We start from the raw sequence: 54054 nt of genomic DNA on the forward strand, positions 1-54054 counted from the left end.
CGAGGACTTCGTAGAAGACGGCACGTTTGAACCACTCGGGGTCCCGGTCCTTGGCGGGGGTGTCCTCGAAGGTGTCCGGCACGGGCTCGTTGACGATCATGTTGTGGGTGACCCTCCGATCTGCGGGGTGGACGGTCGCAGGACGGTGAGGATGTGCGCCGGCCGGTGGCCGGGTTCCAGGCGCACATAGTTGGCCCTGCCCCAGTGGTAGGTCTCGCCGGTGAGCTCGTCGCGCACCGGCACCGACTCGTGCCAGTCGAGGCCGAGTTGCGGCATGTCCAACGAGACCGTGGCCTCCTGGGTGTGGTGGGGGTCGAGGTTGACGACCACCAGAACCGTGTTCGATCCCGAGCGCTTCGAGTACGCGATCACCGCTTCCTTGTCCGTGTGGTGGAAGTGCACGTCCCTCAACTGCCGCAGGGCGGGGTGCTGCCTGCGGATCGCGTTGAGCCGCGTGATGAGGGGGGCGATGCTGTGCGGGGCGTCCCAGTCACGTGGCTTGAGCTGGTACTTCTCCGAGTCGAGGTACTCCTCGCTGCCCTGTCGCAGGGGGACGTTCTCGCAGAGTTCGTAGCCCGAGTAGACGCCCCAGGTGGGGGAGAGGGTGGCGGCGAGGACGGCACGGGCCTCGAAGGCGGGCCGGCCGCCGTGCTGGAGGTGGGCGTGCAGGATGTCGGGCGTGTTGACGAAGAAGTTGGGCCGCATGTAGGAGGCCGCCTCACCCGAAAGTTCGGTCAGGTACTCCGTCAGTTCCTGCTTCGTGTTGCGCCAGGTGAAGTAGGTGTACGACTGCTGGAAGCCGATCTGGGCCAGGGTGTGCATCATCGCGGGGCGGGTGAAGGCCTCCGCCAGGAAGATCACGTCCGGGTCGGTGCGGCCCACGTCGGCGATGACGCGTTCCCAGAAGACCACCGGCTTGGTGTGCGGGTTGTCGACGCGGAAGACGCGCACGCCGTGGGACATCCAGTGCCGCAGCACCCGCAGCGTCTCGGTGACCAGGCCGTCCATGTCCCGGTCGAAGGCGAGCGGGTAGATGTCCTGGTACTTCTTGGGCGGGTTCTCCGCGTAGGCGATGGAGCCGTCGGGGCGGTGGTGGAACCACTCCGGGTGCTTGTCCACCCAGGGGTGGTCCGGTGAGCACTGCAACGCGAAGTCGAGTGCGATCTCCAGCCCGTGGGCCCTGGCCTGGGCGACGAACCAGTCGAAGTCGTCCAGGGTGCCCAGGTCGGGGTGGACGGCGTCGTGCCCGCCCTCGGGCGAGCCGATCGCCCACGGCACGCCGACGTCGTCCGGTCCGGCGGACAGCGCGTTGTTGGGGCCCTTGCGGAAGGTGCTGCCGATCGGGTGGATCGGCGGCAGGTAGACCACGTCGAAACCCATCGCGGCGATCGCCGGGAGACGCCGCGCGGCGGTGCGGAACGTGCCGTGCGGGCACTCCCGCGTTCCCTCGGAGCGGGGGAAGAACTCGTACCAGGACCCGAACAGCGCCCGCTCCCGCTCCACCAGCAGCGGCAGCGGCTGCGACGCGGTCACCAACTCCCGCAGCGGATACCGCGCGAGCACCGCGTCCACCTCCGGCGTCAGCGCGGCGGCCAGCCGGGAGGCGGCGGGGCGGGACTCGTCGCGCAGGGCGGCGACGGCGGTGAGCAGCACGGACCGCTCGCTGTCGCGCGTTCCTTCGGCGGCGCGCTCGTGCAGCCGCGCGCCCTCCTCCAGGACCAGCTCCGTGTCGATCCCCGCGGGGATCTTGATCTGGGCGTGGTGGCGCCAGGTGCTGACCGGGTCGCCCCACGCCTCCACGGTGTACATCCACAGGCCGGCCCGGCCGGCGGTGACGGTGGCGCCCCAGCGGTCGGTGCCGGGGGCGAGTTCGCGCATCGGCGTCCAGGGGCCGGGCAGACCGTCCGGATCCCTCAGCACGAGGTTGGCGGCGACCGCGTCATGACCCTCACGGAAGACGGTGGCCGAGATCTCGAACGTCTCGCCGGTCACCGCCTTCGCGGGCCGGCGCCCGTGCTGGACGACCGGGCGGACGTCGAGGACCGGTATGCGCCCGACGGCGGTGCTCTCGTCCGCGGAGGGTGGCTCCGCGGCCGGCGGACCGGCGTCGGCCGGGCGCACGGGTGGTGCTTGCGTGCTCTCGGTACTGGTTGTCGGAGGTGCTGACGAGTGGTGCGTTGCGGGCATCACCGCTCCGTTCCGCGTCAACTGGGTGGGCGGATGGCTGGTGGGGAGGTGGGTCGTGCGCGGGTGTGCCTGTGGGGCGTACCGCAGGAGCCTTCCCACCCTATTCGGGTGGGCAATCCGGCACTTTGTTAACTACTCACGCGTATGTCTACGCACAAGACCGGCCCCGTTCCGGACGAACGGGGCCGACGCTTGCACCATGTCTCGAATGCGCCGCTACGACCGCGGTACTTGTAGAAGTTTGTTCGGTGAACCGGGGCCCCGCGCGGAGACCTTCCCCGAGACGGCGCCCGCCACCAGCGCCCTGGAGACCTGCGCCGGCGTGGCCTTCGGATGACCCGCCAGATACAGCGCGGCGGCGCCCGCCACGTGCGGTGACGCCGGCGACGTACCGGAGAAGGCGGCCCTGCCGGTGTCGCTCCGATGGCTCGCGGAGGTGATCGACACGCCCGGTGCGAAGAGGTCCAGTGCCGGGCCGTGGTTCGAGAAGGAGGGCCGGGTGTCGGTGCGATTCGTGGCGCCGACGGTGATCGCCTCACGGACGCCCGCCGGCGAGTAGCGCCCGGCCGGGGCTCCGTCGTTGCCCGCGGCGACGGTGTACGTCACGCCGGAGGCGATGGACTTGCGTACGGCGGCGTCGAGTTGGGCGTGGTGCGAGCCGCCCAGGCTGAGGTTGGCGACGGCCGGCTTGCGGGCGTGCCTGGTCACCCAGTCGATCCCGGCGATGACCTGGGCGGTCGTCCCTTCGCCCGCGTTGTCGAGCACGCGGACGGCGACGACCCTGGCCCTCCTGGCGACGCCGAGGCTGCGGCCGGCGACGGTGGCGGCGACGTGCGTGCCGTGTCCGTTGCCGTCACCTGCGGACTTGTCCCCGCCGACGAAGTCCCAGCCGTACCCGGCCCGCCCGCCGAACTCCTTGTGGGTGATGCGGATCCCGGTGTCGATCACGTACACGGTGGCGCCGCTCCCCGCCGAGTCCGGTGCGGTGTAACGCCGGTTGAGCTGCGGACTCGGCTGGTCGACGCGGTCCAGCCCCCAGGAGGGCGGGTTCTTCTGGGTGTACCCGGCGGCCACCCGGGTGTCCTGGACCACGGACGCGACCCGCGGATCGGCCGCGAGCCGCTTCGCCTGCCCCTCGTCGGCCCGTACGGCGAACCCGTTCAGCACAGTGTCGTAAATATGGCTGATTCTCACCCCGTACTCCCCGGCGGTCCTCCTTCCATCCGCCGAGGAGGCCTTCGTACCCCCCTTGAGCGTCACCACATAACTGCCGCTGACGGAACCGGGTGCTCCGGCCCCGGCTGTCCGCCCCCCGGGTGCGGCCTGCGCGGGGAGAATTCCGGCCGACAGGACCACGACGCACGCCACCGCGGTCAGGCCTCCCATCCGGCGCAGCCGCCACGATCGCGTCCATGTCATCCTCCGCGTCCCCCTCCTGGACCCCTCGCCCACCGCCGCGTGGACGCGCCGGCGGTACGCCGTTCGGCAGCTTCTCGTGCGGGTGGAACCACCACAAGGACGCGTGTGCGTGCGGAATCGGCCATATCGCCCATCAGGGGCGGATGAAGGTCGTTCCAGGGGCGCGCCCGAAGTCGGCCACGGCGACGCCGGGTAGCCACTACCGTCGATATCGATGACGGGACGCACACCGCTGTGCGTCCTTCTCCGCATGCTGACGAGGTGGAATGTGAAGGCGATCCGTCGATTCACCGTCCGACCCGTTCTCCCCGAACCCCTTCGGCCGCTCAGTGATCTCGCGCGGAATCTGCGCTGGTCCTGGCACACGGAGACGCGCGAGCTGTTCCAGTCCGTCGATCCGGAGCGGTGGGCCGCCTCGGGCGGCGACCCGGTGCGGCTGCTGGGCAGCGTCCCGCCCGCGCGGCTCGCCGAGCTGGCCGAGGACCGCCGCTTCCTGCGCCGGCTGACCACCGCCGCCGACGACCTCGGCGACTACGTCACGGGCGACCGCTGGTACCAGGCGCAGTCCGGTGACCTGCCCGCCGCCGTCGCCTACTTCTCCCCGGAGTTCGGCATCACGGCGGCCCTGCCGCAGTACTCCGGCGGACTCGGCATCCTCGCCGGCGACCACCTCAAGGCGGCCAGCGACCTCGGCGTACCGCTGATCGGGGTGGGGCTGCTCTACCGGCACGGCTACTTCCGGCAGACCCTCTCCCGGGACGGCTGGCAGCAGGAGCACTACCCCGTCCTCGACCCCAACGAGCTGCCCGTCGTCCTGCTCAAGGAGGAGGACGGCACGCCCGCCCAGGTCACCCTCGCCCTCCCCGGCGGGCGCCAGCTGCGCGCCCGGATCTGGCTGGCCCAGGTCGGCCGGGTCCCGCTGCTGATGCTCGACTCGGACGTCGAGGAGAACGACCTCGGCGAGCGGGGCGTGACCGACCGGCTGTACGGCGGCGGCAGTGAGCACCGGCTGCTGCAGGAGATGCTGCTGGGCATAGGAGGTGTGCGGGCAGTGCGGACGTACTGCCGGCTCACCGGGCATCCCGAGCCAGAGGTCTTCCACACCAACGAGGGGCACGCCGGGTTCCTCGGGCTGGAGCGGATCGCCGAACTCTGCGACGCCGGGCTCGACTTCGACTCCGGTCTTGAGGCCGTCCGCGCCGGTACGGTCTTCACCACCCACACCCCGGTCCCCGCCGGCATCGACCGCTTCGACCGCGAGCTGGTCGCCCGGCACTTCGGGCCCGACGCCGAGCTCGCGCGCATCGACGTCGAGCGCATCCTGCGGCTCGGCATGGAGACGTACCCGGGCGGGGAGCCCAACCTGTTCAACATGGCCGTGATGGGGCTGCGCCTGGCCCAGCGCGCCAACGGTGTCTCCCTGCTGCACGGCAACGTCAGCCGCGGGATGTTCTCCGGGCTCTGGCCCGGGTTCGATTCCGACGAGGTGCCGATCACCTCCGTCACCAACGGAGTGCACGCGCCGACCTGGATCGCCCCCGAGGTGTTCCGGCTCGGTGCGCGGCAGGTCGGCGCCCAGCGCGCCGAGGACGCCTTCACCGGCGCCGGCGGGGACCGCTGGGACGCCGTCGCGGACATCCCCGCCCAGGACATCTGGGAGCTCCGCCGAGATCTGCGCGAACAGCTGGTGACCGAGGTACGCGAGCGGCTGCGGGCCTCCTGGCGGCAGCGCGGGGCGGGGACGGCCGAGCTGGGCTGGATCGACGGGGTGCTCGACCCCGACGTCCTCACCATCGGGTTCGCGCGGCGCGTCCCGTCGTACAAGCGCCTGACGCTGATGCTGCGTGACCGTGACCGGCTGATGGATCTGATGCTGCACCCGGAGCGGCCGATCCAGATCGTCGTCGCGGGCAAGGCGCACCCGGCCGACGACGGCGGCAAGCGGCTCATCCAGGAGCTGGTCCGGTTCGCGGACGACCCGCGGGTACGGCACCGGATCGTCTTCCTGCCGGATTACGGCATGGCGATGGCGCAGAAGCTCTACCCCGGATGCGACATCTGGCTGAACAACCCCCTGCGCCCCTTGGAGGCCTGCGGCACCAGCGGCATGAAGGCGGCGCTCAACGGCTGCCTCAACCTCTCCGTGCTGGACGGCTGGTGGGACGAGTGGTTCCAGCCCGACTTCGGCTGGGCGATCCCGACCGCGGACGGCGCGGGCACGGACCCCGACCGCCGTGACGCCATCGAGGCGGCGGCGCTCTACGACCTGCTCGAACAGCGGATCACCCCCCGCTTCTACGAGCGTGGCACCGGCGGACTGCCCGACCGCTGGATCGAGATGGTCCGCCAGACGCTCATGCTGCTCGGCCCGAAGGTGCTGGCGGGCCGCATGGTCGGCGAGTACGTCGAGCGGCTGTACGCCCCCGCGGCCCGCGCCCACCGCACGATGGCGGCGGACGCGGCCCGCGAACTGGCCGAGTGGAAGGACCGGGTGCGCCGGTCCTGGCACGGCGTGCGGGTCGACCACGTCGAGACGTCCGCGACCACGGCGACGGCCGAGCTCGGCTCCACCCTCACCCTCCGCGTCCGGGTCGCCCTCGGTGACCTCGCCCCCGACGACGTGGAGGTCCAGGCGGTCTCCGGCCGTGTGGACCCCGAGGACCGCATCGCCGACGCCACCGCGGTCCCGCTGAAACCGGCGGGCGGACCGGACCTGGAAGGGCGCTGGATGTACGAGGGCCCGCTGGCCCTGGACCGGACGGGGCCGTACGGCTACACGGTGCGGATCCTGCCCGCGCACCGACTGCTGGCGACCAGCGCGGAGCTGGGACTGGTGGCGGTGCCGTCGCAGGACGTGGTCGAGGGGGCGGCGGGGGTGCTGCTGCGCTGACGCGCCGCGCGGTGCGGGAGGGGCTCCCGGTCTCAGTACTCGTTCTCCGGCTCGCACAGCTGGCGGAGTACCTTCCCGCACCGCCGCGCGTACGCCGTCTGGAACCCCCGGTTCGCCGGGCCGCCCGCCCGGACGTACCACTTCGCGGCGCGGCTGAACGCCGACACCGTCAGCCACACCGTGCCGTCCCCCGTCCGCTCCACCACGAACGCCTCCTCGCCGCACTCCGGGTGGCCGGTCAGCGTGCCGTAGGCCCAGCCCGCGCGGCGGTACTCGGCGACCGTCCAGACGACGCGGCAGGGAGCCTTGATCACGCCGGCGAGGGTGAGGGTGACGTCGACGCCGGGGGCGGCGCGGTCCGCGGCGGTCTCGACGCCCAGGCCCGCCGCGCGGTGCATCTCCCAGGTGCTCACGGCGTCGGCGGCCCGGCGGAACACCCGCTCGCCCTCGCCGATGCGGGTGCGCACATGCAGGGGGTGGAAGCCGGGTGGGCAGAAACCCGTCTCGCGGGTCGCGCCGACATCCTCGTACGTGAACGACATGCGGCCAAGAGTAGGGCGGCACCCGGCGTCGACCGCCCGCCGGGTGCCGCCGTCACGAACTGGCTTACGGGAACGTCACCTTCCAGCTGTTGATGTAGCCGGTGTCCCGTGCCGCCTGGTCCTGCACCCGCAGCCGCCAGGTGCCGTTGGCGACCTCGGAGGAGGCGTTGACGGTGTAGGTGGCGTTGACGTTGTCCGCCGAGTCCGAGGAACTGAAGTTCTTCAGGCGGTACGCCGTCCCGTCCGGGGCCAGAAGGTCGATCACCAGGTCACCGCGCCAGGTGTGCACGATGTCCACGGCGACCTGGAGGTTGGCCGGGGCGTTGCCCGCCCGCCCGGACACGGCGATCGAGGAGGTCACGGCCGCCCCGTTGTCCGGGATGGACACGTCGGCGGTGTTCTCGAAGGAGGTGCCGCCGCCCGGGCCGCCGGGACGCGAACCGACCGCGACGCCCGCCCACGCGTCCTGCACCGCCTTGTACTCGGCGCTCGTCGTGCCGTACAGCTCACCGGCGACCGCCAGCGTGCCGGTGCGCGCGGCCGCGTAGTTGGTGGTGGAGGTGAACTTGGTGGTGAGCGCCTTGAACCAGATCTGCTCTGCCTTGGCCCGGCCGATGCCGGTCACCGGGAGGCCGTCCGCGGTCGGCGAGTCGTAGCTGACGCCGCCCACGACCTTGGCGCCGCTGCCCTCGCTCAGCAGGTAGAAGAAGTGGTTCGCGGGACCGGACGAGTAGTGCACGTCGATCGAGCCGATGCCCGAGTACCAGTTGTCCTTCGACGCGCCGTCCTTGCTCGGCTTGTCCATGTAACGCAGCGGCGTGCCGTCGCCGTTGATGTTGATCTCCTCGCCGATGAGGTAGTCACCGACGTCGGAGGAGTTGTTGGCGTAGAACTCGACGGTCGAGCCGAAGATGTCGCTGGTCGCCTCGTTCAGGCCGCCGGACTCGCCGCTGTAGATGAGGCCCGCGGTGGCCGAGGTCAGGCCGTGGGTCATCTCGTGGGCGGCCACGTCGATCGACGTCAGCGGGTTGGCGTTGCCCGACCCGTCGCCGTAGGTCATGCAGAAGCAGCTGTCGGACCAGAACGCGTTGACGTAGTTGTTGCCGTAGTGGACCCGCGAGTAGGCGCCGACGCCGTCGCCGCGGATGCCGTTGCGGCCGTGCACGTTCTTGTAGTAGTCCCAGGTCAGCGCGGCCCCGTAGTGGGCGTCCGCGCCGGCCGACTCCGCGTTGGACGCGGTGCCGTTGCCCCAGACGTCGTCCGGTCCGGAGAAGAGCGTGCCGGTGCCGGAGGTGCCGCGGTTCAGGTTGTACGTGCGGTGGTTGCCGCGGGCGCCGTCGGTGAGGTTGTACGTCGACCCGGACTGGGTCGTGGTGAGCGGGACCGTGCCGCTGTACACCGTGTGCCCGGTGCCGTTCCTGACCGCCTGCCACTCGAAGAGCTTCTCGCCGGTGGTGGCGTCGGTGACGACGTGCAGTTCCTGCGGGGTGCCGTCGTGCTGGAGGCCGCCGACGACGGTCTCGTAGGCGAGGGTCGGCTCGCCGTTCGCGGCCCAGACGACCTTGCGGGGCTCACCGCTGACCTCGGGGCTCTTGGCGTCCTCGGCGCGGGCGGCGCCGAGCGCCTGCCGCTCGGCCTGCGCCCCGGCGATCGCGGGCTTGAGCGAGGGCACCTCGATGGTGGCGCGGGTGGCCTTGGTGACGCTCTCGGTCGCGCCGGCCTTCGACGTCTCGACGACCAGATCACCACCGAGGACCGGCAGGCCGGCGTAGGTCCGCTCGTAGCGGGTGTGGACCGTGCCGTCGGCGTCCTTGGTGACGTCCCGGACGAGGAGCTTCTCCTGGGAACCCAGGCTCAGCTCCCGCGCCGTGTCCGCCTTGCCGGCGTCGGCCTCGCGGATCAGCGCCGCGCGCTGGGCCGGAGTGAGCTTGACGGGCAGGGAGCCCGGGTCGGCCTTCGCCGACGCCGACGGCGCCTTGTCCGGGGTGGCCGCCGCGGCGCCGGACTGCACGGCGGCGGCGAGGAACGCGGCGACGCCGACAAGGGCGACGGCCGCAACGCGGGGGGTGCGTCTGTGGGAGGAACCGTTGCTCGATGAGGAACTGCTCTTCAACACTGACTCCTTCTGCGTGGCCGCGGGTCACGCGGCCAGGGGAGATCCGGGCGGCGAACAGGCCGTCCGGGCAGAACGCGAAACCAGGTGCACAGGCCACGGGAACAACACAGCGGCATGGAGGTGGGGTTGCTGTGGAGTGGCCGTGAGAAGCGTGACACCACGGGCCTGACCTGTCAGGAGCGCGTCAAAAATTTGGCCGGAAACGGTTCGTTGTCCGGGAGTTCGCGTTCGGTATACGAACGGGACGGCTTTCTACCCGGTCCGTTCCCCGTGCCAGGTCCGCCACAGCCGCGCGTACGCGCCGTCCGCCGCCACCAGCTCGTCGTGCGTGCCGAGTTCGGTGATCCGTCCCGACTCCATCACCGCCACCCGGTCCGCGTCGTGCGCGGTGTGCAGCCGGTGTGCGATGGCGACGACCGTACGGCCCCGCAGCACGGCGGCCAGGGCGCGCTCGGTGTGCCGGGCGGTCGCCGGGTCGAGCAGCGCGGTGGCCTCGTCGAGGATCAGCGTGTGCGGGTCGGCCAGCACGACGCGGGCGAGGGCGAGTTGCTGGGCCTGCGAGCCGTCGGTGCGGGTCCCTCCCGCGCCCAGCTCGGCGTCGAGCCCGCCGGGCAGCTCGCGCACCCAGGCGTCGGCGCCGACCGCGGTGAGGGCGGTCCACAACCGCGCCTCCGTGGCCGCCGGTTCGGCGATCAGCAGGTTGTCGCGGACCGTGCCCAGGAACACGTGGTGCTCCTGCGTCACCAGCGCGACCTGGCGGCGCAGCCGCTCCGGCCCCAGACCGGCGACCGGCACCCCGCCCACCGTCACACTGCCCGCGCCGGGCGCGTCGACGCCGGCCAGCAGTCTGCCCAGCGTGGACTTGCCCGCCCCGGACGGCCCGACGACCGCGAGCCGCTCGCCGGGCCGGATCGTCAGGTCGACGCCGCGCAGTACCTCGCCGCCCCGGTCGTACGAGTAGCGCACGCCGGTCACGTCGATACGGTCGCCGTCCGGGTCGGGGGAGTCGGCCGGAGCCGTCCGGGGCGCCAGCGCCAGGCCCTCCACCCGGGCGAAGGAGGCGTTGCTCATTTGCAACTGCTCGACCCGGACCAGGATCGTGTCCAGCGGCTCGGTCACCTGCCGCAGATACAGCGCGGCCGCCACCACCGCCCCCAGGGTCACCGTCCCCCGCTCGTGCAGGAAGCCCCCGACCAGCAGCACGGCCACCACCGGGAAGGCGTACGCGAAGTCCGCCGCCGGGAAGAACACGCTGCGCAGCCGGAGGGTGTGCAGCCGGGTGCGCCGCGCCTGTGCCAGCGCGTCCCGGCTCGCCGCGATCCGGTGCTTCTGCAGCCCGAACGCCTCGATCGTGCGGGCGCCGGCCGCCGTGGCCGCGAGGACCTCGGCGACCTCCGAGGTGGCCGCACCCTCGTCGAGGTAGGCGGAGCGCGCCCGGCGCAGGTACCAGCGCAGCGGGAACCAGATGCCGAGCCAGCCCAGCAGCGCGCAGCAACCCAGCAGCGGGTCCAGCGCGACGACCGCGCCGAACAGGAAGAGCACCTGCAACGCGGCGATGATCAGCGCCGGACCGGCGTCCCGCAACGTCGTGCCGACGGCGGTGACATCGGCGGTGCCCCGGGCCGTCAGATCACCGGTGCCGGCCCGCTCCACCACCGACGCGGGCAGCGACAGCGCCCGGTCGACGAACCGCTCCCGGACCCGCGCCAGCGTGCGTTCCCCGAACCGGTGCCCGGCGTACCGCGCCCACCGCGACAGCAGCAACTGCGCCAGCGCGCACCCGACGAGCGCCAGCGCCAGCCGGTCGACGACATCGACGCCGCCGCCCGCCCGGACCTCGTTGATGATCAGCCCCAGCAGCCACGGCCCGGCCAGCCCCGCCCCGGCGGCCAGCGCGTTCAGCGTCAGCACGGCGGCGAAGACCCGCCCGTCGGCCCGGATCAGCCCGGTCAGCGCCCGCCGCACCTCGGCGGGCCCGGCGATCGGCAACTGGCCCGCGCGCTCGGCCGTGGCGCTCGACGCATGCCCGGAAGTCATCGCACGGCCTCCTCGGCGCCGATGCCGGACCCGGTGTCCGTGTCGGCCTCCGTGTCGCGGGCCACCAGCGCCCGGTACCCGGGCGCGTACGCCAGCAGCCCCTCATGGGTCCCACTGGCCTCGACCTTGCCGTCCACCAGGAAGTACACGGTGTCCGCCCGGTCCACCACCAGCGGCGAGGTGGTGGTGACGACGGTCGTACGGCCCTCGCGGGCATCTCGCAGCCGCTGCGCCACCGCCGCCTCGGTGTGCGCGTCGAGCGCGGACGTCGGTTCCACGGCGAGCAGCACCTCGGGATCGGCCAGCAGCGCCCGCGCCAGCCGCACCCGCTGGCGCTGACCGCCGGAGAGGTTCCGGCCCTGGGCGTCGATCCGCGCGTCGAGCCCGTCCGGCAGCCCGCGCACGATGTCGTCGGCCGCGGCGGCCCGCACGGCCCGCGCGACGGCCGCGTCGCCGGCGTCGGCGCGCCGCCCGAGGACCACCTCGCGCAGGGTCCCCGCGAACAGGTCGGCCTCGTGGTCCGCGACCAGGATCCGCTCCCGCACCTGGGCGAGCGCGATCGCGTCCAGCCGTACCTCGCCCCAGATCGCGTCCGAGGGCGTGTACCGCCCGAGCCGGTCGACGATCTCCGCCGCGTCGGCGGGGCGTTCGCAGGCCAGCGCGGTCAGCCGCCCCGGCAGCACCCGCACGCCCGACTCCGGGTCGTGCAGCGCGGACGGCTCGGCCGGGGCGTCGTGCCTCCCGTCACCGTCCAGCGGGTCGAGGCGCAGGAACCGTACGATCCGGCGGGCGGCCACCAGCCCCCGGCTGACCTGCTGGCCGAACTCCAGGAAGTACGCGACCGGCACCACCAGCACCGCGACATAGCCGTAGACCGACACCAACTCGCCCACGGTGATCGATCCTTGGGCCACCAGCCGGGCCGCGAGCCAGGTCACCACGGCCAGGAACACCGGCGGCACGCCGAGGCCGAGCGCCTGGATCCAGCTGCTCACCGCGCCGACCCGGTACCCCTCGTCGCGCAGCCGCCGTGAGTCCCGGCGGAAGGCCCCGGCGACCAGCTCCTTGCCGCCGAGCCCGCCCAGCACGCGCAGCCCGCCCGCCATGTCGCCGATGCGCGCGGTCAGCGTGCCCTGCGCTTCCCGGTACGCCGTCTCGGTGCCCTGGAGACGGCCCATCAGCGGCCCGGCCAGGACGCCGGTCACCGGCACGCCCAGCAGCACCACCGCGGCCAGCAGCGGCGACACCGCGAGCAGCAGCGCGGCGACGACGCCGTACGCGACGACCGCGCCGACGCCCGGGCCGACGACCGTCAGGGAGGTGGCGACGGTCTGCACGTCGCCCACGCCGATCGTGACGACCTCCCCGGCCGCGACCTGTCGGCGCAGCGAGGCGCCGAGCCGGACCGCCTGCCCCACGACGACCTTGACCGTGCGGAAGTTGGCGTCCATCCGGACCCGGGTCATCGTGCGGTGCCGGGCGATGTTCAGCCAGGCGTCGAGCGCCCCGGCCGCCAGCACGGCCGCCGCCCAGCCCAGCAGCGCGGCCCGGTCACCGGGCTCCAGCCCGTCGTCGATCGCGCGGGCCAGCAGGTACGGCACCACCGCGGGCAGCGCCAGCGACACGATCCCGAACAGCGCCCCCGCGGCCGAGCGGCCCGGCTGGCTGCGCACCAGCCACCACAGGTAGCGGGCGGGTCCCCGGCTGTCGGGTGTGCCGGGGTCCTGATACGCGTCGATCACCGCGCTGCTCGCTTCCCGTGCCCTGTGCCCCTGTTCACGCCAGGCTGTCCTGCCACGCCCGGTGCAGCCCCGCGAACCGGCCCGTCCCCGCGACCAGTTCGGCCGGGCTGCCGTCCTCCACGATCCGGCCGTGCTCCATCACCAGCACCCGGTCCGCGATCTCCACCGTGGACAGCCGGTGCGCGATCACGACGGCCGTACGCCCCTTCAGCACGGTCGCCATCGCCCGCTGCACCGCCCGCTCGCCCGGGATGTCCAGCGAACTGGTCGCCTCGTCGAGGATCAGCACCGCCGGGTCCGCGAGCAACGCCCGCGCGAACGCCACGAGCTGGCGCTGACCGGCCGAGATGCGGCCGCCCCGCTTGCGGACGTCCGTGTCGTACCCGTCGGGCAGCGCGGCGATGAAGTCGTGCGCGCCGATCGCCTTGGCGGCGCCCTCGATCTCCGTACGGCTCGCGTCGGGCCGCCCGATGGCGATGTTCTCGGCGACCGTGCCGGAGAACAGGAACGACTCCTGCGTCACCATCACGACCCCGCGCCGCAGCTCCGGCACGGCCAGCTCGCGCAGGTCCACCCCGTCGAGGAGCACCCGCCCGTCGGTCGGGTCGTAGAACCGGGCCAGCAGCTTGGCCAGCGTCGACTTCCCGGCGCCGGTCGAGCCGACGACCGCGACCGTCTGCCCGGTCGGGATCGTGAGGCCGAAGCGGGGCAGCACCTCGCCGCCGGTTCGGTAGGCGAACCGCACGCCGTCGAAGACGACCTCGCGGCCGGGGTGCTCCGAGGCGAGCGGCGGGAGCTCCCTGGGCGCGGACGGCTCCGGCACCGACGGCGTCTGGGCGAGCAGCCCGGCGATCTTCTCCAGCGAGGCCGCCGCCGACTGGTAGGAGTTGAGGAACATGCCGAACCGGTCGATCGGGTCGTACATCCGCCGCAGGTACAGCACCGCCGCCGCGAGCACGCCGAGCGCCAGCGTGTCGTCCGCGACACGGTACGCGCCCCACAGGACGATCAGCGCGACCGCCGTGTTGCCGACGATCCGGGAGCCGACGACGTAGCGGGCCATCTCCAGCAGCGCGTCGCCGTTCGTCCGCTCGTGCCGCCGGTTCAGCACCCGGAACTCGGCGTCGTTGGCGGCCTCCCGGCGGAACGCGCGCACCGGGCGGATGCCGTTCATCGTCTCCACGAACTTCACGATCACCGCGGCGATCGCCGTCGATCGCGTCGTGTACACCTTCCGCGCCCGCCGCTGGTACAGCCGTACGAGCCACCACAGCGGCACGAACGACGCCACCGCCACCGCACCAAGTCCCAGGTCGAGCCAGAGCAGGATCGCCGCGACGTACACACAGGACAGGATCACCATCACCAGCTCCTGGAGGCCCTCCTCCAGCAGCTCGCGCAGCGACTCGACGTCGGTGGTGGAACGGGAGATCAGCCGGCCCGAGGTGTAGCGCTCGTGGAAGTCGACGCTCAGCGCCTGCGCGTGCCGGAAGATCCGGCCGCGCAGATCGAGGAGCACGTCCTGGCTGACCCGGGCGGAGGTCACGACGAAGGCGTACTGGAGCCCGCCGGAGGCGGCCGCGCACAGCAGATAGCCGACCGCCACCGCGATCAGCGGTCCCTGGTCGTGGGCGCGGAACGCGGGCACGGCGTGGTCGATGGCGTACGCCACCAGCAGCGGGCCCGCCTGCACGGCCGCCTGTTGCAGGAACAGCAGGAGGGTGGTCAGGGCGACCCGGGCCTTCATCGGCGCGAGCAGGGACCTCAGCAGCGTCCCGGTGGCGCCGGGCGGGGCGGGCAGGACGTCCTTGTCGAACGGGTCGCCCGCCTTGGGCGCGTCCCGCGGCTCCTCGTCGGTGACGGGGGCGGGGGCGGATGTGGACGCGGTCACCGGGCTGCCTCCAGTTCCGTCCCGGACATCAGATGGGCGTACTCGGCGTTGTCGCGGAGCAGTTCGTGGTGGGTGCCGACGGCCGTGATCCGGCCGCCGGACAGCAGGGCGACCCGGTCGGCGAGCAGCACCGTGGACGGGCGGTGCGCCACGATCAGGGCGGTGGTGTCGGCCAGCACCTCGCGCAGTGCCGCCTCCACGGCGGCCTCGGTGTGCACGTCCAGCGCCGACAGCGGGTCGTCCAGGACCAGGAACTCCGGCCGTCCCACCACCGCTCTGGCCAGCGCGAGCCGCTGCCGCTGACCGCCGGACAGGCTCAGGCCCTGCTCGCCGACCTGGGTGTCCGTGCCCTGCGGCAACCCGTGCGTGAACTCGGCCTGGGCGACGGCGAGGGCGCGGTCCAGATCGGCGGCCCCGGCCTCGTCGGGGGCGCCCATGAGGACGTTCTCCCCGACGCTCGCGGAGAACAGCGTCGGCTCCTCGAAGGCGACGGCGACCCTGGTGCGCAGCTCCTCGCGGGACATGGCGGCGATGTCGGCGCCGTTGAGCGTGATCCGGCCCCCGGTCACCTCGTGCAGCCTGGGGACGAGCGCGGTGAGGGTGGTCTTGCCGCTGCCGGTCGCGCCGACGAGAGCCATGGACTCGCCGGGGCGGATGTGCAGGTCGATGTGGGCGAGGACGGGTGGGGAGCCGGTGGGGGCGTCGGGATAGCGGAAGCTGACGGCGTGGAAGCGAAGCCCCCTCTCGGGCGCGTCCTTCACCGTGCTCGCCGGTGCGGTGGCCGCCTCCGGTTCCGCGTCCATCACCTCGAAGTACCGCTCGGTGGCCGTCGCCGCCTCCTGGCTCATCGCCAGCAGGAAGCCGATCGAGTCGACCGGCCACCGCAGGGCGAGCGCCGTGGACAGGAAGGCCACCAGCGTCCCCGCCGACAGACTTCCGTCCGCCACCCGCACGGCCCCCAGCACCAGCGCCGCCCCGATCGCCACCTCCGGGAGCGTCACGACGACGCTCAGGATCGCCGCCAGCAGCCGGGCCTTCGTCAGCTCCGTCCCCCGCAGCGTCCGCGCCAGCTCCCGGAACGCCCGCGCCTGAGTGCGGTGCCGCCCGAACCCCTTGATGATGCGGATGCCGAGCACGCCCTCCTCGACCACCGTCGTCAGATCACCGACCTGGTCCTGCGCGCGCCGTGCCACCGCGGCGTACCGCTTCTCGAAGATCGCGCAGCTGACGATCACTGGCACCGCGGGCCCGAGGATCACCAGCCCCAGCGTGAGGTCCTGCACCAGCATGATGATCACGCCGACGAGAATTGTCACCCCGTTGACCAGCAAGAACGTCAGCGGGAAGGCCAGGAACATGCGCAGCAGCATCAGATCGGTCGTGCCCCGGGAGAGCAACTGGCCCGAGGCCCACCGGTCGTGGAAGGCCACCGGCAGCCGTTGGAGATGCCCGTACAGATCCGCCCGCATCGCCGCCTCGACCCCCGCCAGCGGGCGCGCCACGAGCCACCGCCGCAGCCCGAACAGCACGGCCTCGCCCAGCCCGAGCAGCAGCAGGAACAGCGCGCCGAGCCACACGCCCGCCGGGTCCCGGCCGGCGATCGGCCCGTCCACGAGCCACTTGAGCACGAGCGGGATCACCAGTCCGACGCAGGACGCGACTATCGCGACGAACGCGGCGGTGAACAGACGGGCCCGCACCGGCCTGACATAGGGCCACAGGCGCAGCAGCGAGCGGACGGCGGAGCGGTCTCCGGGCGAGGTGGCACGTGTCGTGGACATCAGGAGCGAGCCTACGGATCGGCACTGACAACGCCCACCGGGTTTTGGCCGGACCACCGTCCGTCGATGGACCTACGACCTGCGCGTTCCAGGGGCCCCGCCTCAGCCGACCTTCAGCAGCAGCACCGACCGTCCCGGCACCGTGATCGCCTGCCCCGCGGGGTACGTCACCCCGGGCGCCGCCGCCTGCTCCTCCTGCGACGTGTCGACGACGACCTCGTAGCGCTCCGCCCACGGCGGTCCCGGCAGGACGAAGCTCACCGGCCGTTCCCCGGCGTGCAGCACGGCGAGGAAGCTGTCGTCGACGATCGGCGCCCCCCGCTCGTCGCGGCCTGGGATGTCCCTGCCCGACAGATACATGCCGAGCGTGGCCGCGGGCGCGTACCAGTCCCGTTCCGTCATCTCCGTGCCCCGCAGGGTGAACCACGCCAGGTCCCGCAGCCCGTCCGCCGAGTGCGCCCGGCCGGAGAAGAACGCCCGCCGCCGCAGCACCGGGTGCCGGTGGCGCAGTTCGATCAACCGGGCCGTCAGGTCGAACAGGGCCTTCCAGCCCGGTTCGTGCAGCAGGTCCCAGTCCAGCCAGCTGATCTCGTTGTCCTGGCAGTAGGCGTTGTTGTTGCCGCGCTGTGTGCGCCCCAGCTCGTCGCCCGCGACCAGCATCGGCACGCCCGTCGACAGCAGCAGGGTGGTCAGCAGGTTGCGCAGCTGCCTGCGCCGCAGGGCCCGCACCCGCTCCTCGCCGCTCTCGCCCTCCGCCCCGCAGTTCCAGGCCCGGTTGTCGTTCGTGCCGTCCCGGTTGCCCTCCCCGTTCGCCTCGTTGTGCTTGCGCTCGTACGAGACCAGGTCCCGCAGCGTGAAGCCGTCGTGCGCCGTGATGAAGTTGACCGACGCGTACGGCCGCCGGCCGCCCCAGGCGTACAGGTCGCTGGAGCCCGACAGCCGGTACCCCATCTCCCGTACGTCCGGCAGCGCGTGCCGCCAGAAGTCCCGCACGGCGTTGCGGTAGCGGTCGTTCCACTCCGTCCACAGCGGTGGGAAGGCCCCCACCTGGTAGCCGCCGGAGCCGACGTCCCAGGGCTCGGCGATCAGCTTGACCCGCCGCAGCACCGGGTCCTGCGCGATGACGGCGAGAAAGGGGGACAGCATGTCCACGTCGTGCATGGACCGCGCGAGCGCCGCCGCCAGGTCGAACCGGAACCCGTCCACGCCCATCTCGGTCACCCAGTAGCGCAGCGAGTCGGTGATGAGGCGCAGCACGTGCGGCTGGACGACGTGCAGCGTGTTGCCGCAGCCGGTGTAGTCGGCGTAGCGGCGGGCGTCGGACTGGAGGCGGTAGTAGCCACGGTTGTCGATGCCCTTCAGGGACAGTGTCGGGCCCAGCTCGCCCGCCTCCGCGGTGTGGTTGTAGACGACGTCGAGGATGACCTCGATCCCGGCCGCGTGCAGCGCGCGCACCATCCGCTTGAACTCCCCGACCTGCTGCCCGCGCGTGCCGGACGCGGCGTACGTGGCGTGCGGGGCGAAGTAGCCGATGGAGTTGTAGCCCCAGTAGTTCCTCAGGCCCCGGCGCAGCAGATGGTCCTCGTGCGCGAACTGGTGCACGGGCAGCAGCTCGACCGCCGTGATGCCGAGCCGCGTGAGGTGGTCGATCGCCGCCGGGTGGGCCAGCCCCGCGTACGTGCCGCGCAGCTCCTCGGGAATCCCCGGGTGCAGCTTGGTGAAGCCGCGCACATGCAGCTCGTAGATCACCGAGTCCGCCCAGGGCGTCTTCGGCCGACGGTCGTCCGCCCAGTCGTCGTCGTCATGCACGACGACGCCCTTCGGGACGTACGGCGCCGAGTCCCGCTCGTCGCGCACGGTGTCCGCGACCTGCTGCTGCGGCCAGTCCCGGACATGTCCGTAGACCTCCGGCGGCAGCCCGAAGTCGCCGTCGACCGCGCGCGCGTACGGGTCCAGCAGCAGCTTCGCCGGATTCCACCGGCCGCCGGTCCACGGGTCCCAACGGCCGTGCACGCGGTAGCCGTAGCGCTGCCCCGGCATCACCCCCGGCACGAAGCCGTGCCAGATCTCATGGGTCAGCTCGCTGAGGCGATGGCGTCGCTCCGTGCCGTCCTCGTCGAACAGGCACAGCTCCACCGCCTCCGCCCCACCCGCCCACAGGGCGAAGTTGGTGCCCGCCACCCCGTCCGGGCCGACCCGGAACCGGGCCCCCAGCGGTGTCGACGCACCCGGCCACACGGCCACCGCGGCGGCCGGCGCCGCGCGCGGCGCGCCGTTCAACGCGGCGGCCGGGCGTCCGCCCTGCCCGGCCACCGTCTCCTGCTCGGCTGCGCTGGACACCTGTCAGCCTCCCGCGGCTCGTGTCGACGACGTCGGCCGGGGCCCGCGGCGTCCCTTCCGCGGAGCCCGGCCCGTCGTCCTCCCCACTGTTCTGCCCAGAGCTTGGGTCGCACTCACGTTTCCCCAGGGCGGGCCCGGTCGTTGAACACGTCTGTGAGGCACGTACATGGGCGCGCGCGGCGCGCGGGGGCCGCTCTGGCCGCCCTACTGACATGGGCAGGGCTGCTGGCCGGGGCCGTCGGCTGCACCGCGGACGGTGGAAGCGGGCTCGGCTCGCTCGGCAAACCCCGGGCCCCCGAGGACGTCATCGCGGTCTCGCCGGGCGACGGCGACAAGGGCGTCCGCCCCGGCCGGACGCTGTCCGTACAGGTGTCCAGCGGGCGCCTGGAGTCGGTGCGGGTCGTCAGGACCCAGGACGCCCAGGAGCAGCCGGTCCCCGGCCGGATCTCCGCGGACGGCCGGCGCTGGCGACCCGACGACGGCAGGCTCGCGCTGGCCGCCAGATACGCGGTCGACGCGGTGGCCGTGGACGGCGACGGCCACCGTTCCGCCCGGCACACCACCTTCACCACCTACGTCCCCGACGAGCGCTTCATCGCGTACGTCACCCCGGAGCACCGCTCGGTGGTCGGCACCGGCATGATCGTCAGCCTGGGCTTCAACCGGGAGATCACCGACCGGGCCGCCGTCGAACGGGCCGTGCGCGTCTCCTCGGAGCCCCCCGTCGAGATCCGCCCGCACTGGTTCGGCCGCGACCGCCTCGACTTCCGCCCCGAGGCGTACTGGGAACCCGGCACCGAGGTCACCGTCGACCTGCGGCTGAGGGACGTCGAGGGCGCGCCCGGGGTCTACGGGCTGCAGTACCGGACGGTCACCTTCACCGTCGGCCGCAGTCAGGTCTCGCTGGTCGACGCGGAGCAGCACACCATGCAGGTGCGCCGGGACGGCGAGCTGCTCGGCACGGTGCCGGTCACCGCGGGGGCGCCCAAGCACCCGACGTACAACGGAAAGATGGTGGTCACCGAGATGTACGAGGTGACCCGGATGAACGGCAGCACGGTCGGCTTCGGCGGCGAGTACGACATCAAGGACGTCCCGCACGCCATGCGCCTCACCGAGACCGGCACCTTCCTGCACGGCAACTACTGGGCGTCGGCCGCCACCTTCGGCGAGGCGAACGTCAGCCACGGGTGCGTCGGCCTGCGGGACGAGAAGGGCGGCAGCTCGGACACCCCGGCGGGCTGGTTCTTCGACCGGAGTCTGGTCGGTGACGTCGTCGAGGTCGTCAACAGCGATGACAAACAGGTCGCTCCGGACAACGGGCTCGGAGGCTGGAACATGGGGTGGAACGAGTGGAAAGCGGGCAGTGCTCTGAAGTGAGCCTGCCGGGGGGCGGGGTGGCCCGTGGCGGCCGGTCGAGGTTGGGACTGAACGGTGACAATCGCGCGGCCTCGACCGCGCCGACCATGTGGTTAATATGCGCCGAACGCGCGGGACGCGCAGGGGAGCGGGCCCGACGGGGCCCGATGAGGGCCCGGTCCGGGGCCCGTTGAGGGGAGACAAGTTGAAAGTGCGACCGATATCGGGGGCGTCGGTTGACGCGCGCGGGGGGCGCGGACGCAAGGGCCTGGCACTGGCCGCCGGGATACTGCTGCTGACCGTCACGGCGTGCGGTGGCGGCTCGGACTCCGAGGGCTCCGGCGCGGGGGCCGGGGACGGCAAGGGCAAGGGCTCGGCCACCGCGGAGAGCAAGCAGTCCGAGGCGGCCGTGACCATAGCCCCCAAGGACGGCGCGAAGTCCGTCGACACCAGCGGGGCGCTGAAGGTCACCGCGGCCGAGGGCAAGCTGACCGAGGTCGTCGTCAAGGACGCCAAGGGCACCGAGATAGCCGGTGAGATAGCCGAGGACGGCGCCAGCTGGACGCCGTCCATCCATCTGGCCGCCGCCACCAAGTACCAGGTGCACGCGGTCGCCGAGGACTCCGCGGGCCGCGAGGCCGCCGAGTCCTCCAGCTTCACCACCCTGACGCCGCAGAACACGTTCGTCGGGCACTTCACCCCCGAGGACGGCTCCACGGTCGGCGTCGGAATGCCCTTCTCCCTCAACTTCACCCGGGGCATCACCAACCCCGAGCAGGTCGAGAAGGCCATCGAGATCAAGACCGAACCGGCCGTCGACGTCGAGGGCCACTGGTTCGGCAACGACCGGCTCGACTTCCGGCCCGAGGAGTACTGGAAGGCCGGCACCAAGGTCACCGTCAAGCTCAACCTCGACGGTGTCGAGGGCCGCCCCGGTGTCTACGGCGAGCAGGCCAAGAGCGTCTCCTTCACCATCGGCCGCGACCAGGTCTCCGTCGTCGACGCCAAGAAGCTCACGATGAAGGTCATGCGGGAGGGCAAGGTCGTCAAGACCATTCCGGTCACCACCGGCAAGGCCGGCATGGAGACCTGGAACGGCCAGATGGTCATCAGCGAGAAGCACGTGGTGACCCGGATGAACGGCGAGACGGTCGGCTACGGCGGCGAGTACGACATCAAGGACGTCCCGCACGCCATGCGGCTGACCACCTCCGGCACCTTCCTGCACGGCAACTACTGGGCCGGCGGCGCCTTCGGCAACTACAACGCCAGCCACGGCTGCATCGGCCTGCGGGACGCGCGCGGCGGCTGGGACAAGGGCGCACCGGCCGCGTGGTTCTTCGACAACTCGATGGTCGGCGACGTGGTCGTCGTGAAGAACTCCAACGACCGGATCGTGGACCCGGACAACGGGCTCAACGGCTGGAACATGTCGTGGGAGAAGTGGAAGGCCTGACCTCCTGACACGGACGGGCCCGGTGCGACGGATCGCGCCGGGCCCGACGTCGTCGGGGCAACCCCCGGGCACCGGCGGAGTGTGACCGACCGCACCGGCCCGGCTGCCGTTAGTCCCCGTTAACCTGCTGCCATGACCGTGAATCTCGAAGTCGCCGAGGGCGTCGGCACCCTCCGCCTCGACCGCCCGCCCATGAACGCGCTGGACATCGCCACGCAGGACCGGCTCAGGGAACTCGCCGAGGAGGCCACGCGCCGCGACGACGTGCGCGCGGTCGTCCTGTACGGCGGCGAGAAGGTGTTCGCGGCCGGCGCGGACATCAAGGAGATGCAGAACATGGACCACACGGCCATGGTCCTGCGCGCCCGCGGCCTGCAGGACGCCTTCACGGCCGTGGCCCGCATCCCCAAGCCGGTCGTCGCCGCCGTCACTGGGTACGCGCTCGGCGGCGGCTGCGAGCTCGCCCTCTGCGCGGACTACCGCATCGCCGCGGACGACGCCAAGCTGGGCCAGCCGGAGATCCTCCTCGGCCTTATCCCGGGCGCGGGCGGCACCCAGCGGCTGGCCCGCCTGGTCGGCCCGTCCAAGGCCAAGGACCTGATCTTCACCGGCCGCATGGTCAAGGCGGACGAGGCGCTGACCCTCGGCCTGGTCGACCGGGTGGTCCCCGCCGCCGAGGTGTACGACACGGCGCACACATGGGCGGCGAAGCTGGCACAGGGCCCGGCGCTGGCGCTGCGCGCGGCGAAGGAGTCGATCGACACGGGCCTGGAGACGGACATCGACACGGGCCTCACCGTCGAACGGAACTGGTTCGCGGGGCTGTTCGCCACGGAGGACCGCGAGCGCGGGATGCGCAGCTTCGTCGAGGAGGGGCCGGGCAAGGCCAAATTCCTCTGAAGTCTCCGCGTCAAGCTTGCAATTGACGCGGTGTCTGATCCGGGTCCCTCGATGGGGCGGTTTATGGAAGCCTTAAGGCAGCCTTAAGCCTGCCTTGTCGAGGGAGTCCGTCCATTGCCATCAGTCGACCCTTCTCCGCAGGTCGGAGGGGCTGTTGAGGCCTCCGAACTGCCCGCGGCATATGCCGGACGGAGCGCCGGGAACGATGCCCCGAGGGGGGCGTATTCGACAGGAACGGCCCCGCGGGGCAAGCCGGGCGGCCATGATGGGGGCATGGCGGGGCTGGAGGGCATCGAACAGCCGCAGGGACGCGGCCGTACGACCGCGGCGCGCTGGTCGCCGGCGGTCGAGGACGAACGAGCGCTCAAGGCACTGGAGTTGTTCGGCAATCCCACGGAGGCGGAGGTCCAGCTGCCGTCCCGCCCCGAGTCCGCGGCCACGGCGCGCAGGCTCGCCCAGGTCGTCGTCCTCCGTCAGTGGGGCCTGTCCGCCAAGATGACCGAGGACGCCGTCCTGCTGGTCTCGGAGCTCGTCGGCAACGCCGTCCGGCACACCGGCGCCCGCGTCTTCGGCCTCCGGATGCGCCGCCGCCGGGGCTGGATCCGCATCGAGGTCCGTGACCCCTCCCGGGGGCTGCCCTGCCTGATGCCGGTCCAGGAGCTGGACGTCAGCGGCCGGGGCCTGTACCTCGTCGACAAGCTCGCGGACCGCTGGGGCGTGGACCTCTTACCCCGTGGCAAGACCACCTGGTTCGAGATGCGGGTCGCGGACCGCTGAACGGTAGAAGCACCTCACCCAACACGCCGCCGTACGGGTGACGATCCGCAACCTTGCGCCGCGAGGCGGGAATTGTGCACTCATGATCACAACTCGCCTGCGGCGGCGGGCCGCTGCCGCCGTCCTGACCCTCGCGGCCGTCTTCACGACCTCGGCCGCCGCCGTCCCCGAGACCTCCGTCCCGGCCGCCGCCGCCCGGGCCGCCGCCCCTGCCCCGGCCGCCTGTCCCGTCCAGTACGACGACAAGGTCAAGGCCGCGGCCGACCGCCGTGTCGACGTCGCCCGGATCACCCCCGCACCTGCCTGGCGTACCACCTGCGGCACCCTGTACCGCGCCGACAGCCGCGCCCCCCAGGTCGTCTTCGAGGAGGGCTTCCACCCCAGGGACACGGTCGACGGCCAGTACGACCTGGAGAGCTACGTCCTGGTCAACCAGCCCTCGCCGTTCGTGTCCACGACGTACGACCACGACCTGTACAAGAAGTGGTGGAAGTCCGGTTACAACTACTACATCGACGCCCCCGGCGGCATCGACGTCAACCGGACCATCGGTGACACCCACAAGTGGGCCGACCAGGTCGAGGTGGCCTTCCCCGGCGGTGTCGACCGGAAGTACGTCATCGGCGTCTGCCCGGTGGACAAGACCACCAAGGTCGAGATCATGAGCGACTGCGAGAGCAACCCGCACTACGAGGCCTGGCACTGAGCAGCGCCTCCGACCCCACCGGCCGGTAGCCGGCCGCCTGGAACGCCCGCAGACTGCGGGCGTTCCCCGGGGAGATCTGCGCCCACACCGGCTCGCCCCCGCCCAGGTGCCGTGCCGCCACCGCCAGGGCCCGCCCCAGCCCCCGGTGCCGTACCGCCTCCGCCACCTCCACCGCGGCCTCCAGCCGCCCCGCGATGCCGCGCCCCAGTACCAGCACACCGCCCTCGGTGGCCCACACCCGCACGTCGTCACGGCGCCTGCGGGAACGGGCGACCCTCGGATGCCCTGGATCGCGGATCTCGCTCAGCGCGAGGGACGGCTCGCCCGCCAGCGGCGCGCCCACCGTCATCACGTCGACCGTGTCCGTGGTGCGTCCCGTCCGCTCCATGAAGGCGGCCAGGAAGCGGGCGTTCATCGTCGCCGCGAGGGCGTCGCAGTCCAGGGCGTCCAGGGTGGCGTGCACCCAGCCGGGGTCCTCGTCGGTGAAGACGACGGAGTGGCCGGTGAAGGCGATCACGCCCGCGTCCCTGGGCGAGGGCTGGGGCACGACCGTCGTACGGCCGTCCGCCGGCGGGAAGACGCCCCGCGCGGCGGCGTCCAGAATGTCCCGCAAGGTCTCCATCGCGGTGCTCCTTGAGTCTCCACCCACTGGAAGGCCCAGACTCGCAGACATGATCGACGACAGCACCGGTCCGTTCACCATCGGCGAGCTGGCCCGGGTCACCGGACTGACCGTCCGCACCATCCGCTACTGGTCCGACGAGGACGTCCTGCGCCCGGTGGCCCGCTCCGCGGGCGGCTACCGGCTGTACGACGCCGAGTCCGCGGCCCGTCTGGAACTGATCCGCACCCTGCGCGAGCTGGGACTCGGCCTGGACGACGTACGCCGGGTGCTGGCCGGTGAGACGACGGTCGCCGAGGTGGCCGCGGCTCATGTGGTGGCGCTGGACGCGCGGATCAGGGCGCTGAAGGTGACCCGCGCGGTGCTGTCGACCGTGGCGCGACGAGGCTCGACCGCAGAGGAGATGACGCTCATGAACAAGCTGGCGCGGCTGTCGGCCGCCGAACGGGGCCGGATTCTGGAGGAGTTCGTGGACGAGATGTTCCACGGGCTGGACACGGCGGACCCGGTGATCCGGGAGCGGATGCGCACCATGGCGGTGGACCTGCCGGAAGAGCCGACGCCCGAGCAGGTGGACGCCTGGGTGGAGCTCGCCGAGATGCTCCAGGACCCGGGGTTCCGGGCCCGGATGCGGAAGGTGGCCGAGTTCAACGCGGCCGACCGGGGGCCCGACGTGCCCGCGGGTGCGTCGCTGTGGTTCGCCCGGCGGCTGGTGCAGCTGGGCGCCGAGGCCCGGCGGCGCGGCATCGCCCCGGAGTCGTCCGAGGCGGCACAGGTCCTGCGCGACCTGCTCGGCGACGCCGACCCCGCCGACGTACTGGAACGGCTGCGCTCCACCACCGGGGACCGGGTCGCCCGTTACCGCGAGTTGCTCGCCGTGGTGAAGGGCGGTGCACCGGCCGCCGCGCACCGTGAGGAGTTCGCATGGGTGGTCGCCGCACTGGAGGCTCGGGTGGGCGGATAATCTGACCTGCGTCAGTACGACGGAACAGCACGAGACAGAGGGGCGGATCGGTGGCGGACATCGAGGAAGCGCGCAAGCAGTTCGAGCGGATCGACACGGACGGTGACGGCCGGATCACCTCCAAGGAGTTCAAGACCGCTCTGGCGCAGGGGGGCGACTGGAACGTCACCGAGGCGGTGGCCGATGCCATCATCGCCAGCCGCGACCTCGACGGCGACAAGCTCCTGTCGTTCGACGAGTTCTGGGCGCACCTGAACAAGTGACGCCTGATGTACGGGGGTGCCCGCGTCCCTGAGGGGCCGCGGGCACCCCTTCGTCATGCCCGGCGCCGGACCCGCACGTTCCGGATCTGGCACGGGTTCAAGCGTCGTCGGCCCACTTGCGCAACGCCGCCTTGCTCGCGAAGTCGGCCACGTTCGTGTCGACCGGGTCGTCCGTGTACTGGTGGAATCGCCACTTCGCCTTGATGCGTGGCTTGCCCGCGGTGACGTAGTCGGCGATCCACAGGCCGTCGCCCGCGTAGGAGGTGGTGTCGACATTCAGCCAGAAGTGGCGGTTCGCATACAGCACGACCCGGTTGTTCGGCCGCAGCTCCTTCACCGTGCGGATGAACCTGTCCTTCTCCGCGTTGCTCGCATGCGTCCCCTCGCCCGTGGTCTCCCAGTCGACGGCGAGGATGTCGCCGGCCCGTTCCGGGGCCTTGCCGACGAAGTACTCGGCCTGAGCGGTGAGGTTGCCCGGCCACAGGAAGTGGTAGAAGCCGACGACCAGGCCGGCGTCCCGGCCGCGTTTCGTCTGGGCGGCCAGTCTGGGGTTGACGTAGGAACGGCCCTCCGTCGCCTTGATGAAGACGAAAGAGAGGCCGTCGGTGTCGTAGGCGCTGGACTGGTAGGAGCTGACGTCGATGCCACGCAACATGGGGACTCCCGGATGTGGCTGTGGGGGACGGGAGTTGATAATTCCCCGTGCCGGCGCCGACGAACGCCCTCAGCACTCGATGATGTTCACCGCCAGCCCGCCCCGCGCCGTCTCCTTGTACTTGACGCTCATGTCGGCGCCGGTGTCCTTCATGGTCTTGATGACCTTGTCGAGGGAGACCTTGTGGCTGCCGTCGCCGCGCATCGCCATCCGGGCCGCCGTGACCGCCTTCACCGCGGCCATGCCGTTGCGCTCGATGCAGGGGATCTGGACCAGGCCGCCGACGGGATCGCAGGTGAGGCCGAGGTTGTGCTCCATGCCGATCTCGGCGGCGTTCTCCACCTGTTCGGGACTGCCGCCGAGCACCTCGGCGAGGGCGCCCGCGGCCATCGAGCAGGCGGAGCCGACCTCGCCCTGGCAGCCGACCTCGGCGCCGGAGATGGAGGCGTTCTCCTTGAACAGCATGCCGATCGCGCCCGCGGCCAGCAGGAAGCGGACCACGCCTTCCTCGTCTGCGCCCGGCACGAAGTTGATGTAGTAGTGGAGCACCGCGGGGATGATGCCCGCGGCCCCGTTGGTCGGCGCCGTGACGACCCGCCCGCCGGCCGCGTTCTCCTCGTTCACCGCCATCGCGTACAGCGTGATCCACTCCATGGCGAGGGCCTTCGAGTCGCCCTCGGAGCGCAGCTTGCGCGCGGTGTTGGCGGCGCGGCGGCGCACCTTCAGCCCGCCGGGCAGGATGCCCTCCCGGGTCATGCCGCGCCCCACGCACGCCTGCATGACCCGCCAGATGTCGAGCAGTCCGGCGCGGATCTCCTCCTCGGTGCGCCAGGCGCGCTCGTTCTCCAGCATCAGGGCCGAGATCGACAGGCCCGTCTCCTTCGTCAGGCGCAGCAGTTCGTCGCCCGTGCGGAAGGGGTACTTCAGGACCGTGTCGTCCAGCTTGATGCGGTCCGCGCCGACCGCGTCCTCGTCGACGACGAATCCGCCGCCCACCGAGTAGTACGTCTTGGACAGCAGCTCCGCCCCGGAGGCGTCGTACGCCCACAGGGTCATGCCGTTGGCGTGGTAGGGCAGGGCTTTCCGGCGGTGCAGTTTCAGGTCCGCGTCGAAGTCGAAGGCGACCTCGCGCTCGCCGAGGAGCTTCAGCCGGCCGGCGCTCTTGATCGCCTCCACCCGCTCGTCGGCCGTCTCGACGTCCACGGAGCGCGGCGAGTCGCCCTCCAGGCCGAGCAGCACCGCCTTGGGCGTGCCGTGCCCGTGGCCGGTCGCGCCCAGGGAGCCGTACAGCTCGACGCGCAGCGAGGCCACGGAGTCCAGCAGTTCCTCGCCGCGCAGCCGGCTGGCGAAGATGCGGGCCGCGCGCATGGGGCCGACCGTGTGGGAGCTGGACGGGCCGATGCCGATCGAGAACAGGTCGAAGACCGAGATGGCCACGGTGACTCCTTGGGGCAGGGGGTGGTGCGGTGGGCTCCACGCCGGTGTGGAGCCCACGGGGTGGAACTACTTCGTCAGGCCGGGGTACAGCGGGTGCTTGTCGGCGAGGGCCTTGACCCGCGCCTTGAGCGACTCGGCGTCGTACGACGGCTTCAGGGCCTCGGCGATCACGTCCGCGACCTCGGCGAAGTCGTCGGTCGTGAAGCCGCGGGTGGCAAGCGCGGGCGTACCGATCCGCAGCCCGGACGTCACCATCGGCGGGCGCGGGTCGTTCGGGACGGCGTTGCGGTTGACCGTGATGCCGACCTCGTGGAGCCGGTCCTCGGCCTGCTGGCCGTCCAGTTCGGAGTCGCGCAGGTCGACCAGGACCAGGTGGACGTCCGTGCCGCCGGACAGCACGTCCACGCCGACCGCCTTGGCGTCCTCCTTCACCAGCCGCTCGGCGAGGATGCGCGCGCCCTCCAGCGTACGCCGCTGGCGCTCCTTGAAGTCCTCGGAGGCGGCGACCTTGAAGGCGACCGCCTTGGCGGCGATCACATGCTCCAGCGGGCCACCCTGCTGACCGGGGAAGACGGCGGAGTTGATCTTCTTGGCCAGGTCGGCCGTGGAGAGGATCACACCGCCGCGCGGGCCGCCCAGCGTCTTGTGGGTGGTGGTGGTCACGACATGGGCGTGCGGCACCGGGTTCGGGTGCAGCCCGGCCGCGACGAGACCGGCGAAGTGGGCCATGTCGACCATGAGGTACGCGCCGACCTCGTCGGCGATCCGCCGGAAGGCCGCGAAGTCCAGCTGCCGGGGGTACGCCGACCAGCCGGCGACGATCAGCTTCGGCTGGTTCTCCTTGGCGAGGCGCTCGACCTCGTCCATGTCGACCAGGCCGTCCTCGCCGACGTGGTAGGCGACCACGTCGTAGAGCTTGCCGGAGAAGTTGATCTTCATGCCGTGGGTCAGGTGCCCACCGTGCGCGAGGTTCAGACCCATGATCGTGTCGCCGGGCTTGAGCAGCGCGAACATCGCGGCGGCGTTGGCCTGGGCGCCCGAGTGCGGCTGCACGTTGGCGTGCTCGGCGCCGTACAGCTCCTTGACGCGGTCGATCGCGATCTGCTCGATCACGTCGACGTGCTCACAGCCGCCGTAGTAGCGCCGGCCCGGGTAGCCCTCGGCGTACTTGTTGGTCAGGACCGAGCCCTGGGCCTCCATGACCGCGACCGGGGCGAAGTTCTCCGAGGCGATCATTTCGAGGGTGGACTGCTGGCGGTGCAGCTCGGCGTCGACGGCGGCGGCGACGGCCGGGTCGTACTCGTGCAGGGGGGTGTTCAGGACGGACATGTGGCTACGACTCCTCAGCCGGCGGTGTGGGCGGCGTACTCGTCGGCGGAGAGCAGGTCGGCGGGCTCCTCCGCGATCCGCACCTTGAACAGCCAGCCGCCCTCGAAGGGCGCGGAGTTCACCAGCGACGGGTCGTTCACCACGTCCTCGTTGATCTCGGTGATCTCACCGCTGACGGGGGAGTACAGGTCGCTGACCGACTTGGTCGACTCCAGCTCGCCGCAGGTCTCGCCCGCGGTCACCTGGGAGCCGACCTCGGGGAGCTGGGCGTAGACGACGTCGCCGAGCGCGTTCGCCGCGAACTCGGTGATGCCGACCGTCGAGACGCCGTCCTCGGCGCCCGACAGCCACTCGTGCTCCTTGCTGTAGCGCAGCTGCTGGGGGTTGCTCATGGCCTGAATTCTCCTGTACGCGGGGGAGTGCTGTTGAAGGGGGGACCGCTGGGACTGCGTGTGAGCAGGCAAAAGGTGCGCCGGGCCGGCGGACCCGGGTTCAGTGTCTACTTCTGGCGCTTGTAGAAGGGCAGCGCCACGACCTCGTACGGCTCGTGGGTGCCCCGGATGTCCACGCCGACTCCCGGCGTGCCGGCGGCCGCGTGGGCGGCGTCGACGTACGCCATCGCGATCGGCTTGCCGAGCGTGGGGGAGGGGGCGCCGGAGGTGACCTCGCCGATCACCTCGCCGCCGGCGACGACGGCGTACCCGGCGCGCGGCACCCGGCGGCCCTCGGCGATCAGTCCGACGAGGACGCGCGGCGGACTGGCCTCCGCGCGGGCCGCGGCCTCGGTGAGCGCCTCGCGCCCGACGAAGTCGCCCTCCTTCTCGAACTTCACCACCCGGCCGAGCCCGGCGTCGAAGGGGGTGAGGGAGGTGGTCAGCTCGTGCCCGTACAGCGGCATGCCGGCCTCCAGGCGCAGCGTGTCCCGGCAGGACAGTCCGCACGGGATCAGGCCGACGCCCGCGCCCGCCTCGGTCAGCGCCTCCCACAGCGCGACGGCGTGCTCCGGCTTCACGAACAGCTCGAAGCCGTCCTCACCGGTGTACCCGGTGCGCGCGATCAGTGCCGGGACGCCCGCGACGGTGCCGGGCAGCCCGGCGTAGTACTTCAGCCCGTCGAGGTCGGCGTCGGTCAGCCGCCTCAGGATGCCGGGGGACTGGGGGCCCTGGACGGCGAGCAGGGCGTAGGCGTCCCGGTCGTCGCGGACGGCGGCGTCGAAGCCTGCCGCGCGCTCGGTCAGGGCGTCCAGCACGATCTGCGCGTTGCTCGCGTTGGCCACGACCATGTACTCGGTCTCGGCGAGCCGGTAGACGATCAGGTCGTCCAGGATGCCGCCGTCGGCCTGGCAGATCATGGTGTAGCGGGCACGGCCGACGCCTACGGAGGCGATGTTGCCGACGAGCGCGTGGTTCAGGAGCTGGGCCGCCTGCGGTCCGGTGACCGTGATCTCACCCATGTGCGAGAGGTCGAACAGTCCGGCCTTCGTGCGCACCGCGAGGTGCTCGTCGCGCTCGGAGCCGTAGCGCAGCGGCATGTCCCAGCCGGCGAAGTCGGTCATGGTCGCGCCCAGCGAGCGATGCAGCGCATCGAGCGCGGTACGACGGAGTGCGGTACTGCTCATCGGTCGGTCTCCCAAGGCATGACGGCGAGGTCGTTCCTCCCCATCTGTCATCGGAACCTGAGAGGTTCGCCATGACCGCCCGTGAAGGGGGAACCATGGCTTGCACCTTGGGTGGAGCCACTGCGGCAGCGGCCCGCTTTTCAGATGTGCCTCGCCCGCGCGGTAACGGGGCCTGAGAGATTCAAGGGAGGGACTTGCTCCTTCGGCGCCCCAGTCACAACGTGCCTGGGAACTCTCCCGCGCGGATTCAAGCGGCCGGTATGCAGTTGGCGGGCACATCATTGCACGCATCGTTCGCGCGCGGCAGGGGGACCTTCAGGTGGGGACACACAGTGTCCACGAGCGGGCACAGTGTGTTGTAGCAGGCTTGTTGCTGGAAGCGGACGGAAACGCGAGACGCCCCGTATTACCTTCTCTTTACACTCGACGGGGACGGGAACTCGTGAACCGCCCCAGGGGAGGACGATCACGGTGAACAGGACCACGGCCTACGCGACCACCGCGGGCCTCGCACTGCCCAAGCAGCCGACCGCCTCGGCCCGGGAGGCGTGCGGTCCGCTGCCGTTCCCCGTGGTCCGCGACCTGCGCGACCGGGCGGGCCGCAGCCCGCACGCCCTGCTCTTCGGCCCCCGCGACCTCGTCGTGATCACCGGTCTGCCCGGCAGCGGCAAGTCCACCCTCATGCGGCGCGCGGTCCGTGCCGGGCGCATCGACTCCCAGGACACCCGCGACCGCTGGGACACCCGCACCCCGGGCTGGCTGCCGTACGCGGTGTACCGCCCGCTCGTCCGGCTCGCCCACTACGCCGGGCTGCGCCGCGCCCTGCGCACCGGCGAGGGCGTCGTCGTCCATGACTGCGGCACGCAGGCCTGGGTGCGCGCCTGGCTGGCCCGCGAGGCCCGCCGCCGGGGCGGCAGTCTTCACATGCTGCTGCTCGACGTCACCGCCGAGCAGGCCCTGGCCGGCCAGCGCGAGCGGGGCCGCGGCGTCTCGCGGTACGCGTTCCTGCGCCACCGACGCGCCGCCGCCCGCCTGCTGCGCCGCTCCGAGCGCGGCGACCTGCCGCGCGGCTGCGGCGCCGCGATCCTCCTCGACCGGGCGGCGGCGAACACCTTGCGCAGAATCGGCTTCACGGGCTGACGCCACCGGCGGTGGGGAGGGCGGGTTAGCCTTCTCAGCCGGTAGCACTGGTACGGAGCAGGCGGTAGGCAGATGGACTTCCCGGGGGACTTTCCGGCGCAGACGCACCCGCATCCGCACGGCGGATGGCCCGGCAACGAGCTGGAGGAGGTGCTCTCGGCGTCCCTCGGCGTGCCCTCGGCCGGTGGCCGCATCGTCGAGGTGCTCGCCCGCAGCTTCGTCTGGGTGCCGCTGCCCAACGGCGGCGGCCCCGACAGCGGCCCCCTCGACCTGCCGGGCATGGAGATCGACGGCCAGGCCTACGTCCCGGTCTTCAGCTCCGAGGAGCAGTTCCGCCAGGTCGCCGGCTCCCACATGTCCTTCACCGTCGCCCCCGCCGTCGAGTTCGCCCGCGGCCTGCCCCCGCAGGCCGGCATCGTGGTGAACCCCGGCGGCGTGGTCGGCCTCCCGCTGCCGCCCGCGGCGGTCGCCGAACTGGGACGCGCCGGCCGCACCCCCCTGGACGGTCTCGCGAGCGGCGGCCGGGTCCGCCTCTTCGAGCCGGACTGGCAGGACGACCCGGTCGACTTCCTCACGGCGGCGTCCGCGGAGTTCGAGGCCGTCGGCGTCGTCACCACGGCCCGCCGCTGCCTGGCGGCGATCGAGACGGGGGAACCCGTGATGTTCGTGGGCGTCGAACTCTCCCAGTGGGAGGGCGACCTGCGCGCCGCCCCGCTGGACGCCCTCGGCCGCGCCCTGGGCCGGGTCCCGGTCAGGCGGCCGGTCAACCTGGTGCTGATGGACGTCGCCCAGGACCCGGTGGTCTCGTGGCTGCGGGACAGGGTCCGGCCGTTCTACCAACGGGCCGTGTAGGACCTCCCCGATGGGCAGCCGACCAGGAGCGCGGGCGGGCTTAAGCTAGGGCGCAAAACGAGGGCGTTGCACGAAGGGGCGGTAACAAGTGAGCGCGAGCGGCACCGCCGCGGCCGGCCAGGTCGAGCACATGCTGCGCCAGGTGACGCCGGGGCGCTACGACGCCTACGAAGCACTCCTGCGGGCCCTCGCGGCCCCCGGCTCCGGCCAGATCTGGATGCTGCTGTGGCACGGCCAGGCAGGCAGCCCCGACGCCCAGTACGGGAACATGGAGGTCGACGGCTACGGATACGCCCCCTGCGTCACCTCCGCCCAGGAGCTCTCGGCGAGCGGCTGGAACCGCTCGTACGAGGTGGTCGACGGCCTGGACGTGGCCCGCACCCTCTACCCCGACCAATACGGCCTCTGGCTGAACCCGCACGCCCCCGGCGGCGGCGTCGGCATCCCCTGGCTGGACCTGCGCCGCATCGCCACCGGCCTCGACCGCCAGCCCGCCGGACCCCTGCGGCTGTCCGAGCCCGGCATCCAGATCCCGCAGTTCTACGCCCTGCTGTCGCAGAACGCCCACCGCACCCCGGTCGTCCGCTCGCTGCGCCGCGCCTGGGTCCAGCCCGCGCTCGGGGCGCCGTACCTCGCCATCGGTCTCGAGGTGTACGACACCTCCCCGCCCGCCGTGGACTCGGTACGCGCGATGATGCAGCAGTCCATCGGCGCGGTCCCGGACGGCCTGCCGGTGTCGACGGTCGCGATGTCCGACGAGTTCGACCCGGTCGCGTTGTGGCTGCGTGCCAACGCCCGGCCCTTCTACGACCGTGAGGCCCACGCGGCCCCGGCCCCGTCCGTCGGCGGGTACGGGTATCCCCGGCCGCACTGAAAGGGAATTCGCGGACGTCCCACGAGCTGGGCGACGCGCTCAACCATGTGACCCGGACGGACACGAGGCTGTTCCGGTCCGGTTCGCATGACGTTCGGTGTCCGAAGCATCACGTCCGGATACCGGATTCCTGCAGCTTGCATCACGGTTACGCATCCTTTCGTGGTCAAGTCTGGCGACAGATCGGCAAAGCGTTGAAGACTCCCGCTCCAGGGGTGTTCACCCCTGTGCACGACGGATTGATACGGATCGAACATGCCGCTACAGCGGCAAGGGCGGGCCCGGCTACCGCCGGTCGAGAGGGGTCCCTGCTAGATGACGGCACCATTGCACGACCCGACCGTGGAGGCGGCCCCGAGTGCGGCTGAGGAAGCGGAGTTGGTCAGCAGCGACACGAAGGCCGTTCAGGGACGGTCCCTTGGGCGCATCGCCTGGGAGCGTCTCAAGCGGGACAAGCTCGCCCTGGTGGGCGGCATCGTGGTGCTCCTCCTCATCCTGGTCGCCGTACTCGCACCAGTGATCACCGGCCTCGTCGGGCAGGACCCGGAAGCCCATCACGAGGACCTGATCGACCCGCTGTTCGGCACTCCGATCGGCTCGTTCGGCGGCATCAGCGGTGACCATCTGCTCGGCGTTGAACCGGTCAGCGGCCGTGACATCTTCGCCCGAATCGTCTACGGCGCTCAGATCTCACTGCTTGTCGGATTCCTGTCCGCCGTGGTCGCAGTGGTCCTCGGCACCGTGCTGGGCATCCTCGCCGGCTTCTTCGGGGGCTGGGTCGACTCCGTCATCAGCCGGGTGATGGATGGTTTGCTGGCCTTCCCCCAACTGCTGTTCATCATCGCGCTGGTCTCCGTCATGCCGAACGAGATGCTGGGACTGAGCGGCACGGGCGTGCGCCTGTTCGTGATGATCCTGGTCATCGGCTTCTTCGGCTGGCCCTACATCGGACGAGTGGTGCGCGGTCAGACACTCTCGCTGCGTGAGCGCGAGTATGTCGAGGCGGCCCGGTCGCTGGGCGCCGGGCGGCTCTACATCCTCTTCAAGGAACTGCTGCCCAACCTGGTCGCGCCGATCATCGTCTACACGACGATGATGATCCCCACCAACATCCTCACCGAAGCGGCACTCAGCTTCCTGGGCGTGGGCGTCAAGCCGCCCACGGCCTCCTGGGGGCAGATGCTCTCGAACGCGATCGACTACTACGACTCGGATCCCATGTACATGGTGGTCCCCGGCGTTGCGATCTTCATCACCGTTCTTGCCTTCAACCTCTTCGGTGACGGCGTGCGTGACGCGCTGGACCCGAAGGGCTCCCGCTGAACTGCCGTACCCCAAGCGACCCGTGCCGTCAAGCACGTGGTCTCTCATCTAATCCGGAGGATCCGAGATCGTGACTACCCAACGCACCTCAGGGCGGCGCAAGCAGGCCATGGCCGCTGCCGCGGTGGTCGCCGCGCTGCTGACCACGGCGGCGTGCGGCGGCGGCGGCGACAACGGCGACGGCGGTTCCAAGAACGGCGCGGCCGGGTTCGATGCCGCCAACAACAAGATCGCCCAGGCCGACCAGGCCAAGAAGGGTGGCACGCTGAAGTTCGCGGGCGCCCAGGACGCCGACTCGTGGGACACCACGCGCGGCTACTACGGCTTCATGTGGAACTTCTCCCGCTACTACGCCCGCCAGCTCGTCACGAACAAGGCCGAGCCGGGGGCCGCCGGCGCCGAGCTCGCCCCGGACCTCGCCACCGGACTTGCCAAGGTGTCCGACGACGGCAAGACCTACACCTACACCCTCCGGGACAACGTGACCTGGGAGGACGGCAAGCCGATCACCTCCAAGGACATCAAGTACGGCATCGAGCGCGTCTGGGCACAGGACGTCCTGGCCGGCGGCCCGGTCTACCTGAAGGACGTTCTGGACCCGAAGGGCGAGTACCAGGGCCCCTACAAGGACAAGTCCCCGGACAAGCTCGGCCTGAAGGCGATCGAGACGCCGGACGACAAGACCATCGTCTTCAAGCTGCCGAAGGCCAACTCGGACTTCGAGGAGATGCTGGCCCTGGTCTCGGCCTCGCCGGTCCGCCAGGACAAGGACACCAAGTCCAAGTACGGCCTGCACCCGTTCTCCTCCGGCCCGTACAAGTTCGAGTCCTACGAGCCCGGCAAGTCCCTGAAGCTGGTCCGCAACGAGAACTGGAAGCAGGCCTCGGACCCCGTCCGCAAGGCCTACCCGGACGCGATCACGATCAACTTCTTCTCCAACGCCAATGACATGGACCAGCGCCTGATCAACGGCGACTACGACCTGGACATCAACCAGACCGGCATGTCGCCGCAGGGCCGCACCACCGCCCTGAAGCAGCACAAGGCCAACCTGGACAACCCGGTCTCGGGTTACATCCGCTACGCGGTCTTCCCCCAGAGCGTGAAGCCGTTCGACAACGAGCACTGCCGCAAGGCCGTGATCTACGGCGCCGACCACGTCTCCCTGCAGACCGCGCGCGGCGGCCCGATCGCCGGTGGCGACATCGGCACCAACATGCTGCCGCCGTCCGTCCCGGGTGCCGAGGGGCAGAAGTACGACCCGTACGAGCTCGCCGGCGCCAACAAGAAGGGCAACGTCGACAAGGCCAAGGAAGAGCTGAAGGCCTGCGGCAAGCCCACCGGCTTCAAGACCACCATCGCGGTCCGCAACAACAAGCCGGTCGAGGTGGCCACCGCGGAGTCCCTCCAGGCGTCCCTGAAGAAGGTCGGCATCCAGGCCGAGATCGACCAGTACGACGGCTCACAGACCAGCGGCATCATCGGCAGCCCCTCCAACGTGGAGAAGAAGGGCTACGGCATCATCATCATGGGCTGGGGTCCGGACTTCCCGACCGTCCAGGGCTTCGGTCTGCCGCTGTGGGACAGCAGCTACATCCTTGAGAGCGGCAACAACAACTACGCCCTGATCAAGGACAAGACGATCGACGGCCTGTTCGACGACTACGTCAACACGCTGGAGGACGGCGAGAAGACCAAGATCTCCGCGGAGATCAACCACAAGGTCATGGAGGGCGGCTACTACCTGCCCTTCGTCTTCGAGAAGTTCATCAACTGGCGCTCCAGCCGGCTGGCGAACGTCTACACGTCGGACGGTTACAGCGGCATGTACGACTTCGTCAACCTCGGCCTGAAGTCCTCGAAGTAACCGGCACACCCGCCGAACGGCACGAAAGGCAGGTGAAGGCCGGCGTCGTGATCGCGGGCCATCGGACAACCTCCGGTGGCCCGCGGTCCGCGGCGGGCCGAGAGCTGTGCTCGCTTACCTCATCAGGCGGCTGTTCGCCGCCGCAGTGATGCTTGTGGTCATCATGGTGGTGGTCTTCAGCATCTTCTTCCTCGTCCCCAAGTGGGTGGGCGTCGACATCGCCACGAGCTTCGTGGGCAAGCAGGCGGACCCGGCGGCGGTCGAGGCCGTCCGGACGAAGCTCGGGCTCGGCGAGCCGCTCTACGTCCAGGTGTGGGAGTTCTTCAAGGGCATCTTCGCGGGCCGTACCTACGCGGCCGGCGGGGACGTCACGCACTGCTCGGCGCCGTGCTTCGGCTACTCCTTCCGCAGTGAGCAGGCCATCTGGCCGGTACTGACCGACCGCTTCCCGGTGACCCTGGGTCTCGCGCTCGGAGCCGCGCTGCTGTGGCTGGTCTTCGGTGTCGCCGCCGGCGTGCTCTCCGCGCTCAAGCGGGGCACGTTGTGGGACCGCGGCGCGATGGTCGTCGCGCTGGGCGGTGTCTCCCTGCCCATCTACTTCACCGGTCTGCTGAGCCTGGCGATCTTCTCCTACGGGCTTGGCTGGATCGACGGACAGTTCGTGCCGCTGGAGGAAAGCTTCACCGGCTGGCTCGGTGGCATGATCCTGCCGTGGGTCACCCTCGCGTTCCTCTACGCGGCGATGTACGCCCGTATCACCCGCGCCACGATGCTGGAGATCCTCGGCGAGGACTACATCCGCACCGCGCGCGCAAAGGGCCTGCGTGAGCAGGTCGTCATCGGCAAGCACGCCATGCGCTCGACGATGACGCCCATCCTGACCATGCTCGGCATGGACCTCGGCGCCCTCATCGGCGGCGCGATCCTGACCGAGACCACGTTCAGCCTTCCCGGCCTTGGCCAGGCGGTGCTCAACGGCATCAAGACGCAGGACCTTCCCATCATCCTGGGCGTCACCCTGATCACCTCCCTCGCGGTGCTCCTGGCCAACCTCGTGGTGGACATCCTGTACGCCGTGATCGACCCCCGAGTGAGGCTCGCATGACCGAACTCAGCAAAACCGGAGCGGCCCTGGGCGAGCCCGCCACCGCTGCGGCCCCCACCGCCTTCCTCGAAGTGCGCGATCTGAAGGTGCATTTCCCGACCGACGACGGTCTGGTCAAGTCCGTCGACGGGCTCAGCTTCCAGCTGGAGAAGGGCAAGACCCTCGGCATCGTGGGCGAGTCGGGGTCCGGCAAGTCGGTGACGTCCCTCGGCATCATGGGCCTGCACACCGCCGGTCAGTACGGAAAGCGCAAGGCGCAGATCTCCGGTGAGATCTGGCTGAACGGCACCGAGTTGCTGTCCGCCCCCGCCGACCAGGTGCGCCGGATGCGGGGCCGTGAGATGTCGATGATCTTCCAGGATCCGCTGTCCGCGCTGCACCCGTATTACACGATCGGGCAGCAGATCGTGGAGGCGTACCGCATCCACCACGACGTCAACAAGAAGACCGCCAAGCGGCGCGCCGTGGAGATGCTCGACCGGGTCGGCATCCCGCAGCCCGACAAGCGGGTCGACAACTACCCGCACGAGTTCTCCGGCGGCATGCGCCAGCGCGCGATGATCGCCATGTCGCTGGTCAACAACCCCGAACTGCTCATCGCCGACGAGCCGACCACCGCTCTCGACGTGACGGTGCAGGCACAGATCCTGGACCTGATCCGCGATCTGCAGACGGAGTTCGGCTCCGCGGTCATCATCATCACGCACGACCTGGGCGTGGTCGCCGAGCTGGCCGACGATCTCCTGGTGATGTACGGCGGCCGCTGCGTCGAACGCGGGCCGGCCGAGAAGGTGTTCTACGAGCCTCGCCACCCCTACACCTGGGGCTTGCTCGGCTCCATGCCGCGCTTGGACCGCGAGCAGCAGGAGCGCCTCGTCCCGGTGAAGGGTTCCCCGCCCTCCCTGATCAACCTCCCGTCGGGATGCGCTTTCAACCCGCGTTGCCCGTACGCGGACATTCCTAAAGATGACGTCACCCGCACGGTCCGCCCGGAGCTGACCAACGTCGGCAGCCGGCACTGGGCCGCCTGCCACATGTCGCAGGAACAGCGGGAGCGCATCTGGACCGAAGAGATTGCGCCGAAGCTGTGAGCGAGGAAAAAGCAGTGACTGTCCCTGCGCAGAGCGACGGTGCCACGCTGTCCGCGGATGCCGCCCCTGGTGAGATCCTGCTGAAGGTGACCGGGCTGCAGAAGCACTTCCCGATCCGCAAGGGCCTGCTCAAGCGGCAGGCCGGGGCGGTACGGGCGGTCGACGGCATCGACTTCGAGGTACGGGCGGGTGAGACGCTCGGCGTCGTGGGTGAGTCGGGCTGCGGCAAGTCGACCATGGGTCGGCTGATCACCCGGCTGCTCGAACCGACCGCGGGCACGGTCGAGTTCGAGGGCAAGGACATCACGCACCTCGGTGTCGGCAGGATGCGCCCGCTGCGCCGTGATGTTCAGATGATCTTCCAGGACCCGTACTCGTCGTTGAACCCGCGCCACACCATCGGGACCATCGTGGGTGCTCCCTTCCGGCTGCAGGGCGTCACGCCCGAGGGCGGTGTCAAGCAGGAGGTCCAGCGCCTGCTGTCGGTGGTCGGTCTCAACCCCGAGCACTACAACCGCTACCCGCACGAGTTCTCCGGCGGGCAGCGCCAGCGCATCGGCATCGCCCGCGCGTTGGCCCTGCACCCCAAGCTGGTCGTGGCCGACGAACCGGTGTCCGCACTGGACGTGTCCATCCAGGCCCAGGTGGTGAACCTGCTGGACGACCTCCAGGAGGAGCTGGGGCTGACGTACGTGATCATCGCGCACGACCTGTCCGTCGTCCGGCACGTCTCGGACCGGATCGCCGTGATGTATCTGGGCAAGATCGTGGAACTCGCCGACCGGGACAAGCTGTATCGCTCACCGATGCACCCGTACACCAAAGCCCTGCTGTCGGCGGTGCCGATCCCGGACCCCGGCCGCAGGTCGGCCAAGAGCGAGCGCATCCTGCTCAAGGGCGACGTGCCCTCGCCGATCTCGCCGCCCACTGGCTGCCGCTTCCATACGCGGTGCTGGAAGGCGACAGAGATCTGCAGGACCACCGAGCCGCCGCTGCTCGAGCTGCGGCCTGGCCAGCAGGCAGCCTGTCACCACCCGGAGAACTTCGCGGACCAAGCCCCGCAGGACACGGTGCTGCTGACCGCCGCGAAGGAGGCCGCGGAGCTGGTGGCGGACGAGGTGCTGGCAGAGTCCGCGCAGACGAGCGCAGCCGTGGCCGCGGAGGTCGAGGCCGCCTCGCAGAAAGACGCGCCGGCTGAGACTCCCGCCAAGGAGACCGAAGACACGTAGACCACGCCGGGCCCTTGCCTTTCTTCGGAAGGTGAGGGCCCGCCGCTGGGTAAGAATGTCAGGGTGCTCCAGCAACTGTTCACCCCGTCCGTCCAGCACACCCTCGACCTGGTCGGCATCTTCGTCTTCGCGATCTCCGGCGCCCTGCTCGCCGTCCGCAAGAACTTCGACGTCTTCGGCATCGCCGTCCTCGCCGAGGCCACCGCGCTGGGCGGCGGACTGTTCCGGGACCTGATGATCGGCGCCGTACCGCCGGCCGCCTTCACGGACCTGGGGTATTTCCTGACGCCGCTGCTCGCCGCGCTCCTGGTCTTCTTCCTCCATCCGCACGTCGAGCGCATCCAGGCCGGCGTGAACGTCTTCGACGCGGCCGGCCTCGGCCTCTTCTGTGTCGCGGGCACCACCAAGGCGTACGAGTACGGACTCGGTCTGCACGCCTCCGCGGCCCTCGGCCTCGCCACCGCGGTCGGCGGCGGCGTCCTGCGCGACGTCCTCGCCAACGAGGTACCGTCGCTGCTGCGCTGGGACCGCGATCTGTACGCCGTCCCCGCGATCGTGGGCGCGATCATGGTCGCCCTGTGCATCCGCTACGACGCCCTGAACCCGCTGACCAGCACGCTCGCCGCCGCCACCGCCTTCGTGCTGCGGCTGCTGGCGATGCGCTTCCACTGGCGGGCGCCCCGGGCGTGGAACCGGCGTTCCACGGTCCGCGAGGAGGAGCCACCGCCGCGCCCGGCGACCAAAGCTACCGCTTAGTAGTTTGCTGTTGTACCGTACCGCCATGGCTCAGGCATCCCAGGCGACCATCGGCAACAGCGAGTTCGACCGCGACACGGCCGCCACCCGGCGCTCCGAGGGCGTCTACGACATCGACCTCTCCGCGGGCTGGACCATCATCAGCGCCGTCAACGGTGGCTACCTGCTGGCCGTCCTGGGCCGGGCGCTCGCCGACGCCCTGCCGCACCCGGACCCGTTCACGATCTCCGCGCACTACCTGACCGCGTCCCAGCCGGGCCCCGCGGTCGTCCGCACCGACGTCGTCCGCTCCGGCCGTACCCTCTCCACCGGCCAGGCCTCGCTCCTCCAGTACGACGAGCAGGGCCGCGAGGTCGAGCGGATCCGCGTCCTCGCCTCCTACGGCGACCTCGGCGCCCTCCCCGACGACGTCCGTACGACCGCGCGGCCGCCCGTGATCCCGCCGATGGAGCAGTGCTTCGGCCCCGAGGACGGGCCCGCCCCCGTCGACGGCAGCTCGGCGATCACCGAGCGGCTGATGCTCAAGCTCGACCCGGCCACCCTGGGCTGGGCGCTGGGCGCGCCGTCCGGCAAGGGGGAGATGCGGGCGTGGTTCGGCCTCAAGGACGGCCGGGACGCCGACCCCCTCTCGCTGCTGCTGGCCGTCGACGCCCTGCCGCCCACCGCCTTCGAGCTCGGCATCTCCGGCTGGGTGCCCACGGTCGAGCTGACCACCCACATCCGGTGCCGGCCGGCGCCGGGTCCGCTGCGGGTGTCCATCACCACGTGCAATCTGGCGGGCGGGTTCCTGGAGGAGGACGCCGAGGTCTGGGACAGCGCGGACCGGCTGGTGGCGCAGTCCCGGCAGCTGGCACGGGTGCGGCTGCGCTGACCGGGCCGCCCGCGCGGTGGCGAGGGCCGGTGGCGGGGCCGTCAGTCCTGCCAGTGCGCGCGGCCCCTGCTGATCAGCCGTAGCCGGCGGTTCGCCACCAGGGCGACCCGCTGCTGCTCCTCCTCGGAGCCGAGCGCCTCCAGGAAGAGCGACGCCGTGACCAGCATCTGGTCGACGTAGAGGCCCGCGAGCATCAGCAGATCGTCGTCGCTCCAGCCGCCGGACGCGCGGTCCTTGGCCAGTTCGGCCTTCACCTCCTCGGTGAACAGCGTCAGTTGCCTGCGGATGGCCTCCCGCACCGGCTGCACCCCGCCGTGTTGCTCCCGGGCGATGAAGCGGACGTGGGCGGGGTGCGCCCGCACGTGTCCGCGGATCAACTCCACCGCGCCCGTGATGCGTTCGTCGCTGTCGCCGGCCGTGGCCACGATCGTCCGGATCGTCGGGTGCAGGCTGCTCAGCGCCTCCTCGACCAGGGCCACGCCGAGATCGGCGGTGGAGCGGAAGTGCCGGTAGAAGGCGGTCGGGGCGACACCGACCGCGCGGGTGACCTCGCGCAGCCCCAGACTGCTCAGGCTCTGCTCCTCCAGCAGCTCCAACGCGGCGTCCACAAGCGCCTGCCGGGTCTTCTGCTTCTGGGCCTTCCGGATGCCGAGGGTGTGACTCATACCATGCAGTTAACAACTGTTCTCTGTAATTGGGAAGTCATGGGACGCGCTAGACTGGGAAGTCAGTGAACAAGTGTAACTACAAACGTTCACCGAAGCGGAGGGACTCGTCCCATGCTCTTCCTGGTCGCCGCACTTATGCTGCTCGGCGTGGTGATGGGCACCGTGGCCCACGCGCCGATCGGCTTCACCCTCGTCACGGCCGCCGTGATCGCCGCCTGGCTCGGCGTCTTCACGCTCCGCGAGCGTCACGGCCGCCGCCGGACCCCGACCCACTGACCGCCGGGAGCCCACCATGCATCTGACCGCACCGGCCGAGCGCCGCACCGGCATCCGTGACACCGACGGCATGGCCGTCGCGTCCTTCGTCCTCGGCCTCCTGGGCCTCCTCGTCCTCAACCTCTTCCTCGGCCCCATCGCCATCGCCCTGGCCGCCGTCGCCCTCCGGCGCGGCACCGAGCGCCGCTTCCGCGCCTACCTGGGCCTCGGCCTCGGCGTGGCGGACCTGGTGGTCCTGGCCGTTTTCATGCAGGCGGACAACTCCATCTCCTGGAGCTTCTGACACCGGGTACCCGAAACGTGGTCCCAGGGCGGGGCGCGTCGCCGCCGACGCCACGGCGCGGCAGGCGGCGCGCCGACACCGGCCACAACCCGGGCCCACCTCACCCGCGGCCCAGAGGCCGTCGCGCCGTAGAATCGGCGTCACCATGGCATACCTCGACCACGCCGCGACCACCCCGATGCTTCCGGAGGCGGCAGAGGCCCTGACCGCCCACCTGCGCAGTACGGGCAACGCCTCGTCCCTCCACGCATCCGGCCGCCAGGCCCGCCGCACCGTCGAGGAAGCCCGCGAGACCCTCGCGGAAGCCCTCGGCGCCCGTCCCAGCGAGGTGGTCTTCACCTCGGGCGGCACCGAGGCCGACAACCTCGCGGTCAAGGGCCTGTACTGGTCCCGCCGTGCCGCGGACCCGGCCCGCACCCGGGTCCTGTCCAGTCCCGTCGAGCACCACGCCGTCCTGGACGCCGTCCACTGGCTCGGCGAACACGAGGGCGCCACCGTCGAGTACCTCCCGGTCGACTCCCACGGCCGGGTCGCCCCCGAGGCGCTGCGCGAGGCCATCGCCCGCAACCCCGACGACGTCGCCCTCGTCACCGTCATGTGGGCCAACAACGAGATCGGGACCGTGCTGCCGGTCCGTGAACTCGCCGAGACCGCCGCCGAGTTCGGTGTGCCCATGCACTCCGACGCCGTGCAGGCCTTCGGTCAGCTCCCCGTCGACTTCGCCACCTCGGGCCTCGCCGCGATGACCGTCTCCGGCCACAAGATCGGCGGCCCGTACGGCATCGGCGCGCTGCTGCTGAGCCGTGAGTGCAGTCCCGTACCGGTCCTGCACGGCGGCGGTCAGGAGCGCCATGTCCGCTCCGGCACCCTCGACGTCCCCGCCATCGCCTCCTTCGCCGTCGCCGGCCGCCATGCCGCCGGGCACCGCGAGAAGTTCGCCCGCGAGGTCGGCGCCCTGCGCGACGACCTGATCGACGTGGTCCGCACGGCCGTGCCGGAGGCGATCCTCGGCGGCGACCCGGCCCACCGCCTCCCGGCCAACGCCCACTTCACGTTTCCCGGCTGCGAGGGCGACTCGTTGCTGCTGCTCCTGGACGCCCAGGGCATCGAGTGCTCGACCGGGTCCGCCTGCACCGCCGGTGTCGCCCAGCCCAGTCACGTCCTGCTCGCCACCGGCACCGATCCCGATCTGGCCCGCGGCACCCTGCGCTTCTCCCTCGGCCACACCTCCACGGCCGCCGACGTCGAGGCGGTCGCCAAGGTCATCGGGCCGGCGGTGGAGCGGGCGCGGGCGGCGGGGCTGACCTGAACCCGCGTCAGGCCGGTGTCGAGGCCGGGCCCGCCTGCCGTACGAGGCGCATGTACCGGTCCCAGTCCCAGTGCTCTCCGGGATCGGTGTGGTCCGTCCCCGGCACCTCGACGTGGCCGATGATGTGCTCGCGGTCGACGGGTATGCCGTAGCGCCTGCATATCCCGGCCGTGAGCCGGGCGGACGCCGTGTACATCGCGTCCGTGAAGTCCTGCGGGCGGTCCACGAAGCCGGCGTGCTCGATGCCGACGCTGCGTTCGTTGTAGCCGCGGTTGCCCGCGTGGTACGCCACGTCCAGCTCGCGGATCATCTGCGCGACGTGGCCGTCCTCACGGACGACGTAGTGCGACGCGGCGCCGTGCTCCGGATCCTGGAAGACCTTCACCGCGCTGTCGAAGCTGCCCTGGGTGACATGGACGATCACCATGTCGATCGTGTAGTCGGCCGGGCGGTCCGCCCGCCGCCAGTTCGCCGACGAGGCCGCCACCCAGCGCGCGCCCGTGTAGTCGACGGCCCCCTCCACCCGGGGCTTCTCCACCCCGGGGACCTGCCACCACAGCCGCGACAGCTCGTCGCGCGCCAGCACGGCACCCGTGCCCACCACGGCCGCGGCCCCGCCGATGATCAGCGCGCGCCGCCCGATCCGCGGGCCCGGGTCGCCCTTCGTCTGCTCCATGTGATCGAGAACGGATACTCGCGGTCCTCGGTTCCCGCGTCCCCGTACCCTGGAGGGGTTATGACTGACACCCCGCAGCCCTCCCGCCCGCTCCGCGTCCTCGCCGCCATGTCCGGCGGTGTCGACTCAGCCGTCGCCGCCGCCCGTGCGGCCGAGGCGGGACACGACGTGACCGGAGTCCATCTCGCGCTCTCCGCGAACCCGCAATCCTTCCGTACGGGCGCGCGGGGCTGCTGCACGATCGAGGACTCCCGCGACGCCCGCCGCGCGGCGGACGTCATCGGCATCCCCTTCTACGTCTGGGACCTCGCCGACCGCTTCCGCGAGGACGTCGTCGAGGACTTCGTCGCCGAGTACGAGGCCGGCCGCACGCCCAACCCCTGCCTGCGCTGCAACGAGAAGATCAAGTTCGCCGCGCTGCTGGACAAGGCCCTCGCCCTGGGCTTCGACGCGGTCTGCACAGGCCATTACGCGCAGGTCGTGACCCTGCCCGACGGCAGCCGCGAACTGCACCGCGCCTCCGACATGGCGAAGGACCAGTCGTACGTCCTCGGGGTGCTGGACGAGAAGCAGCTCGCGCACGCGATGTTCCCGCTCGGAGACACGCTCACCACGAAGGACGAGATCCGCGCCGAGGCCGAGCGCCGGGGCCTGGCGGTCGCCAGGAAGCCGGACTCCCACGACATCTGCTTCATCGCCGACGGCGACACCCAGGGGTTCCTGGCGGACCGCCTCGGCCGGGCCGAGGGCGACATCGTCGACGAGTCCGGCAGCAAGATCGGTACGCACGAGGGGGCCTACGGCTTCACGATCGGCCAGCGCAAGGGGCTCAGGATCGGCACCCCGGCGCCCGACGGCAAGCCGCGCTACGTCCTCGACATCTCCCCGGTCACCAACACGGTGACGGTGGGTCCCGCTTCCGCCCTGGACGTCGGCGGCCTCACCGCCGTCAAGCCCCGCTGGTGCGGCACCGCTCCCAGCGGCCCCGGCACCTACACCGCGCAGCTGCGCGCCCACGGAGGCGAGACCGAGGTCGTGGCCGAACTGCTCGACGGCGAGCTGCACGCGCGCTTCACCGAGCCGGTCCGGGGCGTGGCCCCGGGCCAGGCGATCGTGCTCTACGCCGGTACGCGCGTGGTCGGCTCGGCGACGATCGCCTCGACCACGCGCGTGACGGCGGGGGTGGCCTGAACCGGACGGTTCAGACCATCTCCACCTCGTAGAAGCAGAGGTGGTCCTTGATCGCGGCGACGTCCGGCTTCGGGTCAGGGTAGGCCCAGACCAGATCCGGCGCGTCGGGGAGCGACCAGTAGGACGCGGTGCCCTTGAAGGGGCAGTAGGTGTGCGTCTCGGAGGGTGTCAGCAGATCGAGCCTGACGTCCTGCGGCGGGATGTAGTAGCGCACGGGGGATCCCGTCTCCCGCAGGAGCAGCGGCCGGTCGCTCTCCGCCAGCACCTGCCCGTCGCGGACGACGCGCACGCGCTGCGTGCCCGGCTCGATGGTGATCGTGTGGCCTCGGGTGGCGTTCTGGGTCATGTAAGGACAGCACTCGCGGGGCGCCCGTTCTTCCCCCGTACGGTGGATCCATGAACATCTGCGTCTTCCTCTCCGCCGCCGACCTCGACGACCGCTACACCCGCCCCGCGCGCGAGTTCGCGAAGTTGCTGGGCAAGGGCGGGCACACCCTGGTGTGGGGCGGCTCGGACGTCGGCCTGATGAAGGTCGTCGCCGACGGCGTGCAGGAGGCGGGCGGACGCCTCGTGGGCGTCTCGGTGCAGTTCCTGGCGGCCAAGGCGCGCGAAGGCGTCGACGAGATGGTGATCGCCGGTGACCTCGCCGAGCGCAAGAAGCTGCTCCTGGAGAAGTCCGACGCCGTGGTGGTCATGGTGGGCGGCACCGGCACGCTGGACGAGGCCACCGAGATCCTGGAGCTGAAGAAGCACGGCCACACCGACAAGCCGGTGGTGCTGCTGAACACGGCGGGCTTCTACGACGGCCTGAAGGAGCAGTTCCGCCGCATGGAGGACGAGGGGTTCCTGCCCCGGCCGCTGACCGACCTGGTGTTCTTCGCGGAGGAGCCGGTGGGGGCGCTGGCCTACCTGGAGGAGAGCCAGGGCGTCGCCTGACGCCGCGGTGATGCGAGCATGGCGGGCATGGCTACTCATGTGATCACCGGGGCGGGTTCCGGCATCGGCGCGGCCGTGGCCCGCCGTCTGCACGCGCGCGGGGACGACCTCGTGCTGCACGCGCGCGACGCGGGCCGCGCCAAGGAGCTGGCCGCCGAGTTCCCCGGGGCGAGGACCCTCGTCGGCGACCTCTCCGACCCCGACAGGCTGAGCTGGGCGCTGTCCCACCAGACGCTGCCGGACCGGGTGGACTCCCTGCTGCACAGCGCCGGCGTGGTCGACCTGGGCCCGGTCGGCGACCTGACCCCCAAGACCTGGCGCCACCAGCTCAACGTCAACCTCGTCGCCCCCGCCGAACTCACCCGCCTCCTGTTGCCCCAACTGCGCGCCGCGCAGGGCCATGTGGTGTTCGTGAACTCGGGTGCGGGACTGAGCGCCCACGCCGACTGGTCCGCGTACGCGGCCTCCAAGCACGGCCTGAAGGCCCTCGCCGACTCCCTGCGCCACGAGGAGCACGCGAACGGCGTCCGCGTCACCTCGGTCTACCCCGGCCGCACGGCGAGCCCGATGCAGGCCAAGGTCCACCAGCAGGAGGGCAAGGAGTACGACCCCGCGAAGTGGATCGACCCCGAGTCCGTCGCCACGACCGTCCTGACGGCCCTGGACCTGCCGAGGGACGCGGAGGTGAACGACCTGACGGTGCGACCCGGGCGGTGAAAGTCGCGGCGGTCGTTCCGTAGGCTGCCCGGGTGAGCGAAAACAGCCAGTTCAGCTTCGGTGCCGCCACCGGGGTCGGCTCCCTGCCCGGTGGGGACGCCCGTGAGGCCGCCAAGACCGTCACCGGGTCCTTCGAGGACTTCCCCTTCCTGCCCGAGCTGCCCGCCCGGGGGCCCGGCGCCGACATGATCGGGCGCACCGCCGGGATGCTCGTCGAGCTGTACGCGCGCGTGGAGCCCAGCGGCTGGCGGCTCGGGGACCGGCCTGGGCGGGACACCAAACGGGCCTGGTCGTGGCTCGGCCAGGACCTGGACGCCCTGGAGGAGTTCACGCAGGGGTACGAGGGCCCGCTGAAGGTGCAGGCCGTCGGGCCCTGGACGCTCGCCACGGCACTGGAGCTGAGGAACGGCGAGGCGGTCCTCTCCGACCCCGGCGCCTGCCGCGACCTCGCCGCCTCCCTCACCGAGGGCCTGCGCCTGCATCTCGCCGAGATCCGCAGGCGCGTCCCCGGCGCCCACCCCGTGCTCCAGCTCGACGAGCCGTCCCTCACCGCCGTACTGCGCGGCCAGGTCCGCAGCGCCAGCGGCTACCGCACCCACCGCGCCGTCGACCGGCAGCTCGTCGAGGCCACCCTGCGCGACGTCGCCGGGGTGCAGGACGGCGGCCCGGTCGTGGTCCACTCCTGCGCCCCCGACGTGCCGTTCGCGCTGCTGCGCCGGGCCGGTGCCGCCGCCGTCTCCTTCGACTTCTCGCTGCTCACCGAGCGTGACGACGAGGCGATCGGCGAGGCCGTGGAGGGCGGCACGCGGCTGTTCACCGGTGTCGTGCCGAGCACGGACGGCCCATTGTCGGACCCTGCCGGTAGCGTCATGGGTGTCAGGACGCTCTGGCGCAGGCTGGGGCTGTCTCCAGGGCTTCTCGCGGAGGCGGTCACGGTCACGCCGACGTGCGGACTCGCGGGCGCTTCCCCCGCGTACGCGCGACAGGCCCTCGCCCACTGCGTCCAGGCGGCGAGATCCCTCGCGGACAACCCTGAGTAACGGGAGGACGATACGGTGGCCGGCGACAAGCAAGCGGAGTCCACAGCGGTACCCGCCGAGGCACGGGAGCGGCATGCGCGGCTCGCCGAGCAGGTCGAGGAGCACCGCTTCCGGTACTACGTGAAGGACGCTCCCGTCGTCAGTGACGCGGAGTTCGACCAGCTCCTGCGCACCCTGGAGGAGCTGGAGGACGAGTACCCGCAGCTGCGCACCCCGGACTCGCCGACCCAGAAGGTCGCCGGGTCCTACGCGACGGAGTTCACGGCGGTCGAGCACCGCGAGCGCATGCTCTCCCTCGACAACACCTTCAACGACGAGGAACTGGCGGCCTGGGCCGACCGCATCGCCCGCGAACTGGGCGAGCAGGACTACCACTTCCTGTGCGAGCTCAAGGTCGACGGCCTCGCCGTCAACCTCACCTACGAGCACGGCCGCCTCACGCGCGCGGCCACCCGCGGCGACGGCCGCACCGGCGAGGACATCACCCCCAACGTCCGGACCATCGCCGAGATCCCGGACCGGCTGGACGGCGACCGCGTCCCGGACCTGGTGGAGATCCGCGGCGAGGTCTACTTCCCGATGGAGAAGTTCGAGGAGCTGAACCGCCGGCTGGTGGAGGCCGGCGACAAGCCCTTCGCCAACCCGCGCAACGCGGCGGCCGGTTCGCTGCGGCAGAAGGACCCGCGCGTCACGGCCACCCGCCCGCTGCACATGGTGGTGCACGGCATCGGTGCCCTGGAGGGCTTCGAGGGCCTCACCCGCCTCTCCCAGGCCTACGACCTGCTGGGGCAGTGGGGCCTGCCCACCTCACGGCACAACAAGGTGGTCGACGACCTCGAAGGCGTACGGGAGTTCATCGCGTACTACGGCGAGAACCGCCACTCCGTGGAGCACGAGATCGACGGCGTGGTGGTCAAGCTCGACGAGATCCGTCTCCAGGGCCGCCTCGGCTCGACGGCCCGCGCCCCGCGCTGGGCGATCGCGTACAAGTACGCGCCGGAGGAGGTCAACACCAAGCTCGTCAACATCCGCGTCGGTGTGGGCCGCACCGGCCGCGTCACGCCGTACGCGCAGGTCGAGCCGGTGACAGTGGCGGGCTCGGAGGTGGAGTTCGCCACCCTGCACAACCAGGACGTGGTCAAGGCCAAGGGCGTCCTCATCGGCGACACGGTGGTGCTGCGCAAGGCCGGTGACGTCATCCCGGAGATCCTCGGCCCGGTCGTCGACCTGCGCGACGGCACCGAGCGCGAGTTCGTGATGCCCTCCGAGTGCCCCGAGTGCGGTACGGCGCTCCGGCCGATGAAGGAGGGCGACATCGACCTGCGCTGCCCGAACTCCCGTGCCTGCCCCGCACAACTGCGCGAACGGCTGTTCTACCTGGCGGGGCGCAAGGCGCTGGACATCGAGCACTTCGGCTATGTCGCCGCGGCCGCCCTCACCAAGCCCCTGGAGCCCGCCGAGCCGCCGCTCAAGGACGAGGGCGATCTGTTCGACCTCACGTTCGAGCAGTTGCTGCCCATCAAGGCGTACGTCCTCGACCAGGACAGCGGTCTGCCCAAGCGGGACCCCAAGACCGGCGAGGAGAAGATCGTCACGGTCTTCGCCAACCAGCAGGGCGAGCCGAAGAAGAACGCGCTCGCGATGCTGGAGAACATCGCGGCCGCCAAGGAGCGCCCGCTCGCCCGCGTGCTGACCGGTCTGTCGATCCGTCATGTCGGCCCGGTCGCGGCCGAGGCGCTGGCCCGTGAGTTCCGCTCCGTCGACCGCATCGAGCAGGCCACCGAGGAGGAGCTGGCCACCACCGACGGCGTCGGCCCGATCATCGCCGCCTCGCTCAAGGAGTGGTTCGCCGAGGACTGGCACCGCGAGATCATCCGGAAGTGGAAGGCCGCCGGTGTCCGCCTGGAGGAGGAGAGCACCGGCGAGGACGAGGGCCCCCGTCCCCTCGAAGGCCTCACGGTCGTCGTCACCGGAACGCTCGAACAGTTCACACGGGACGGCGCGAAGGAGGCGCTCCAGACCCGGGGCGCCAAGGTGACGGGTTCGGTTTCGAAGAAGACCTCGTTCGTCGTTGTGGGCGACAACCCCGGATCGAAATACGACAAGGCGATGCAGCTCAAGGTGCCTGTCCTGAACGAGGACGGGTTCAACGTCCTGCTGGAGCAAGGGCCTGAGGCTGCGTCGGAGGTGGCACTTCCGACCGGCGAGTAGCGGTTGAGGAACACCCGATCGGCGCATACCAGATGCATACGGGCGGCCGGGGCGCATTCGGGCAACCGTCGACGACCGCTGCCCGTGGAAGCCTTCTGCGGCCTACTGTTGAGGTGTGCACCTGCCGTGCCCAGCTGCGGTTGGGGCATTCCCTTGCTCCCGGTGAGTACGGGGAACGGTTTTCCCAACGCGGTGCCGTTGAGGGTCGTCGGGCATCGGGCCGCGTGGCGTGGGCACCGCCGGCTGTGAGAGGGACGGGAATGGAACCGACCGAGAGCGCCGCCCCGTACTCACGGCTGCGCCGGATGGCCGGCGCCTGGCGAGGGGGCCTCTGTTCGGCCTGGCGTGCGAGTGCCGCGGCGACGCGGGACCCGGGAGCCGGACAGCGCGTCGTGCTGGACGGGCACGGCGCCGCCGCCCTCACCGCCGGGCACGCCGCCGGACTGCCGGGGACCGACACCGAACGGCACCTGTCCTGGCCCGCGCTGCCCGCGGCGGTCGTCGCGGCGGCCGGGTTCGCCCTCGGCGCCGGGTTCCTGCGGGCGTTCACCGACCACCACGCGCTGTTCCCGTCCGGCACGGCCGGCTGGGCGCTGGCCGTGCTGACCGGCATCATCGTCGGCCACCTGGTCGCGCTCGGCCGCGCCCGCTGGTGGGGCGGCACCGGCTCCGGCGCCGCCCTCACCCTCGCCGTCCTGCTGCTGTACGGCTGGGTGCCCGCCGGGATGGTGAGCCTCACCGTCGTCGTGCTCGTCGGCATAGCCCGGCGCCACCGCTGGCGGCAGGGCGTGTTGCACGGCGCGGTGGACATCCTCGGCATCGGTGCCGGCGCCCTCCTGCTGGCCGCCTTCGGCCGGGTACCGTCCGTCGAGAACCCCTGGGACCCCGCCACCTGGAACCTCTACACCGCCACCGAGGTGGTCCTGGTCGCCACCGCCTACCTCGCGGTCTCCCGCACCCTGCTGTGGTACCTGCACGCCCCCCGCGCGGGCGGACTGCCCACGATCGCCCGCACCGCCCTGGTCCGGCACGGCCTGGTCGCCGTCGCGCTGCTCGGCATCGCGCCCCTGATCTGCGTGGTCGCCGTCGCCAAGCCGATCCTGCTGCCGCTGTTCGCCATCCCCCTCATCGCCCTCGACTCCACCCTGTGGATAGCCCGGGCCCGTGCGGAGGAGCAACTGCGCGATCCGCTCACCGGGCTGCCCAACCGCCAGTGGCTCCTGGAGCGCATCTGGACCGCGCTGGACGACGCCGAGCGGATCGACGCCCGCGCCGCCCTGATGCTGATAGACCTCGACCGGTTCCGATCGGTCAACGACACCCTCGGCCATCTCGCCGGTGACCGGCTGCTGCTGCAGACCGCCGACCGGCTGCGGCTGGCCCTGCCGCGCGGGGCGGAGGCCGCCCGGCTCGGCGGTGACGAGTTCGCCGTCTTACTGCCGGTCGCCGACTCCACGACGTCCGCGACCCGGATCGCCCGCGGCCTGGTCGCCGCGCTCAGCTCCCCTCTCGACCTCGACGGTCTCACCCTCGTGCTGGAGGCCAGCGCGGGCGTCGCCGTCTTCCCCGACCACGCTCTCGACGCCGAAGGCCTGCTGCGCCGCGCGGACGTGGCGATGTACCAGGCGAAGCGGGACCGCACGGGAGTGGAGGTGTACGAGTCCAAGCGGGACTCGAACACCCCGGACCGCCTCGGCCTCCTCGCCGACCTGCGCCGGGCGCTGGACGCCCACGAGGTCGAGGTGCACTACCAGCCCAAGGTGCGTTTCGACGGGCAGGTGGCCGGCCTGGAGGCGCTGGTGCGCTGGGTGCACCCGGAGCGCGGGCGGGTGCCGCCGGACGAGTTCATCGCGATCGCCGAGTCGTCCGGGCTGATGCCGCATCTCACGGAGTACGTGCTGGAGACGGCGCTCGCGCAGGTGGCGCAGTGGCGGTCGCAGGGTCTCTTCGTGCCGGTCGCGGTGAACGTGTCGCCGCGCGACGTGCACACCCCCGGTTTCGCGGGATCCGTCGCCGCCCGCCTCGCCCGGCACGGCGTCCCGGCGGGAGCGCTCCAACTGGAGATCACGGAGCACGTACTGCTGGAGGACCCGCAGCGGGCCGCCGACACCCTCGCGGGGCTGACCGGGCACGGCGTGAAGATGTCACTGGACGACTTCGGCACCGGGTACTCCTCGCTGGTGCATCTGCGCCGGCTGCCGGTCAGCGAACTGAAGATCGACCGGTCGTTCGTGGCCCGGCTGGCGATCGACACCGAGGACGCGGAGATCGTCCGGTGCACGGTCGACCTCGCGCACTCGCTCGGGCTGCTCGTCGTCGCCGAGGGCGTCGAGGACGACGAGACCTGGGAACGCCTGCGCGACCTGGGCTGTGACGCCGTACAGGGATGGCTGGTCGCGGCGGCGATGCCGCCGGAGGAGACCACGGCGTGGCTGCGGGCGCGGGGCTCGCGCGGGTGGCAGCGCCCGGCGGCGGCCCTGCCCGCGGCGGCCTCGGACGAGTAGCGGCGGCCGGCCCCGGGGGGCGGCCCCCCGGGGCCCCCCGGAAACCGTTTAAAACTGAACCCCCCCCCCCCCCAAGATTTGGGCCCCAACCCCCAAACACAACC

Annotated in this window: 45 protein-coding genes and 1 riboswitch; of the genes, 27 read left to right on the forward strand and 18 right to left on the reverse strand. The window is 71.3% G+C overall.

Going from position 1 to position 54054, the window contains the following annotated elements; genetic code table 11:
• Positions 1-96: 96 nt before the first annotated feature.
• The gene (locus tag ACFV6X_RS06950; RefSeq protein WP_385378765.1) at positions 97-2187 is read right to left on the reverse strand and encodes an alpha-1,4-glucan--maltose-1-phosphate maltosyltransferase; all 2091 of its coding nucleotides are present in this window, start codon (positions 2185-2187) and stop codon (positions 97-99) included.
• A 216-nt stretch (positions 2188-2403) separates the two neighbouring features.
• Positions 2404-3606 carry a S8 family peptidase gene (locus ACFV6X_RS06955; protein WP_385378768.1) on the reverse strand — a complete coding sequence of 401 codons (1203 nt, stop codon included), beginning with the start codon at positions 3604-3606 and terminating at the stop codon, positions 2404-2406.
• A gap of 268 nt (positions 3607-3874) precedes the next feature.
• On the opposite strand from ACFV6X_RS06955, the gene ACFV6X_RS06960 reads away from it, so the two are divergent.
• The gene (locus ACFV6X_RS06960) at positions 3875-6496 is read left to right on the forward strand and encodes a glycosyltransferase family 1 protein (RefSeq protein ID WP_385379296.1); all 2622 of its coding nucleotides are present in this window, start codon (positions 3875-3877) and stop codon (positions 6494-6496) included.
• Between the two features lie 32 nt (positions 6497-6528).
• On the opposite strand, the gene ACFV6X_RS06965 is transcribed toward ACFV6X_RS06960, so the two are convergent.
• From ACFV6X_RS06965 to glgX, 7 genes are all read right to left on the reverse strand, one after another.
• Positions 6529-7038, reverse strand: a complete 510-nt coding sequence (locus ACFV6X_RS06965; RefSeq protein WP_385378771.1) for a DUF1990 family protein — start codon at positions 7036-7038, stop codon at positions 6529-6531.
• A 64-nt stretch (positions 7039-7102) separates the two neighbouring features.
• Positions 7103-9154 carry a M4 family metallopeptidase gene (locus tag ACFV6X_RS06970; RefSeq protein ID WP_385378774.1) on the reverse strand — a complete coding sequence of 684 codons (2052 nt, stop codon included), beginning with the start codon at positions 9152-9154 and terminating at the stop codon, positions 7103-7105.
• Positions 9155-9406: 252 nt separating this feature from the next.
• Positions 9407-11191 carry an ABC transporter ATP-binding protein gene (locus ACFV6X_RS06975; RefSeq protein WP_385378777.1) on the reverse strand — a complete coding sequence of 595 codons (1785 nt, stop codon included), beginning with the start codon at positions 11189-11191 and terminating at the stop codon, positions 9407-9409.
• Positions 11188-12933, reverse strand: a complete 1746-nt coding sequence (locus ACFV6X_RS06980) for an ABC transporter transmembrane domain-containing protein (protein WP_385378780.1) — start codon at positions 12931-12933, stop codon at positions 11188-11190. Before ACFV6X_RS06980 ends, ACFV6X_RS06975 begins: the two co-directional genes overlap by 4 nt.
• A 34-nt stretch (positions 12934-12967) precedes the next feature.
• Positions 12968-14824: an ABC transporter ATP-binding protein gene (locus ACFV6X_RS06985; RefSeq protein WP_385378783.1), complete on the reverse strand. Its 1857-nt coding sequence runs from the start codon at positions 14822-14824 to the stop codon at positions 12968-12970.
• Complete coding sequence (locus ACFV6X_RS06990) at positions 14821-16605, reverse strand: ABC transporter ATP-binding protein (protein WP_385378785.1); 1785 nt, start codon at positions 16603-16605, stop codon at positions 14821-14823. Before ACFV6X_RS06990 ends, ACFV6X_RS06985 begins: the two co-directional genes overlap by 4 nt.
• Positions 16606-16707: 102 nt before the next feature.
• Positions 16708-18945 (reverse strand): glycogen debranching protein GlgX, encoded by a 2238-nt coding sequence (glgX, locus tag ACFV6X_RS06995; RefSeq protein WP_385378788.1) that lies wholly within the window; start codon positions 18943-18945, stop codon positions 16708-16710.
• 153 nt (positions 18946-19098) lie between these two features.
• Here glgX and ACFV6X_RS07000 point away from each other — a divergent pair, with 153 nt between their 5' ends.
• The 5 genes from ACFV6X_RS07000 to ACFV6X_RS07020 all read left to right on the forward strand — a co-directional run bounded on the left by ACFV6X_RS07000 (position 19099) and on the right by ACFV6X_RS07020 (position 24143).
• Complete coding sequence (locus tag ACFV6X_RS07000; RefSeq protein WP_385378790.1) at positions 19099-20325, forward strand: Ig-like domain-containing protein; 1227 nt, start codon at positions 19099-19101, stop codon at positions 20323-20325.
• A 184-nt stretch (positions 20326-20509) separates the two neighbouring features.
• Complete coding sequence (locus tag ACFV6X_RS07005) at positions 20510-21760, forward strand: Ig-like domain-containing protein (RefSeq protein ID WP_385378793.1); 1251 nt, start codon at positions 20510-20512, stop codon at positions 21758-21760.
• Between the two features lie 132 nt (positions 21761-21892).
• Entirely contained in the window at positions 21893-22660 is a 768-nt protein-coding gene (locus ACFV6X_RS07010; protein WP_365451530.1) for an enoyl-CoA hydratase-related protein, read from the forward strand.
• Positions 22661-22933: 273 nt separating this feature from the next.
• Positions 22934-23437 (forward strand): ATP-binding protein, encoded by a 504-nt coding sequence (locus ACFV6X_RS07015; protein WP_365451528.1) that lies wholly within the window; start codon positions 22934-22936, stop codon positions 23435-23437.
• A gap of 82 nt (positions 23438-23519) precedes the next feature.
• Positions 23520-24143 carry an ADP-ribosyltransferase gene (locus ACFV6X_RS07020; RefSeq protein ID WP_385378796.1) on the forward strand — a complete coding sequence of 208 codons (624 nt, stop codon included), beginning with the start codon at positions 23520-23522 and terminating at the stop codon, positions 24141-24143.
• On the opposite strand, the gene ACFV6X_RS07025 is transcribed toward ACFV6X_RS07020, so the two are convergent.
• Positions 24097-24765: a GNAT family N-acetyltransferase gene (locus tag ACFV6X_RS07025; protein ID WP_385378798.1), complete on the reverse strand. Its 669-nt coding sequence runs from the start codon at positions 24763-24765 to the stop codon at positions 24097-24099. The two genes, ACFV6X_RS07020 and ACFV6X_RS07025, sit on opposite strands and share 47 nt — an antisense overlap.
• Before the next feature lie 49 nt (positions 24766-24814).
• Here ACFV6X_RS07025 and ACFV6X_RS07030 point away from each other — a divergent pair, with 49 nt between their 5' ends.
• A complete protein-coding gene (locus tag ACFV6X_RS07030; RefSeq protein WP_385378801.1) occupies positions 24815-25729 on the forward strand; it encodes a MerR family transcriptional regulator in 915 nt (304 codons plus the stop codon).
• 50 nt (positions 25730-25779) lie between these two features.
• Positions 25780-25992 (forward strand): EF-hand domain-containing protein, encoded by a 213-nt coding sequence (locus tag ACFV6X_RS07035; protein ID WP_365451523.1) that lies wholly within the window; start codon positions 25780-25782, stop codon positions 25990-25992.
• A gap of 97 nt (positions 25993-26089) precedes the next feature.
• Here the strand turns inward: ACFV6X_RS07035 and ACFV6X_RS07040 are convergent, their stop codons facing one another.
• The 5 genes from ACFV6X_RS07040 to gcvT form a co-directional block, all read right to left on the reverse strand.
• Positions 26090-26647 carry a glycoside hydrolase family 25 protein gene (locus ACFV6X_RS07040; RefSeq protein ID WP_385378804.1) on the reverse strand — a complete coding sequence of 186 codons (558 nt, stop codon included), beginning with the start codon at positions 26645-26647 and terminating at the stop codon, positions 26090-26092.
• Positions 26648-26716: 69 nt separating this feature from the next.
• Positions 26717-28084 (reverse strand): L-serine ammonia-lyase, encoded by a 1368-nt coding sequence (locus ACFV6X_RS07045; protein WP_385378807.1) that lies wholly within the window; start codon positions 28082-28084, stop codon positions 26717-26719.
• A 66-nt stretch (positions 28085-28150) separates the two neighbouring features.
• Positions 28151-29413, reverse strand: coding sequence for a serine hydroxymethyltransferase (gene glyA / locus ACFV6X_RS07050; RefSeq protein ID WP_385378810.1), 1263 nt, complete (start codon positions 29411-29413; stop codon positions 28151-28153).
• Positions 29414-29427: 14 nt separating this feature from the next.
• A complete protein-coding gene (gene gcvH / locus ACFV6X_RS07055) occupies positions 29428-29805 on the reverse strand; it encodes a glycine cleavage system protein GcvH (protein ID WP_365451515.1) in 378 nt (125 codons plus the stop codon).
• A 107-nt stretch (positions 29806-29912) separates the two neighbouring features.
• On the reverse strand, positions 29913-31031 hold the full coding sequence (gene gcvT, locus ACFV6X_RS07060; protein ID WP_385378812.1) for a glycine cleavage system aminomethyltransferase GcvT: 1119 nt from the start codon (positions 31029-31031) through the stop codon (positions 29913-29915).
• 150 nt (positions 31032-31181) lie between these two features.
• A riboswitch (glycine riboswitch) is annotated at positions 31182-31281 on the reverse strand.
• Between the two features lie 221 nt (positions 31282-31502).
• On the opposite strand from gcvT, the gene ACFV6X_RS07065 reads away from it, so the two are divergent.
• From ACFV6X_RS07065 to ACFV6X_RS07110, 10 genes are all read left to right on the forward strand, one after another.
• Positions 31503-32171 carry an AAA family ATPase gene (locus tag ACFV6X_RS07065; protein ID WP_385378815.1) on the forward strand — a complete coding sequence of 223 codons (669 nt, stop codon included), beginning with the start codon at positions 31503-31505 and terminating at the stop codon, positions 32169-32171.
• Between the two features lie 72 nt (positions 32172-32243).
• Positions 32244-33023, forward strand: a complete 780-nt coding sequence (locus ACFV6X_RS07070; RefSeq protein ID WP_385378818.1) for an enhanced serine sensitivity protein SseB — start codon at positions 32244-32246, stop codon at positions 33021-33023.
• An 88-nt stretch (positions 33024-33111) separates the two neighbouring features.
• On the forward strand, positions 33112-33897 hold the full coding sequence (locus ACFV6X_RS07075) for an enhanced serine sensitivity protein SseB C-terminal domain-containing protein (RefSeq protein ID WP_385378820.1): 786 nt from the start codon (positions 33112-33114) through the stop codon (positions 33895-33897).
• Between the two features lie 315 nt (positions 33898-34212).
• Entirely contained in the window at positions 34213-35220 is a 1008-nt protein-coding gene (locus ACFV6X_RS07080) for an ABC transporter permease (protein WP_385378823.1), read from the forward strand.
• A 70-nt stretch (positions 35221-35290) separates the two neighbouring features.
• Positions 35291-37087 carry an ABC transporter substrate-binding protein gene (locus ACFV6X_RS07085; RefSeq protein WP_385378826.1) on the forward strand — a complete coding sequence of 599 codons (1797 nt, stop codon included), beginning with the start codon at positions 35291-35293 and terminating at the stop codon, positions 37085-37087.
• Positions 37088-37193: 106 nt separating this feature from the next.
• On the forward strand, positions 37194-38192 hold the full coding sequence (locus ACFV6X_RS07090; RefSeq protein ID WP_385378829.1) for an ABC transporter permease: 999 nt from the start codon (positions 37194-37196) through the stop codon (positions 38190-38192).
• Positions 38189-39283 (forward strand): ABC transporter ATP-binding protein, encoded by a 1095-nt coding sequence (locus tag ACFV6X_RS07095; protein ID WP_385378832.1) that lies wholly within the window; start codon positions 38189-38191, stop codon positions 39281-39283. Before ACFV6X_RS07090 ends, ACFV6X_RS07095 begins: the two co-directional genes overlap by 4 nt.
• A 14-nt stretch (positions 39284-39297) precedes the next feature.
• A complete protein-coding gene (locus tag ACFV6X_RS07100; protein WP_385378835.1) occupies positions 39298-40512 on the forward strand; it encodes an ABC transporter ATP-binding protein in 1215 nt (404 codons plus the stop codon).
• Positions 40513-40575: 63 nt separating this feature from the next.
• Positions 40576-41268: a trimeric intracellular cation channel family protein gene (locus tag ACFV6X_RS07105; protein WP_385378838.1), complete on the forward strand. Its 693-nt coding sequence runs from the start codon at positions 40576-40578 to the stop codon at positions 41266-41268.
• Positions 41269-41293: 25 nt separating this feature from the next.
• Entirely contained in the window at positions 41294-42139 is an 846-nt protein-coding gene (locus ACFV6X_RS07110) for a thioesterase family protein (protein WP_385378840.1), read from the forward strand.
• Between the two features lie 41 nt (positions 42140-42180).
• Here ACFV6X_RS07110 and ACFV6X_RS07115 read toward each other — a convergent pair whose 3' ends face one another.
• Positions 42181-42804: a TetR family transcriptional regulator gene (locus ACFV6X_RS07115; protein ID WP_385378843.1), complete on the reverse strand. Its 624-nt coding sequence runs from the start codon at positions 42802-42804 to the stop codon at positions 42181-42183.
• A 114-nt stretch (positions 42805-42918) separates the two neighbouring features.
• On the opposite strand from ACFV6X_RS07115, the gene ACFV6X_RS07120 reads away from it, so the two are divergent.
• From ACFV6X_RS07120 to ACFV6X_RS07130, 3 genes are all read left to right on the forward strand, one after another.
• A complete protein-coding gene (locus ACFV6X_RS07120) occupies positions 42919-43083 on the forward strand; it encodes a hypothetical protein (RefSeq protein WP_385378846.1) in 165 nt (54 codons plus the stop codon).
• Between the two features lie 16 nt (positions 43084-43099).
• Positions 43100-43366, forward strand: coding sequence for a DUF4190 domain-containing protein (locus ACFV6X_RS07125; RefSeq protein WP_385378849.1), 267 nt, complete (start codon positions 43100-43102; stop codon positions 43364-43366).
• Between the two features lie 145 nt (positions 43367-43511).
• Positions 43512-44675, forward strand: a complete 1164-nt coding sequence (locus ACFV6X_RS07130; RefSeq protein ID WP_385378852.1) for a cysteine desulfurase family protein — start codon at positions 43512-43514, stop codon at positions 44673-44675.
• 7 nt (positions 44676-44682) lie between these two features.
• Here the strand turns inward: ACFV6X_RS07130 and ACFV6X_RS07135 are convergent, their stop codons facing one another.
• Positions 44683-45351, reverse strand: a complete 669-nt coding sequence (locus ACFV6X_RS07135; protein WP_385378855.1) for an N-acetylmuramoyl-L-alanine amidase — start codon at positions 45349-45351, stop codon at positions 44683-44685.
• A 60-nt stretch (positions 45352-45411) separates the two neighbouring features.
• On the opposite strand from ACFV6X_RS07135, the gene mnmA reads away from it, so the two are divergent.
• Positions 45412-46542, forward strand: coding sequence for a tRNA 2-thiouridine(34) synthase MnmA (mnmA, locus tag ACFV6X_RS07140; protein WP_385378858.1), 1131 nt, complete (start codon positions 45412-45414; stop codon positions 46540-46542).
• Between the two features lie 10 nt (positions 46543-46552).
• Here the strand turns inward: mnmA and ACFV6X_RS07145 are convergent, their stop codons facing one another.
• Entirely contained in the window at positions 46553-46888 is a 336-nt protein-coding gene (locus tag ACFV6X_RS07145; protein ID WP_385378861.1) for a DUF427 domain-containing protein, read from the reverse strand.
• 50 nt (positions 46889-46938) lie between these two features.
• Here ACFV6X_RS07145 and ACFV6X_RS07150 point away from each other — a divergent pair, with 50 nt between their 5' ends.
• The 5 genes from ACFV6X_RS07150 to ACFV6X_RS07170 all read left to right on the forward strand — a co-directional run bounded on the left by ACFV6X_RS07150 (position 46939) and on the right by ACFV6X_RS07170 (position 53950).
• A complete protein-coding gene (locus tag ACFV6X_RS07150; RefSeq protein ID WP_385378864.1) occupies positions 46939-47478 on the forward strand; it encodes a TIGR00730 family Rossman fold protein in 540 nt (179 codons plus the stop codon).
• An 18-nt stretch (positions 47479-47496) separates the two neighbouring features.
• A complete protein-coding gene (locus ACFV6X_RS07155) occupies positions 47497-48195 on the forward strand; it encodes an SDR family oxidoreductase (RefSeq protein ID WP_385378867.1) in 699 nt (232 codons plus the stop codon).
• Positions 48196-48227: 32 nt separating this feature from the next.
• A complete protein-coding gene (locus ACFV6X_RS07160) occupies positions 48228-49235 on the forward strand; it encodes a methionine synthase (RefSeq protein WP_385378869.1) in 1008 nt (335 codons plus the stop codon).
• Positions 49236-49250: 15 nt separating this feature from the next.
• Positions 49251-51446: an NAD-dependent DNA ligase LigA gene (gene ligA, locus ACFV6X_RS07165; protein WP_385378872.1), complete on the forward strand. Its 2196-nt coding sequence runs from the start codon at positions 49251-49253 to the stop codon at positions 51444-51446.
• Positions 51447-51706: 260 nt separating this feature from the next.
• The gene (locus tag ACFV6X_RS07170) at positions 51707-53950 is read left to right on the forward strand and encodes a putative bifunctional diguanylate cyclase/phosphodiesterase (RefSeq protein WP_385378875.1); all 2244 of its coding nucleotides are present in this window, start codon (positions 51707-51709) and stop codon (positions 53948-53950) included.
• Positions 53951-54054 lie beyond the last annotated feature (104 nt).

This window comes from Streptomyces sp. NPDC059861 (genome assembly GCF_042731435.1).
Taxonomy (GTDB): Bacteria; Actinomycetota; Actinomycetes; order Streptomycetales; family Streptomycetaceae; genus Streptomyces.

Excerpts from the sequence above, each read along its gene's own strand:
- ACFV6X_RS06950 (WP_385378765.1), bottom strand. The coding sequence starts at position 2,187 with ATGCCCGCAACGCACCACTCGTCAGCACCTCCGACAACCAGTACCGAG.
- ACFV6X_RS06955 (WP_385378768.1), bottom strand. The coding sequence starts at position 3,606 with ATGACATGGACGCGATCGTGGCGGCTGCGCCGGATGGGAGGCCTGACC.
- ACFV6X_RS06965 (WP_385378771.1), bottom strand. The coding sequence starts at position 7,038 with ATGTCGTTCACGTACGAGGATGTCGGCGCGACCCGCGAGACGGGTTTC.
- ACFV6X_RS06975 (WP_385378777.1), bottom strand. The coding sequence starts at position 11,191 with ATGACTTCCGGGCATGCGTCGAGCGCCACGGCCGAGCGCGCGGGCCAG.
- ACFV6X_RS06990 (WP_385378785.1), bottom strand. The coding sequence starts at position 16,605 with ATGTCCACGACACGTGCCACCTCGCCCGGAGACCGCTCCGCCGTCCGC.
- ACFV6X_RS07010 (WP_365451530.1), top strand. The coding sequence starts at position 21,893 with ATGACCGTGAATCTCGAAGTCGCCGAGGGCGTCGGCACCCTCCGCCTC.
- ACFV6X_RS07015 (WP_365451528.1), top strand. The coding sequence starts at position 22,934 with ATGGCGGGGCTGGAGGGCATCGAACAGCCGCAGGGACGCGGCCGTACG.
- ACFV6X_RS07020 (WP_385378796.1), top strand. The coding sequence starts at position 23,520 with ATGATCACAACTCGCCTGCGGCGGCGGGCCGCTGCCGCCGTCCTGACC.
- ACFV6X_RS07025 (WP_385378798.1), bottom strand. The coding sequence starts at position 24,765 with ATGGAGACCTTGCGGGACATTCTGGACGCCGCCGCGCGGGGCGTCTTC.
- ACFV6X_RS07030 (WP_385378801.1), top strand. The coding sequence starts at position 24,815 with ATGATCGACGACAGCACCGGTCCGTTCACCATCGGCGAGCTGGCCCGG.
- ACFV6X_RS07040 (WP_385378804.1), bottom strand. The coding sequence starts at position 26,647 with ATGTTGCGTGGCATCGACGTCAGCTCCTACCAGTCCAGCGCCTACGAC.
- glyA (WP_385378810.1), bottom strand. The coding sequence starts at position 29,413 with ATGTCCGTCCTGAACACCCCCCTGCACGAGTACGACCCGGCCGTCGCC.
- gcvH (WP_365451515.1), bottom strand. The coding sequence starts at position 29,805 with ATGAGCAACCCCCAGCAGCTGCGCTACAGCAAGGAGCACGAGTGGCTG.
- gcvT (WP_385378812.1), bottom strand. The coding sequence starts at position 31,031 with ATGAGCAGTACCGCACTCCGTCGTACCGCGCTCGATGCGCTGCATCGC.
- ACFV6X_RS07070 (WP_385378818.1), top strand. The coding sequence starts at position 32,244 with ATGGACTTCCCGGGGGACTTTCCGGCGCAGACGCACCCGCATCCGCAC.
- ACFV6X_RS07080 (WP_385378823.1), top strand. The coding sequence starts at position 34,213 with ATGACGGCACCATTGCACGACCCGACCGTGGAGGCGGCCCCGAGTGCG.
- ACFV6X_RS07095 (WP_385378832.1), top strand. The coding sequence starts at position 38,189 with ATGACCGAACTCAGCAAAACCGGAGCGGCCCTGGGCGAGCCCGCCACC.
- ACFV6X_RS07110 (WP_385378840.1), top strand. The coding sequence starts at position 41,294 with ATGGCTCAGGCATCCCAGGCGACCATCGGCAACAGCGAGTTCGACCGC.
- ACFV6X_RS07115 (WP_385378843.1), bottom strand. The coding sequence starts at position 42,804 with ATGAGTCACACCCTCGGCATCCGGAAGGCCCAGAAGCAGAAGACCCGG.
- ACFV6X_RS07120 (WP_385378846.1), top strand. The coding sequence starts at position 42,919 with ATGCTCTTCCTGGTCGCCGCACTTATGCTGCTCGGCGTGGTGATGGGC.
- ACFV6X_RS07125 (WP_385378849.1), top strand. The coding sequence starts at position 43,100 with ATGCATCTGACCGCACCGGCCGAGCGCCGCACCGGCATCCGTGACACC.
- ACFV6X_RS07130 (WP_385378852.1), top strand. The coding sequence starts at position 43,512 with ATGGCATACCTCGACCACGCCGCGACCACCCCGATGCTTCCGGAGGCG.
- ACFV6X_RS07135 (WP_385378855.1), bottom strand. The coding sequence starts at position 45,351 with ATGGAGCAGACGAAGGGCGACCCGGGCCCGCGGATCGGGCGGCGCGCG.
- mnmA (WP_385378858.1), top strand. The coding sequence starts at position 45,412 with ATGACTGACACCCCGCAGCCCTCCCGCCCGCTCCGCGTCCTCGCCGCC.
- ACFV6X_RS07145 (WP_385378861.1), bottom strand. The coding sequence starts at position 46,888 with ATGACCCAGAACGCCACCCGAGGCCACACGATCACCATCGAGCCGGGC.
- ACFV6X_RS07150 (WP_385378864.1), top strand. The coding sequence starts at position 46,939 with ATGAACATCTGCGTCTTCCTCTCCGCCGCCGACCTCGACGACCGCTAC.
- ACFV6X_RS07155 (WP_385378867.1), top strand. The coding sequence starts at position 47,497 with ATGGCGGGCATGGCTACTCATGTGATCACCGGGGCGGGTTCCGGCATC.
- ACFV6X_RS07170 (WP_385378875.1), top strand. The coding sequence starts at position 51,707 with ATGGAACCGACCGAGAGCGCCGCCCCGTACTCACGGCTGCGCCGGATG.